General features: G+C 76.9%; 53 protein-coding genes, 1 pseudogene and 1 riboswitch (1 of these 55 only partly in view). Of the genes and pseudogenes, 24 read left to right on the top strand and 30 right to left on the bottom strand.

What is annotated here, in order from left to right; translation table 11 throughout:
• A protein-coding gene (locus tag FN207_RS27390; RefSeq protein ID WP_185938494.1) for a helix-turn-helix transcriptional regulator crosses the window boundary here: on the bottom strand, nt 1-2446 show its 5' portion. The gene continues 275 nt to the left of window position 1, outside the view; the window shows 2446 of its 2721 coding nt (coding positions 1-2446); the start codon lies at nt 2444-2446; its stop codon lies off the left edge, out of view.
• A 223-nt stretch (nt 2447-2669) separates the two neighbouring features.
• Here FN207_RS27390 and FN207_RS26515 point away from each other — a divergent pair, with 223 nt between their 5' ends.
• Nucleotides 2670-3158: a VOC family protein gene (locus tag FN207_RS26515; protein ID WP_185938493.1), complete on the top strand. Its 489-nt coding sequence runs from the start codon at nt 2670-2672 to the stop codon at nt 3156-3158.
• An 8-nt stretch (nt 3159-3166) separates the two neighbouring features.
• Here the strand turns inward: FN207_RS26515 and FN207_RS21950 are convergent, their stop codons facing one another.
• The gene (locus FN207_RS21950) at nt 3167-3940 is read right to left on the bottom strand and encodes a helix-turn-helix transcriptional regulator (RefSeq protein ID WP_142460582.1); all 774 of its coding nucleotides are present in this window, start codon (nt 3938-3940) and stop codon (nt 3167-3169) included.
• A gap of 227 nt (nt 3941-4167) precedes the next feature.
• On the opposite strand from FN207_RS21950, the gene FN207_RS21945 reads away from it, so the two are divergent.
• On the top strand, nt 4168-4536 hold the full coding sequence (locus tag FN207_RS21945) for a hypothetical protein (protein WP_142460581.1): 369 nt from the start codon (nt 4168-4170) through the stop codon (nt 4534-4536).
• 10 nt (nt 4537-4546) lie between these two features.
• Here the strand turns inward: FN207_RS21945 and FN207_RS21940 are convergent, their stop codons facing one another.
• Complete coding sequence (locus FN207_RS21940; RefSeq protein WP_246066265.1) at nt 4547-5290, bottom strand: dienelactone hydrolase family protein; 744 nt, start codon at nt 5288-5290, stop codon at nt 4547-4549.
• A 100-nt stretch (nt 5291-5390) separates the two neighbouring features.
• On the opposite strand from FN207_RS21940, the gene FN207_RS21935 reads away from it, so the two are divergent.
• The 4 genes from FN207_RS21935 (at nt 5391) to mug (ending at nt 8422) form a co-directional block, all read left to right on the top strand.
• On the top strand, nt 5391-6584 hold the full coding sequence (locus FN207_RS21935; RefSeq protein WP_142460579.1) for an FAD-dependent oxidoreductase: 1194 nt from the start codon (nt 5391-5393) through the stop codon (nt 6582-6584).
• 38 nt (nt 6585-6622) lie between these two features.
• Nucleotides 6623-7486 (top strand): SGNH/GDSL hydrolase family protein, encoded by an 864-nt coding sequence (locus FN207_RS21930; protein ID WP_246066264.1) that lies wholly within the window; start codon nt 6623-6625, stop codon nt 7484-7486.
• 82 nt (nt 7487-7568) lie between these two features.
• Entirely contained in the window at nt 7569-7922 is a 354-nt protein-coding gene (locus FN207_RS21925) for a VOC family protein (RefSeq protein ID WP_142460577.1), read from the top strand.
• Nucleotides 7919-8422, top strand: coding sequence for a G/U mismatch-specific DNA glycosylase (mug, locus tag FN207_RS21920; RefSeq protein ID WP_185938492.1), 504 nt, complete (start codon nt 7919-7921; stop codon nt 8420-8422). Before FN207_RS21925 ends, mug begins: the two co-directional genes overlap by 4 nt.
• On the opposite strand, the gene FN207_RS21915 is transcribed toward mug, so the two are convergent.
• Nucleotides 8419-11307, bottom strand: a complete 2889-nt coding sequence (locus FN207_RS21915) for an AfsR/SARP family transcriptional regulator (protein ID WP_142460575.1) — start codon at nt 11305-11307, stop codon at nt 8419-8421. The two genes, mug and FN207_RS21915, sit on opposite strands and share 4 nt — an antisense overlap.
• 174 nt (nt 11308-11481) lie before the next feature.
• Here FN207_RS21915 and FN207_RS21910 point away from each other — a divergent pair, with 174 nt between their 5' ends.
• Entirely contained in the window at nt 11482-12795 is a 1314-nt protein-coding gene (locus FN207_RS21910; RefSeq protein ID WP_142460574.1) for an FAD-binding oxidoreductase, read from the top strand.
• Here FN207_RS21910 and FN207_RS21905 read toward each other — a convergent pair.
• Both FN207_RS21905 and FN207_RS21900 read right to left on the bottom strand, forming a co-directional pair.
• Nucleotides 12792-13085 (bottom strand): hypothetical protein, encoded by a 294-nt coding sequence (locus FN207_RS21905; protein WP_142460573.1) that lies wholly within the window; start codon nt 13083-13085, stop codon nt 12792-12794. The two genes, FN207_RS21910 and FN207_RS21905, sit on opposite strands and share 4 nt — an antisense overlap.
• 18 nt (nt 13086-13103) lie before the next feature.
• Complete coding sequence (locus tag FN207_RS21900; protein ID WP_142460572.1) at nt 13104-14360, bottom strand: globin domain-containing protein; 1257 nt, start codon at nt 14358-14360, stop codon at nt 13104-13106.
• A gap of 160 nt (nt 14361-14520) precedes the next feature.
• On the opposite strand from FN207_RS21900, the gene FN207_RS21895 reads away from it, so the two are divergent.
• Nucleotides 14521-16155, top strand: coding sequence for a bifunctional 3'-5' exonuclease/DNA polymerase (locus FN207_RS21895; RefSeq protein ID WP_221888347.1), 1635 nt, complete (start codon nt 14521-14523; stop codon nt 16153-16155).
• Nucleotides 16156-16158: 3 nt separating this feature from the next.
• Here the strand turns inward: FN207_RS21895 and FN207_RS26510 are convergent, their stop codons facing one another.
• Nucleotides 16159-16308, bottom strand: coding sequence for a hypothetical protein (locus tag FN207_RS26510; RefSeq protein WP_185938491.1), 150 nt, complete (start codon nt 16306-16308; stop codon nt 16159-16161).
• Nucleotides 16309-16465: 157 nt separating this feature from the next.
• On the opposite strand from FN207_RS26510, the gene FN207_RS21890 reads away from it, so the two are divergent.
• Complete coding sequence (locus tag FN207_RS21890) at nt 16466-16912, top strand: DUF5709 domain-containing protein (RefSeq protein ID WP_142460570.1); 447 nt, start codon at nt 16466-16468, stop codon at nt 16910-16912.
• 1 nt (nt 16913) lies between these two features.
• On the opposite strand, the gene paaE is transcribed toward FN207_RS21890, so the two are convergent.
• Genes paaE through paaA form a run of 5 tightly spaced genes read right to left on the bottom strand, consistent with a single transcriptional unit; the run spans nt 16914 to nt 20746 of the window.
• A complete protein-coding gene (gene paaE / locus FN207_RS21885) occupies nt 16914-17993 on the bottom strand; it encodes a 1,2-phenylacetyl-CoA epoxidase subunit PaaE (RefSeq protein WP_142460569.1) in 1080 nt (359 codons plus the stop codon).
• Nucleotides 17993-18493, bottom strand: a complete 501-nt coding sequence (gene paaD, locus FN207_RS21880) for a 1,2-phenylacetyl-CoA epoxidase subunit PaaD (RefSeq protein ID WP_142460568.1) — start codon at nt 18491-18493, stop codon at nt 17993-17995. The genes paaE and paaD overlap by 1 nt, the downstream gene beginning before the upstream one ends.
• A gap of 8 nt (nt 18494-18501) precedes the next feature.
• On the bottom strand, nt 18502-19410 hold the full coding sequence (gene paaC, locus FN207_RS21875) for a 1,2-phenylacetyl-CoA epoxidase subunit PaaC (RefSeq protein ID WP_142460567.1): 909 nt from the start codon (nt 19408-19410) through the stop codon (nt 18502-18504).
• Nucleotides 19411-19419: 9 nt separating this feature from the next.
• Entirely contained in the window at nt 19420-19788 is a 369-nt protein-coding gene (gene paaB, locus FN207_RS21870) for a 1,2-phenylacetyl-CoA epoxidase subunit PaaB (protein ID WP_342778778.1), read from the bottom strand.
• A complete protein-coding gene (gene paaA / locus FN207_RS21865) occupies nt 19778-20746 on the bottom strand; it encodes a 1,2-phenylacetyl-CoA epoxidase subunit PaaA (protein WP_142460566.1) in 969 nt (322 codons plus the stop codon). Before paaA ends, paaB begins: the two co-directional genes overlap by 11 nt.
• A 114-nt stretch (nt 20747-20860) precedes the next feature.
• Here paaA and paaK point away from each other — a divergent pair, with 114 nt between their 5' ends.
• Together paaK and FN207_RS21855 are read left to right on the top strand one after the other, a co-directional pair.
• Entirely contained in the window at nt 20861-22192 is a 1332-nt protein-coding gene (gene paaK, locus FN207_RS21860; protein ID WP_142460565.1) for a phenylacetate--CoA ligase PaaK, read from the top strand.
• The gene (locus FN207_RS21855; protein WP_142460564.1) at nt 22189-22788 is read left to right on the top strand and encodes a TetR/AcrR family transcriptional regulator; all 600 of its coding nucleotides are present in this window, start codon (nt 22189-22191) and stop codon (nt 22786-22788) included. Before paaK ends, FN207_RS21855 begins: the two co-directional genes overlap by 4 nt.
• Nucleotides 22789-22807: 19 nt before the next feature.
• Here FN207_RS21855 and FN207_RS27385 read toward each other — a convergent pair whose 3' ends face one another.
• Nucleotides 22808-22936, bottom strand: coding sequence for a hypothetical protein (locus FN207_RS27385; RefSeq protein WP_281282157.1), 129 nt, complete (start codon nt 22934-22936; stop codon nt 22808-22810).
• Between the two features lie 230 nt (nt 22937-23166).
• On the opposite strand from FN207_RS27385, the gene FN207_RS26505 reads away from it, so the two are divergent.
• Both FN207_RS26505 and FN207_RS21845 read left to right on the top strand, forming a co-directional pair.
• Entirely contained in the window at nt 23167-24054 is an 888-nt protein-coding gene (locus FN207_RS26505; RefSeq protein ID WP_185938490.1) for a hypothetical protein, read from the top strand.
• Between the two features lie 133 nt (nt 24055-24187).
• Nucleotides 24188-28906, top strand: a complete 4719-nt coding sequence (locus tag FN207_RS21845; RefSeq protein ID WP_185938489.1) for a cation-translocating P-type ATPase — start codon at nt 24188-24190, stop codon at nt 28904-28906.
• A gap of 53 nt (nt 28907-28959) precedes the next feature.
• Here FN207_RS21845 and FN207_RS27130 read toward each other — a convergent pair.
• A pseudogene (locus FN207_RS27130) lies at nt 28960-29652 on the bottom strand (bile acid:sodium symporter family protein); the annotation flags it as partial.
• Between the two features lie 293 nt (nt 29653-29945).
• Here FN207_RS27130 and FN207_RS27380 point away from each other — a divergent pair.
• The 3 genes from FN207_RS27380 (at nt 29946) to FN207_RS21825 (ending at nt 33717) form a co-directional block, all read left to right on the top strand.
• Nucleotides 29946-31889: a serine/threonine-protein kinase gene (locus FN207_RS27380; protein ID WP_281282156.1), complete on the top strand. Its 1944-nt coding sequence runs from the start codon at nt 29946-29948 to the stop codon at nt 31887-31889.
• Between the two features lie 50 nt (nt 31890-31939).
• A complete protein-coding gene (locus FN207_RS21830) occupies nt 31940-32497 on the top strand; it encodes a helix-hairpin-helix domain-containing protein (protein ID WP_185938488.1) in 558 nt (185 codons plus the stop codon).
• 127 nt (nt 32498-32624) lie between these two features.
• Nucleotides 32625-32776, top strand: a riboswitch (cyclic di-AMP (ydaO/yuaA leader).
• Nucleotides 32777-32823: 47 nt separating this feature from the next.
• On the top strand, nt 32824-33717 hold the full coding sequence (locus FN207_RS21825; protein WP_246066263.1) for a VldE C-terminal domain-containing protein: 894 nt from the start codon (nt 32824-32826) through the stop codon (nt 33715-33717).
• Nucleotides 33718-33720: 3 nt separating this feature from the next.
• On the opposite strand, the gene FN207_RS21820 is transcribed toward FN207_RS21825, so the two are convergent.
• On the bottom strand, nt 33721-34683 hold the full coding sequence (locus tag FN207_RS21820; RefSeq protein ID WP_142460560.1) for a YihY/virulence factor BrkB family protein: 963 nt from the start codon (nt 34681-34683) through the stop codon (nt 33721-33723).
• 82 nt (nt 34684-34765) lie between these two features.
• Here FN207_RS21820 and FN207_RS21815 point away from each other — a divergent pair, with 82 nt between their 5' ends.
• Together FN207_RS21815 and FN207_RS21810 are read left to right on the top strand one after the other, a co-directional pair.
• A complete protein-coding gene (locus FN207_RS21815; protein ID WP_246066262.1) occupies nt 34766-35560 on the top strand; it encodes a sulfite exporter TauE/SafE family protein in 795 nt (264 codons plus the stop codon).
• An 82-nt stretch (nt 35561-35642) separates the two neighbouring features.
• The gene (locus FN207_RS21810) at nt 35643-36539 is read left to right on the top strand and encodes a hypothetical protein (RefSeq protein WP_142460558.1); all 897 of its coding nucleotides are present in this window, start codon (nt 35643-35645) and stop codon (nt 36537-36539) included.
• Nucleotides 36540-36576: 37 nt separating this feature from the next.
• Here FN207_RS21810 and FN207_RS21805 read toward each other — a convergent pair whose 3' ends face one another.
• Nucleotides 36577-38226 carry an AMP-binding protein gene (locus FN207_RS21805; protein WP_142460557.1) on the bottom strand — a complete coding sequence of 550 codons (1650 nt, stop codon included), beginning with the start codon at nt 38224-38226 and terminating at the stop codon, nt 36577-36579.
• Nucleotides 38227-38232: 6 nt separating this feature from the next.
• Nucleotides 38233-39201 (bottom strand): cyclase family protein, encoded by a 969-nt coding sequence (locus FN207_RS21800; RefSeq protein ID WP_142460556.1) that lies wholly within the window; start codon nt 39199-39201, stop codon nt 38233-38235.
• Nucleotides 39202-39321: 120 nt separating this feature from the next.
• On the opposite strand from FN207_RS21800, the gene FN207_RS21795 reads away from it, so the two are divergent.
• Complete coding sequence (locus FN207_RS21795) at nt 39322-40596, top strand: hydroxyacid-oxoacid transhydrogenase (protein WP_142460555.1); 1275 nt, start codon at nt 39322-39324, stop codon at nt 40594-40596.
• 15 nt (nt 40597-40611) lie between these two features.
• On the opposite strand, the gene FN207_RS21790 is transcribed toward FN207_RS21795, so the two are convergent.
• The 3 genes from FN207_RS21790 to FN207_RS26750 all read right to left on the bottom strand — a co-directional run bounded on the left by FN207_RS21790 (nt 40612) and on the right by FN207_RS26750 (nt 42014).
• The gene (locus tag FN207_RS21790) at nt 40612-41025 is read right to left on the bottom strand and encodes a PaaI family thioesterase (protein WP_142460554.1); all 414 of its coding nucleotides are present in this window, start codon (nt 41023-41025) and stop codon (nt 40612-40614) included.
• Nucleotides 41022-41594: a dienelactone hydrolase family protein gene (locus FN207_RS21785; protein WP_142460553.1), complete on the bottom strand. Its 573-nt coding sequence runs from the start codon at nt 41592-41594 to the stop codon at nt 41022-41024. Before FN207_RS21785 ends, FN207_RS21790 begins: the two co-directional genes overlap by 4 nt.
• A gap of 81 nt (nt 41595-41675) precedes the next feature.
• On the bottom strand, nt 41676-42014 hold the full coding sequence (locus FN207_RS26750) for a WhiB family transcriptional regulator (protein WP_142460552.1): 339 nt from the start codon (nt 42012-42014) through the stop codon (nt 41676-41678).
• A gap of 287 nt (nt 42015-42301) precedes the next feature.
• Here FN207_RS26750 and FN207_RS21775 point away from each other — a divergent pair, with 287 nt between their 5' ends.
• A complete protein-coding gene (locus FN207_RS21775; RefSeq protein ID WP_142460551.1) occupies nt 42302-42643 on the top strand; it encodes a YciI family protein in 342 nt (113 codons plus the stop codon).
• Nucleotides 42644-42646: 3 nt separating this feature from the next.
• Nucleotides 42647-43900, top strand: coding sequence for an RNA polymerase sigma factor (locus FN207_RS21770; RefSeq protein ID WP_142460550.1), 1254 nt, complete (start codon nt 42647-42649; stop codon nt 43898-43900).
• Nucleotides 43901-43906: 6 nt separating this feature from the next.
• Here the strand turns inward: FN207_RS21770 and FN207_RS21765 are convergent, their stop codons facing one another.
• The 6 genes from FN207_RS21765 to FN207_RS21740 all read right to left on the bottom strand — a co-directional run bounded on the left by FN207_RS21765 (nt 43907) and on the right by FN207_RS21740 (nt 49143).
• On the bottom strand, nt 43907-45169 hold the full coding sequence (locus FN207_RS21765; RefSeq protein WP_246066261.1) for a D-arabinono-1,4-lactone oxidase: 1263 nt from the start codon (nt 45167-45169) through the stop codon (nt 43907-43909).
• A 60-nt stretch (nt 45170-45229) separates the two neighbouring features.
• Nucleotides 45230-45769, bottom strand: a complete 540-nt coding sequence (locus FN207_RS21760) for a hypothetical protein (protein ID WP_142460549.1) — start codon at nt 45767-45769, stop codon at nt 45230-45232.
• A 137-nt stretch (nt 45770-45906) separates the two neighbouring features.
• Complete coding sequence (locus FN207_RS21755; RefSeq protein WP_110910312.1) at nt 45907-46377, bottom strand: heme-degrading domain-containing protein; 471 nt, start codon at nt 46375-46377, stop codon at nt 45907-45909.
• The gene (locus FN207_RS21750) at nt 46374-46655 is read right to left on the bottom strand and encodes a YciI-like protein (protein ID WP_142460548.1); all 282 of its coding nucleotides are present in this window, start codon (nt 46653-46655) and stop codon (nt 46374-46376) included. The genes FN207_RS21755 and FN207_RS21750 overlap by 4 nt, the downstream gene beginning before the upstream one ends.
• Before the next feature lie 5 nt (nt 46656-46660).
• On the bottom strand, nt 46661-48235 hold the full coding sequence (locus tag FN207_RS21745; RefSeq protein WP_142460547.1) for an asparagine synthetase B family protein: 1575 nt from the start codon (nt 48233-48235) through the stop codon (nt 46661-46663).
• Complete coding sequence (locus FN207_RS21740; protein WP_142460546.1) at nt 48235-49143, bottom strand: DUF5715 family protein; 909 nt, start codon at nt 49141-49143, stop codon at nt 48235-48237. The genes FN207_RS21745 and FN207_RS21740 overlap by 1 nt, the downstream gene beginning before the upstream one ends.
• Before the next feature lie 70 nt (nt 49144-49213).
• On the opposite strand from FN207_RS21740, the gene FN207_RS21735 reads away from it, so the two are divergent.
• Nucleotides 49214-50038: an alpha/beta hydrolase gene (locus tag FN207_RS21735; protein ID WP_246066260.1), complete on the top strand. Its 825-nt coding sequence runs from the start codon at nt 49214-49216 to the stop codon at nt 50036-50038.
• A gap of 14 nt (nt 50039-50052) precedes the next feature.
• Here the strand turns inward: FN207_RS21735 and FN207_RS26500 are convergent, their stop codons facing one another.
• Entirely contained in the window at nt 50053-50214 is a 162-nt protein-coding gene (locus FN207_RS26500; protein ID WP_185938487.1) for a hypothetical protein, read from the bottom strand.
• 86 nt (nt 50215-50300) lie between these two features.
• A complete protein-coding gene (locus FN207_RS21730; protein WP_142460545.1) occupies nt 50301-52658 on the bottom strand; it encodes an MFS transporter in 2358 nt (785 codons plus the stop codon).
• 61 nt (nt 52659-52719) lie between these two features.
• On the opposite strand from FN207_RS21730, the gene FN207_RS21725 reads away from it, so the two are divergent.
• Nucleotides 52720-53331, top strand: coding sequence for a TetR/AcrR family transcriptional regulator (locus FN207_RS21725; protein WP_185938486.1), 612 nt, complete (start codon nt 52720-52722; stop codon nt 53329-53331).
• Between the two features lie 12 nt (nt 53332-53343).
• Here the strand turns inward: FN207_RS21725 and FN207_RS21720 are convergent, their stop codons facing one another.
• On the bottom strand, nt 53344-54651 hold the full coding sequence (locus tag FN207_RS21720; protein WP_246066259.1) for a cytochrome P450: 1308 nt from the start codon (nt 54649-54651) through the stop codon (nt 53344-53346).
• A 199-nt stretch (nt 54652-54850) separates the two neighbouring features.
• Between FN207_RS21720 and FN207_RS21715 the strand changes: the two genes are divergently transcribed.
• Nucleotides 54851-55888: an aldo/keto reductase gene (locus FN207_RS21715; RefSeq protein ID WP_246066257.1), complete on the top strand. Its 1038-nt coding sequence runs from the start codon at nt 54851-54853 to the stop codon at nt 55886-55888.
• Nucleotides 55889-55905: 17 nt separating this feature from the next.
• Here the strand turns inward: FN207_RS21715 and FN207_RS21710 are convergent.
• The coding region (locus tag FN207_RS21710) for an HNH endonuclease signature motif containing protein (protein ID WP_142460542.1) at nt 55906-56394 on the bottom strand (489 nt) is incomplete at its 5' end.

Genomic DNA, 56394 nt, shown 5'->3' with positions numbered 1-56394 from the left:
CGGCGAAGGCGTCGGCCGCCGCGGCCAGTTCCTCCCGCGCCCGCGTCCGCCGTCCCGCGCGGCGCAGCCGGGCGCCGTACAGCAGCCGGGTGTGCGGCGTCTCGAAGGCGTCGGGCGCCAGCGCGTGCGCGGCCAGCGCCTGCTCGAACAGCTCGGCCGCCCCGTCGTCGTCGGGCCGGGTCAGCGCCCGGCACCGGGCCACCAGCGCCGCGGTCGGCGGCAGCGGCGACGGTGCCACCCGCTCGTAGTCGGCGGCCAGCCGCGCGGCCTCGGCGGTCCGGCCCAGCCCGGCCCACGCCTCCACCAGCAGCGGGGCGACGCCGAGCGGCTCGCCGAGCGCACCCACCCCGCCGTCGGCGGCCATCCGCGCCTCCAGCAGCCGCGCGGTGCCGGCGAGGTCGCCCCGGCACAGGGTGCAGAAGGCCTCGGTGAGCGCAAGGTGCGCGGCCACCGCGGCGGTGCCGGAGCGCAGGACGAGCGCCCGGGCGCGCGCGAGGTGCGCTGCTGCCTCGGCGTGCCGGCCGCGGGCGGCGTGCTCCCAGGCCAGCAGCTCCAGGGCCGGGGCGGCGTCGGCGACGTAGCCGAGCTGCCCGGCCAGGTCGACGGCCTCACCGGCGTCGGCGAAGGCACCCGGGTGGTCCCCCAGCCACTGCGCCCGGCCGTGGGCGGTCATCGCCAGGACGCTGACCAGAACGCCGAGCGCCCCGACCGCCCGCGCCTCGCGCAGCCGGCGCTCCACCACGGGGACGGCGCCGAGCAGGTCGGCCGTCCAGGCCAGCCCGAGCACCACCAGGGGCAGCAGCCGCGGCTCGGCGCGCAGGTCCGGCTCGGCCTCCATCGTGTCCAGCGCGTGCTGCAGGTGCGTCCGGCCGCCGTCGAGGTCGCCGCGGTGGACGGCGGCCAGGCCGGTCACCCACGCCGCGAGGGCGCGCTGCAGCGGATCGGCGTCGTCGGCTCCCGCGGCGATCCGCCGCGCGGTGTCCTGCATCCCCGCCACGTCGCCCAGCCGGTGCTCGGCGACGGCGAGGTCGGTGAGCACCCAGGCGGCGGTCCGGCCCCGCGCGAGGTCCGCGGCCGCGCGCAGGAGGTCGCGCGCGGCCGGCACCGACCCGGCGTCCTGCTCGACCCGGCCCAGCACGTGCAGCACCCCGGCGCGGGCGGCGTCGCCCGCCGGGCCGCGCAGGACCGCGCCGGCCAGCGACCGGGCGCGGGCGGTGTCCCCGCCGACGGCGGCGTCCGCGACGGCGGCCGCCAGCAGGTCAGCGGAGCGCTCGGCGTCATCGGTCAGCGCCGCCGCCCGCTCGAGGGCCGCGGAGGATGCCGCGTAGCCGCGGCGGTCGCGCGCCCGCCCGGCCAGCGCCGCCAGCTCGCCGGCCAGCCCTTCGTCGGGCCCGGCGGCGGCGAGGGCGCGGTGCCACACCCGGGCGACGTCGTCGCCGGTGCGGGCGGTGTCGGCCAGCAGGCGGTGCGCGCGCCGGCGGTCGGCGGGCGTCGCGCGCTCCCAGACCAGGCTGCGCAGCAGCGGGTGGCGGAAGGCGAGGGCGTCCCCGTCGCGGACGACGACGCCCCGCTGCTCGGCGGCGTCGAGGGCGGGGCCGGGGTCGGTGCCCGAGCCGGCGAGGGCGGCGGCGACGGCGGCGGCGCTGCCGTCGAGCGCGGCGGCCAGCAGCAGCAGCGCCTCGCGGGCACCGGCCGGCAGCGCCGCCAGGTCGGGCGCGAGGGCGCCGGCCAGCGCCGGGCCGGCCGGCAGCTCGGCGGGCAGCGGCGCGGTGCCGGCGCGCTGCTCCGGGGTCAGGGCCGCGGCCACCTCCAGCAGTGCCAGCGGTATCCCGCCGAGGCGGTCGGCCAGCCGGTGGGCCACGGGCGGGGCAACGGTCCCGGCGAGCAGCGTCCGGGCGGCGCCGGGGGCGAGGGCGGGCAGGCGGAGGACCTCGGCGCCGGCGGCCGGCCCGGGCTCCGGACGCCGCGCCGCGAGCACCGCCACCCGGTCGCCGTGCATCCGGCGGGCGGCGAAGAGCAGCGCGCCCGCCGACTCCGGATCGACCCACTGCAGGTCGTCGACCAGCACCAGCAGCGGGCCGCTCGCCGCGGCCGCGGCGAGCAGCGACAGGGTGCCGGCCGCGACGAGGTGCCGCCCGCCCGGGACGTCGACCGGGCCCCAGCCGAGTGCGGCGGCCAGGGCCGCGGCCTGGCCGGGCGGCACCTCGGCGAGCAGGGGCCGCAGCGGCGTGAGCAGCTCCAGCAGCGCGGCCTGCGGCAGAGCGGCCTCGGACTCGACGCCCCGGGCGTGCAGGACCCGGAAGCCGCCGGCCCGCCCGGCGGCGGCCTGGAGCAGCGCCGTCTTGCCGACGCCGGCCTCGGCCTCCAGGACGAGCAGGCCCGAGGAGCCGCCGCGGGCGTCGTCGAGCAGCCGGTCGACGCGCGCGAGCTCGCCGTCCCGGCCCACCAGGTCGCGGGTTTCCCCCGACGCGACGGCGTCCCTCCCGGACCGACGCTCGTCCGGCAGGGACCCCTCGGGAGGACGCCATGACATCGACATCGCTGCAGCCCCAGACCCGGCACGAGACCCGGGCGCCGACGCTATCGCCGATCGGAACCCAGCTGCGGTGGCTGGCGTGCCTGTTCGGAGCGCCCCTGGACCGGCGGCTGCTGCCGTGGGGGAGCCCCCGGTGAGCGCCACGGGCAGCGCCCCGGTCGTCGACCACGTCACCCTCACGGTGACCGACCTCGACGTCAGCCAGCGGTTCTACTGCGAGCTGCTCGACCTCGTGCGGCTGGCCGACTTCGGCACCGTCCGCGTGCTCGTGCACCGGGACAGCGGGTTCACGCTCTCCCTGGCCCGGCACGACAAGGGCGGGGGGCGCTTCGACGAGACCCGCACCGGCCTGGACCACCTCGGGTTCGCCGCCGGCTCCCGCGCGGAGCTCGAGGCGCGGGAGGCGCAGCTGCGCGGGATGGGGGCCGAGTTCACCCCGGTCCGCGACATGCCCTTCGGCTGGCACCTGAACCTGCGCGACCCCGACGGCATCGCGGTGGAGTTCTACGCGACCGGGCCGCTGATGGCCGCCGCGCTGGCCGAGCTGCGCGACGCCGACCTCGACCAGGCCGGCATCGACGCCCGCGCCCGGGAGTACCTGGCGGCCGCCGGCCTCCCGTGACCCGGCGGTCAGCCCGCGGGACGGGACAGGATGCCCCGGCGCTGCGCCTCGAGCACCGCGGTCAGCCGGTCGTGGACGCCGAGCTTCCCGTACAGCCGCCCGGCGTGCGTGGTGACCGTGCGGGCCGAGCAGCCGAGCCGGTGGGCGGCCGCGCCCGCGGTCAGCCCGTCGGCCAGGCACAGCAGGACCGCCGTCTCCCGGCCGGTGAGCCCCGTCGCCCGCGCGGAGTCGCGGGCCCGTCCCGTGGGGTCCTGCCACCCCGCGAGCAGGCGGACGTGCCGGTCCAGCGCCCGCAGCACCGGCTGCACCGCCGCCAGCAGGTCCAGGTCGGCGTCGGTGAAGTCCCGGCCGGGCCGGCCGAAGGCGAAGCCGCAGACCTCGTGCGGGCCACCGCGCAGCGCCACGCCGGCCACCTGGTCCCAGCCGCAGACGTCCTGCAGCACGCCGCGGGCGGGGGAGCGGTGCCATCGCTGCCGGCCGCCGGCGGCCCGCTCCGCCGTCGCGGGAGTGAGGTCCCCGGCCGCGGCCGCCGCCAGCAGCGGGTGCGCCCAGCGTGCGCGGTGCGTGGCCTCGACGAGCAGCCGCCGCTGACCGGCGTCGAGCCCCGTGCTGGTCAGCGCCGTGGCGCCGGTCCGCCAGTCGGTGCACTGCAGCGCGGCGGCGGAGGCCTCGAGGCGGGGACAGAGGACGGCGAACACCGGCTCGGCGGGCAGGCGGGGGCCGGTCATCCCGTCGAGCAGGCCGACCACCAGGTCGGTGAGCTCCCGGACCGCTGGCTCCATGGCCGCCTCCGACGAGTGCCCCCGCGGGTGCCGGGTGCTCCGGTCCCGCGTCCGCCGTGCGTGCAGCTCCGCAGGGGACGAGGGTGACCGCGGACGCGCCGCGCCGTCAACGGGACGGCGCGCGGTCAAGGGGGTCCGGCGCGGGCCGCGCTACGCAGATGTGCGTACAGACCGGCCGGCCCCGCCGTCCCTAGCGTGCGGGCATCCGGAACGACCCTGGGGGAACCGTGTCTCTGCTCGTGCTGCACCTGCGCTGGAACGACGTCGACCCGGAGCGGGGCGCGCTGCTCTCCGGTCTCCTCCCGGAGGGCGACGACCGCCCGTCGCACTGCCTGTCGCGCCGGCACGTCCGCCGGCCGCGGACGCTGATGGTCTACGAGGTCTGGGACGACGGCGCCGCCGCGGAGGAGGAGCTCGCCCGCGTGCGCGCCGTGCTCGGTGCCGGCCCCGGCGAGCCGCAGCGCGTCGTCTTCTCGATGCCCGACCTCTACGCCGTCGGCTTCCCCGCCCGCCGCCCCGCGCCCGCGGCCGCGGCACCGATCCCCACCCCGCGGTCGCCGGCCGACACCCCGGTGCCGGCGGCACCCGTCGGCTGAGGGCCGCAGGTCAGCCCGGGAGGTACCGGGCGAACCAGGCGTCGGTCCGGGCCCAGGTGTCGGCCGCGGCGCCCGCGTCCGGGCGGATCCGCAGGACGTTCCGCAGCACCGGCCGCAGCGGCCGCGGCCCCACCGGGGCGTCGTGCAGGAAGCCGTGCCCGGCGCCCGGGTACTCGCGGACGTCGTGGGCGACGCCGAGCCGCGTGAGCACCGTCGTGAGCTCGGCGGCGGCGCCGCGCAGTCCGGGGTCGGCCCCGCCGTAGCCGGCCACGACCGGGCACGCGCCGAGCAGCGCGGTGTGCGGGTCCCGAGGCAGCCGCGCGTAGAACACCGCCGCCGCGTCGAACCCGCGCGCGGCCACGTGCAGGGCCAGGCCCCCGCCGACGCTGGACCCCAGCACCCCGAGGCGGCCGGTGCAGCCGGGCATCGCGGCGAGGTGCGCCCGGGCCGCCTCGGCGTCGGCGAACGGGCGCCCCCGCCCGGCGTCCACGGCCCGGAACGTCCGCACCAGGGCGTGCCGGGCGCCGCCGTCGGAGAACAGGTCGGGCATCAGCGCCAGGTGCCCGGCGGCGGCGATCCGCTGCACCTGCCGGCGCATGACGCCGTCGACGCCGAAGGCCTCGTGCAGCAGCACGACGCCGGGCCACGGCCCGGGCCCCTCCGGGACCCCGAGCACCCCGCGCAGCCGGGGCGACCCGCCCGGCACCGGCGGGATCTCGACGTCGTGCAGGGCGATGCGCGCGAGATCGGTCACGGACGGCCTCCCCGGGTCTCCGGTCGGTGGCGCCGATGCTGGCAGAGGAGACGCGCCCGGGGGACTTGGCCCGCGCCGCCGGGTGTGGGGGGATGCCGGGATGAGGCGGGCGATCGTGGTCGGCGGCGGGGTCGCGGGGCCGGTGGTGGCCATGGCGCTGCAGCGGGTGGGGATCGAGGCGACGGTCCACGAGGCGCACCCCGGACCGGCCGGCGACGTCGGCGCGTGGCTCGGCGTCCAGGTCAACGGCCTCGGCGCGCTGCGGGCCGTCGGCGCCGAGGACGCGGTCCGTGCCGCGGGCATCCCGACGCACACCATCCAGTTCCGCAACGCCCGCGGGCGGGTCCTGGGCTCCCTGCCCACCGGCGGCCCGCCCACCGGGATCTCGCTGCGGCGCTCCGACCTCTACCGCGTGCTGCACGCCGAGGCGCTGCGGCGCGGTGTCGAGGTCCGCCACGGCTCCCGCCTGACCGGCGTGCACGACACCGCCGACGGCGTCACCGCGGAGTTCGCCGACGGCCGCACGGAGACCGCGGACCTCCTCGTCGGCGCCGACGGCGTCCGCTCGACCGTGCGGGGATGGGTCGACCCCGCCTGCCCGCCGCCGCGCTTCGTGCCCGTGCTGAACACCGCGGGGTACTCCGCGCACGTCCCGGCCGAGGCCGAGGTGGGCCGGCTGACGATGGTCTTCGGCCGGCGCGGCTTCGCCGGGTACCTCGCCGCACCCGGCGGCGGGACCTGGTGGTTCGCCAACCCGCCGCTGGACCGCGAGCCGCCGGACGGCGAGGTCGCCGGCACCCCCGACCTGCGGTGGCGCGCGCTGCTCTACGACCTGCACCGGGGTGACCTGTCGCCGCTGGTCGAGCTGGTGGAGGCCACCCCGGGGCCGCTGCGCGGGTGGACGACATACGACCTGCCCACGGTCCGGCGGTGGTCGCGTGGGCGCGCGGTGCTCGTCGGCGACGCCGCGCACGCCACCTCGCCGGCCGCCGGGCAGGGCTCGTCGCTGGCGATGGAGGACGCCGTCGTCCTGGCCCGCTGCCTGCGCGACCTGCCGCCCGTCTACGCCCTGCGGGTCTACGAGGAGCTGCGCCGGGCGCGGGCCGAGCGGGTGGTCGCCTCGGCGTACCGCACCAGCGCCGCGAAGTCGCCCCCGGCGGTGGGCCGGCTGGTCCGCGACGCGGTCATGCCGCTCGTCCTGCGCGCCCGCGACCCGCAGGCGTGGATGCGCGAGCACACGGTCGACTGGGACGCGCCGGTGACCGCCGTCACCCGATCGGCGCCGCGTCGTTGAGCCGGGGGACCTGCCCCCGGCCTGCGATGGAGTGGTCCGTGCACCGTCCGTGGTCCCGCCTTCTCGTCGTCCTGCTCGCCGCCCTCGCGGGCGTCCTCCTGCTCAGCCCGCCGGCCTCGGCCGCGCCCGGCCCACTGCGCTACGTGGCGCTCGGTGACTCCTACAGCGCCGCCTCCGGGGTGCTGCCGCCCGACCTCACCGCCGCGCCGCAGTGCCTGCGGTCGATCCGCAACTACCCGCACGTCCTCGCGCAGGCGATCGGTGCGCAGCTGACCGACGTCACCTGCGGCGGCGCGGACACCTCCGACTTCACCACCGCGCAGTACCCCGGCGTGCCGCCCCAGCTCGAGGCGCTGTCCGCCGACACCCGGCTGGTCACGATGACCATCGGCGGCAACGACAGTGGCGTGTTCATCGACTCGATCCTGCGCTGCTCCTCGGCCGGGGTGCTCACCCTCGGCCGGGGCAGCCCGTGCCGCGACACCTACGGCACCTCCTTCGAGGACACCGTGCGCACCACCACCTACCCGGCGCTGGTCGAGGCGCTGTCGGCGGTGCGGCAGGCCGCCCCGCGGGCACGGGTGGCGATCCTCGGCTACCCGGCGATCCTGCCGCCGACCGGTGGCTGCTTCGACCGGATGCCGATCGCCGAGGGCGACGTCCCCTACCTGTACGGGCTGCAGACCACGCTCAACGACGCCGTCCGGCGGGCGGCCGCGGCCACCGGCGTGACGTTCGTCGACCTGTCGGCCGCTTCCGCCGGGCACGACGCGTGCGCGCCGATCGGGGTCCGCTGGGTCGAGCCGGTCCTGCAGGGCACCAACGCGGTGATCGTGCACCCGAACGCCCTCGGCGAGCGGGAGATGGCCGCCCGGGCGATGCAGGCGCTGCACCTGCGTTGAGCCGGTCCGCCCCCGGCCGCGTGGACAGCTCCCGCGGCCGGGGGCGACGATCTCCGCCGACACCTTCCGGCAGGAGGACCGCGTGCGCGTCACCCGGATCATCGCCGACCTCCCGGTGGCCGACCTCGCCTCGGCGAAGGGCTTCTACACCGGCTTCCTCGGCCTGAGCACCGAGGAGTTCGACCTGGGCTGGGTGGCCCGCTACACCTCGCCGGAGACCGGCGCGCACCTGCAGCTGGTCACCCGCGACGCCACGGCCCCCGAGTCGCCGGCGATCTCGGTGATGACCGACGACGTCGACGCCGCGTACGCCGAGGCGCAGGCGGCCGGCTACGAGATCGTGCACCCGCTGACCACCGAGTCCTGGGGCGTGCGCCGGTTCTTCGTCCGGGCACCCGACGGCACCGTCGTCAACGTGGTGCACCACCCCGCGTGAGCAAGCCGCTGCCCGACGTCGTCGCCCCCGGCCTCGACGTCCTGTTCTGCGGCATCAACCCGTCGCTGCTGTCGGCGGCGCGCGGCCACCACTTCGCGCGGCCGGGCAACCGGTTCTGGCCCGCGCTGCACCTGGCCGGGCTCACCCCGCGCCGGCTCGCGCCGGAGGAGGACCGCGAGCTGCTGCGGTACGGCCTCGGGGTGACCAACCTCGTCGACCGGCCCACCCGGACGGCGGCCGAGCTCATCGCCGACGAACTGCGCGAGGGCGCGGCGGCGCTCGGCCGGCTGGTGGAGGCGCACCGGCCGCGGGTGGTCGCGGTGCTGGGTCTGACCGCGTGGCGGCTCGCCGTCGGCTCCGCCCGGGCGGGCTGGGGACGCCAGCCCGCCCGGATCGGCGGCGCGGACACCTGGGTGCTGCCCAACCCGAGCGGGCTGAACGCGCACTTCCAGGTGCCCGACCTCGCCCGGCTCTACGCCGGGCTCCGGGAGCCGGACTAGCGCGCGGCCTCGGTCGCGCGGGTCTCCGCGGCCAGCCGGCCGACCATCGCCACGGCCTCGCCCCGGTCCAGCGCGGCGCCCTCGGCCAGGGCGGTGTCGTACTCGACCTCCTCGAGCGCCTCGCGGGTGGCCGTGACGTAGCGCTGCCCGTCCATCGGGTCCATCCGCAGCGGGTCGTAGCCGACCTGCCGGGCGTTGGCCTGCACCGCGCCGAGCAGCACCGCCGCGGTCCGCGGCCGCCCCGCGGCGGCCGTGGCGCCGACGGCGGCCAGCAGCCCGGCGAGGGTGCCGGTGGCGTCGCCCTCGCGGTGGGTCAGCTCGACCATCGCCCACAGGTCGGCGAGCGCCTCGGGCGCCCGCCCGACGTCGGTGAGCGCCTTCGCCCGGATCCACAACACCGAGGAGTGCGCCCAGGAGTGGCCCAGCCGCAGCGCGAGCTGCTCGGCGCGGCCGAGGTGCTCCAGCGCGCCGTCGGTGTCGCCGGCGGCCCGCGAGAACTGGCCGAGCGTCATGGCGATCTCGACCTGCACCCACTCGATGCCCGAGGCCTGCGCCAGCTCCAGGCCGCGGGCGATGTCGCGGCCGACCTCGCCGTCGGGGTCGGGCTGGCCCAGCAGGGCCCGCACGAAGCCGCGCAGGACGAGGGCGAGGGGCAGCACCGGGTCGGCGTCGGCGGCGGTCTCGGCGATCTCGCTGGTCCGCGCCCACAGCGAGGGCACGTCGCCGGACAGGTAGGACAGCAGCGCGTCGGCCAGCAGCGCGCCGCTGCGGATCCCGGCGGGCGCGCCGGGCGTGGCGTCCAGGGCGGCGGCCAGCCAGCGGCGGCCCTCCTGCACGTGGCCGCGGCGGTACCAGTACCAGCCCAGCGCGCCGCCGATCCGCAGCGCGGCCTCGCCCTGCCCGGTGGCCAGCGCGTGCCCGAGCGCGGCCCGCAGCGCCGGCTGCTCGGCGTCGAGCCGCTGGGCGCTCTCGGTCCACAGCGGGCTGCGCAGCGTCGGCTCGAGGCGCTCGGTGAGCTCGACGGCGAACCCGGTCAGCCGGTCGCGCAGCCGCCGCGACCCGGCCTCGTCGAGCCCCTGCTCGGCGTACTGCCGCAGCGTCTCGAGCATCCGGTAGCGGCGGGTGCCGTGGTCGAGCTCGACCAGCGACTTGGCCACCAGCACCCGCAGCAGCTCCAGCGCGCCGCCGTCGACCTCCGGTCCGGCCACCGCCTCGACCAGGTCGGGGCCGAAGGTGCCCGGGAGAACCGCCACGGCGCGGAAGACGGCGACCTCGGCGGGGGAGAGCAGGTCGACGCTCCACTGCACGGTGGCCGCGAGCGTGCGCTGGTGCGGCACCGCGGTGCGCCAGCCGCCCGACAGCAGCGCGAACCGGTCGTCGACCCGCCCGGCCACCTCGGCCAGCGGCAGCGTGGTCAGGCAGGCGGCGGCCAGCTCGACGGCCAGCGGCAGCCCGTCGAGGGCCGCGACCAGCTCGCGCACGTGCCGCAGGTCCTCCTCCGACGGGTCGGCCAGGTGCGGCGCGGCCAGCCGGGCGCGGTCGAGGAACAGCGTCTCGGCGTCGCTGCCGGGCGCGCCGGCCGGCATCGGGCCGCAGGGCAGCACCGCCTCGCCGGGCAGGCCGAGCGGCTCGCGCGAGGTGGCGAGCACCCGCAGCTCGGGGCAGCGGGGCAGCAGCGCGGCGCAGACCGCGGCGGCGGCGTCGACGACGTGCTCGCAGTTGTCCAGCACCAGGAGCAGCGGCCGGTCCTGCAGGGCGGTGGCGACGGCGCCCAGGGGGTCGCCGCCGGCGAGCGTCACGCCGAGGACGGTGGCCACCTGCGCGGCCACCAGCTCGGGGTCCTCGACGCCGGCCAGCTCCACGAGGGCCGCGGGCGGCGCGTCGGCCGGACGCCGCCGCGCGGCCTCCAGCGCCAGCCGCGTCTTGCCGCTCCCGCCCGGCCCGACCAGGGTGACCAGGCGCTGCGCGGACAGGGCCGCGCCCAGCCGGGCGAGCTCGGCGGTGCGCCCGACGAAGGCGGTCAGCGGCACCGGCAGCGGCCCGAACGCGCGCACGGCGGGCGGCGCGGGGGCAGCCGGTGCGGGCTCGGGTGCCGGCGGGGCGGGCGCGGCGGCCGGGCCGGCCAGCGCCGGGTCCTGCCGGAGGATCTGCTCGTACAGCGACTGCAGGGCCCGGCCGGGGTCGACGCCCAGCCCGTCGGCGAGCATCCGGCGGCCCTCGTCGTAGACCTCGAGCGCCTCGGCCTGCCGCCCGCAGCGGTACAGCGCCAGCATCAGCGAGGCGCGCAGCCCCTCGCGCAGCGGCTCGGCGCGCAGCAGCTCGCGGACGTCGTCGACGATCTCGGCGTGCCGGCCCAGCCGCAGGTCCAGCTCGGCGGCGAGCTCGCGGGCGGCCAGCCGCAGCTGCTCGAGCCGCTCGGACTCCTCGGCGGCGAAGGTGGCCGCGACGTCGGCGTAGGCCGGGCCCCGCCACAGCGCCAGGCCCTCGGCGACCGCGGCCCGGGCCCCCTCGGCGTCGCCCCGCGCGGCGAGGTCGCGCGCGGCGCGCAGCAGCTGCACGAAGCGGACGGCGTCGACGTCCTCCGGCGCCACCTCGAGGCGGTAGCCGGGCTCGCGGGTGACCAGCAGTGTCCAGCGGCCGCCGCTGACGTCGGGCTCGAGTTCCCGGCGCAGCCGGGACACGATCGACTGCAGCGTGGCCGAGACCGCGGTGGGCGGCTGGCCGCTCCACACGCGGTCGACGAGCAGGTCGACGGGGACGGTGCGCCCGGGGTCGACCAGCAGCGCGGCGAGGACCGCGCGGTGGCGGGGGGACTGCGGAGCGAGGAGCTGCCCGTCGCGCCAGACCTCCACGGGTCCGAGCACGCGGTACGAGGTGCCGGTCATCGCGGGGCAGCCTAGGATGCGGAACCCCTCCGTGGCGCTGGAGCGGCTCCACCGTGACCTGCCGGTGACCTGCGCGCCGCGCGCGTGACCTGCTGCCCAAGCGGTCGCCAAGGACGCACCAAGGACGCCGCGACACCCTCCGGGTGCACCGACCACCGCACCTGGAGACGCCTCGTGACCACCCTGCCCGTTCCTCCGCCGCCGCTGCCGGACGTCCTCGCCGACCCGGCTCCGGCGGTCCTCCCGCCCGACCTCACCGCCGCGCTGGCCGCCCGGCTCTCGCCGTCGGCCGCGCTGTCGGCGGGGTCGGTGCTGCGGGTCGCGGAGGTCGCCGACGTGGTCGCCGCGCTGCGGCTGGCCGGCCGGCACGGCGTCCCCGTGACCGTCCGCGGGCCCGGCCGGCTCGACGACGGCGCCGCGCGGCGCCTGGTCGTGGACCCCGGCGGTCTGGACGGGGTGACGGTGTCGCCCGCGGGCTGGGCGCGGGTCGGCGCGGGCGTGCGCTGGCGGACGCTGGCCGACGCCGCCGCGCCGCACGGGCTCACGCCGATCACCGGCGCCTCCGCCGCCGAGCGGGTCGCCGACACCGTCACCGGCGGCGGCGTCGGGCCGCTGGCGCGGACCTACGGCCTGGCCGGAGACCGGGTGCGGGCGGTGGAGCTCGTCACCGGCGACGGCGTCCTGCGCCGGGTCACGCCGGCCGACGAGGCCGACCTGTACTGGGGCGTGCGCGGCGGCGGCGCGGCCCTCGGCGTGGTCACCGCCGTCGAGCTCGACCTGCTGGCCGCCGGGCCCCGGTACGGCGGGGAGCTGTCCTGGGCCGAGGCCGACGCCCCGGTGGTGGCCGAGGCCTGGCGCACCTGGTCGGCCGGCCTGCCCCCGCAGGCGGGCACCTCCCTGCTGCTCACCCGGCCGCAGGAGGGCCCGGGCGGGGTGACCGTGCGCTTCGCCTGGTCCGGCGAGGCCGACGAGGCCGACCCGCTGCTCGACCGGCTGCGCGCCGCCGCGCCGCCGGCCCGGACCGACCTCGCCCCGCGCGGGCCCGCCGGCCTGGCCGCGCCGACGCTCCCCGTCGGCGTGGAGTCCTCGCTGCTGCTCGACCGGCTCGCCGGCGGCGCGACCGCCGCCCTGCTCCGCGCGGCGGGCGGCAGCCGGCCGCGGACGGTGGAGGTGCGGCTGCTCGGCGGCGCGCTGGGGTGGGTGCCGCAGCAGCCGAGCGCGGTCTGCCACCGCGACGCGCGGCTGGCGGTGCGGGTGGTCGGCGGCGCCGGCGCCGAGGACCGCGCGGCCACGCGCGCCTGCGCCGAGGAGCTGGCCGCCGCGCTCGGCCGCGACCTCGGCGGCCGCGCCGTCGCGCACGGCTGGGGGACGGCGCCGGACGTGCTGGCGCGCACCCCCGCGCCCGGCGTGCGGGACCGGCTCGCGGCCCTGGCGGCGGCCACCGACCCGCACCGCATCCTCGAGGGCGCGGCGCCCGGCCGGGGCTAGCCGCCGAGCGCGGCGCGGACCACCGGCGAGGGACGCAGCGCCACCGGGCGGCCGGCCAGCTCGGCGGCCTCGAGGGTGTCGGCGAGCAGCTCGCGGCCCGACGGCGACAGCGCGGTGACCGAGCCGGCGTCGACCCGGTCGACCCGCACCGGCTCGCGCCCGTAGCAGCGCCAGAACGCCTCCACCGCCGCGGCGTCGACCTCTCCTGCCAGCACCAGCGCCCGCCCGGCCGCGGTGTTCAGGAGGCGGACGACGCCGCGACGGGTGGCGGCCGATCGGGTCGCGGTCACCCGGCCAGTGTCCCCGGGCTACCGGACCGCGCCCGCCGGCTCCGCCCGCGCACCGGGGGAGGGTTCGGAGGCGAGGTCGCCCTGCCACAGGTCGGGGCCGAACACCTCGTACTGGATGTCGCGAGGGGCGACGCCGCGGTCGACGAGGGCGCTGCGCACGGCGCGCATGAACGGCAGCGGTCCGCACAGGTAGTAGGCGGCGCCGTCGGGCAGGTCCACCTCGTCGAGGTCCATCGTCCCGGAGGAGACGCCGTCGACGGGCAGCGCGCTCTGCGCGCCGCGCTCGTACCAGACGTGCACGGAGGCGTTCGGCAGCGAACGGACGTCGTCGAGCACCTGCCGGCGCAGGGCGAAGGAGTCCTCGTCGACGTCGGCGTGCAGCAGCGTGATGGGCAGCGAGGAGCCGGCGGCGGCCAGGTGGGAGAGCATCCCGGCCATCGGGGTGATCCCGATGCCGGCGCTGGCGAAGACGACCGGCCGGCCGGAGTCGTCGAGGACGACGTCGCCGAAGGGCAGGGACATCGTCAGCCGGTCGCCGACCCGCACCCGGTCGCAGAGGTGGGTGGACACCTCGCCGTCCGGCTCGTCCCCGCCGTGGACCCGCTTGACGGAGAACTGCCGGTGCTGGCCGTCGTCGGCGCGGGTCAGGCTGTACTGCCGGGGCTGGCGGACGCCGTCGGGCAGCGGCACCTGCACGGTCACGTACTGGCCGGGCAGCGACGTCTTGACCAGCCGGTCGTCGACCCGGCGCACCCGGAAGGTGACGACGTCGGCGGTCTCCTCGACCTTCTCGGCGACCTCCCACTCCCGCCACACCGTCTCCGGGCGGACGCCGCGGGCGCTGTAGAGGCCGCGCTCCTGGTGGATCAGGGCGTAGGCCATCAGCCAGTAGACCTCGTCCCACGCCGCGGCGACCTCGGGCGTGACCGCGTCGCCGAGGACGTCGGCGATGGCCCGGAAGAGGTGCTCGTGGACGACGTCGTACTGGGCCGGGGCGATGCCGAGCGAGGCGTGCTTGTGCGCGATCCGGGACAGCAGTTGCTCGGGGAGCTGCTCCGGGCTCTTCACCAGCGTGCTCGCGAACACCGCCACCGAGCCCGCCAGCGCCACCTGCTGCTCGCCGGTGGCCTGGTTGCCGCGGTTGAAGACGCCGTCGAACAGCTCCGGGTGTGCGGTGAACAGGTGCCCGTAGAAGCGGCGGGCGATCTCCTGCACGTGGTCCGCGACCACCGGCAGCGTCGCCTCGACCACCGGTCGGGATCGGTCAGACAGCATGGCAGTCCTCCTCGGGGATCGAGGACGGCCGGCGGGCACGACCCGCGCGGTCGCCCGCCTCCGACCGTGCCACCGTGCGCCCGGACCGGCGACCGCAGACGTTCCGGTATCGGCACGGACGCATCTCGTCCCGTCCCCGGCGTCGGGGAGACTCCGGGACGTGGACCGGGTCGTGCTGCGCCGCCGCGGCGACGCCGTCGCGGTGCACGAGGCCGACGGCACGGTGGCCGAGGTCCCGGCCGACGGGCTCCCCGCGCTGGTGCGGGAGCGCGCCGGCGTCCGCTGGGTGTGGGACGACACCACCCGCTGGTACCTGGCGCTGCTGGCCGCCGGCGTCCGCGTGGAGCGCTGCACCGACCTGCGGCTGTCCGCGGCGGTGCTGCGCCGCTCGCCGTACGCCGGTCCCGGTCCGGCCGGGGACCCGGGCTGGGCGGCGCTGGAGCCGGTGACCGCGGGGGACCCGGCGCTGTTCGACCTCGCCGACCCCGCCGACGCGCTCGACCCGGTCGCCGAGGACCGCCGCCAGCAGGCCGTCCTCGCCGCCTCCCCGCAGCGGGCCCGGCTCGGCCTGCTGCTGGCCGCGGAGTCCTCCGGCGCGCTGGCCGCGGCGGAGATGACGCACGCCGGGCTGCCGTGGCGGGCCGACGTCCACGACCGGCTGCTCACCGGGCTGATGGGCCCGCGACCGGCGGCGGGGCTGCGGCCGCCGGTGCTCGAGGCGCTGGCCGGCGAGGTCCGCGCCGCGCTCGGCACCCCCGACCTCAACCCCGACTCGCCGGCGGTGCTGCTGCGCGCGCTGCAGACCGCCGGGCTGCCGGTCGAGGACACCCGCTCGTGGACGCTCGAGCGGTTCGAGCACCCCGTGGTCGCGCCGCTGCTGGAGTACAAGCGGCTGGCCCGGCTGCTCGCCGCCAACGGCTGGAGCTGGCTGGACACCTGGGCGCGCGGCGGGCGGTTCCGGCCGGTCTACCTGCCCGGCGGCGTGGTCACCGGGCGCTGGGCGTCCTCGGGCGGGGGAGCGCTGTCGGTGCCGGTCCAGGTGCGCCCGGCCGCCGTGGCCGACGACGGCTGGTGTCTGGTCGTGGCCGACGTCGCCCAGCTCGAGCCGCGCGTGCTCGCCGGGATGAGCGCCGACACCGCGCTGGCCGTCGCCGCCCGCTCGGCCGACCTCTACGCCGGCATGGTCGACGCCGGGGTCGTGGCCACCCGCGCCGAGGCCAAGGTGGGCGTGCTCGGCGCGCTCTACGGCGGCACCCGCGGCGAGAGCGGGCGGATGGTGCCGCGGCTGGCCCGCCGCTACCCGCGGGCGATCGGGCTGGTGGAGGAGGCGGCGCGGGCGGGCGAGCGCGGCGCGGTGGTGTCCACGCTGCTCGGCCGCGGCTCCCCGGTGCCCGGCGCGGCGTGGGCGGAGCGCGACGCCGACCTCGGCGAGGCGCCCGAGCCCGGCGGCCGGGACTCCGACCGCGCCCGCCGCGCGTGGGGCCGGTTCACCCGCAACTTCGTCGTCCAGGGGACGGGGGCGGAGTGGGCGCTGTGCTGGCTGGCCGACCTGCGCAACCGGCTGTGGCGGCTGGGTGCGGAGCGGCTGGGGGAGGGGCGGCTCGAGGACCGCCCGCACCTGGCGTTCTTCCTCCACGACGAGGTGGTCGTGCACACCCCGGCGGAGCTGGCCGACGACGTCGTCACGGAGGTCCGGGCCGCGGCGGCCGCCGCGGGGCGGCTGCTGTTCGGCGCGTTCCCGATCGACTTCCCGCTCGACGTCGCGGTCGTGCGCTCCTGGGCCGACGCGGGCTGAGCCTCAGGCGGCGCTGGTCTCCAGCAGGCGGCGCAGCGCCTCCTCGAAGTACTGCTCGTAGAGCTCCTGCACGAGGTCCATCCGGTCCTCGGCGACGGCGGCGTCCACCCGCCGGGCGTAGTGCTCGTGCAGCGCGGTCATCGTGGTGTCCACGGGGGCCTCCTGGGTGATCGGCTGCTCCCAGTGTCCGGCCGCGCGGGTCCGCCGTGGGGCAGGAGGGACTGCTCGCTCCGTCACACCCCTCCCGCCGGGAGCCCGGCGCGTGCCAGGGTGGGCTCCCGGCCGTCGCCGGGCACCGGAGGAGGCCCCCGTGGACCGCGACCCGTACGGCACCGACGGCACCGACCCCGAGGAGGCCACCGGCCTGCTGGAGGCCGAGGACACCCTCGAGGACCCGCGGCGCCCGCGCGACCTCGACACCGGCTGGTCGCCGCCCGAGCGGCCGTGGGGCGTCGAGGACTGGGGCACCACCGAGCGCGAGGAGGCCGCCGGCGAGAGCCTCGACGGCCGGCTGCGCCGGGAGCTGCCCGACCGGCCGGAGGACGACGGGGACGGCCTCGGCGACCTGTCCGGCGGGGACGGCGAGCTGCTCGACGACGAGGTCGGCGACGCCCGCGCCGGCCGGCTGGCCGACCCCGGCGAGGACGGCGTGATCGACGACGAGGACGAGCTGCTGGCCGAGGACCTCGGCATCGACGGCGGTGCGGCGTCGGCCGAGGAGGCGGCGGTGCACCTGGTGCGCCGCGGCGAGGAGTAGTTCAGGCGTCGAAGTCCACGGTGACCGCGTCCGTCAGCGGGAGGGTCTGGCAGGTCAGCACGTAGCCGGCCTGCACCTCCTTCTCCTCCAGCGCGTAGTTGCGGCGCATCTCCACCTCGCCGTCGGTGACCCGCGCCCGGCAGGTGCCGCAGACGCCGCCCTTGCAGGCGAAGGGCAGGTCCGAGCGCACCCGCTGGGCGGAGTCGAGGACGGGCACGTCGCGGGGCAGCGCCAGCGTGGTCGAGCGGCCGTCGAGGACCACGGTCACCTGGCTGCTGGGGCCCTCGACGGTCTCCTCGTCGCCGCGCACCGGCTCCGGTGGGACGTCGTCGACGTAGAACAGCTCCTGGTGCACCCGCTCGGGCGGGACGCGGAGCTCGCCGAGCAGCGCGCGGGCGTCGGTGACCATCCCGTGCGGCCCGCACAGCCACCAGTGGTCGACGTGCGCGGCGTCGGTGAAGGCCTCCACCAGCGTGCGCAGCCGGTCGCCGTCGAGCCGGCCGCTGGTCAGCTCGGTGTCGCGCGGCTCGCGGGAGAGGACGTGCACCAGCTGCAGCCGGGTGCCGTGGCGGTCCTTCAGGTCGGCCAGTTCGTCGGCGAACATCACCGTGTTGGTGCGCCGGTTGCCGTAGAAGACGGTGACGGTCGACTCGCCGTCGCGCAGCACGCTGGCCGCCAGCGACAGCGCGGGCGTGATCCCGGACCCGGCGACGACGAAGACGTGGTCGGCCGGCTGCGACAGGTCGGCGGTGAAGGTGCCCGAGGGCGGCAACACCTCGATCTCGTCGCCGGGTCGCACCTCCTGCACGAGGTAGCGGGAGAAGAAGCCGCCGGGCACCTCGCGGACGCCGACCCGCGGCGGGGCGCCCACCGGCGCGCAGATCGAGTAGGAGCGGCGCTCGTCGCGGTCGCCGTCGACCCGGCGCAGGGTGAGCGCCTGCCCCGGCCGGAACGCGTAGTCCTCGGCGAGCTCGGGCGGGACGTCGAAGGTGACCGCGACCGCGTCGTCGGTGAGCCGCTCGACGCTGGCCACCCGCAGCGGGTGGAATCGCGGCCGGCGGCGCGGGGGCGCGCTGGTCATCAGATCTCCTTCACGTGCTCGAACGGCTCCCGGCAGCTCCGGCAGCGGCGCAGCGCCTTGCACGCCGTCGCGCCGAACTCGCTGAGCTCCTCGGTGTCGGGGGAGCCGCACAGCGGGCAGGCCGCCGTCCGCCGGGTGGGGCCGAGCTGCAGCGGGATCGGCCCGTCGGCGCGGACGGGCGCCCTCCCCGGCGGGGCGATGCCGGCCGCGGCGAGCTTGCGGCGGCCCTCCTCGCTGATCCAGTCGGTCGACCAGGCGGGGGAGAGCACGGTGCGCACCTCGACGTCGTCGAAGCCGGCCGTGTGCAGGGCGTGCAGCAGGTCGGCGCGCATGACGCCCATCGCCGGGCAGCCGCTGTAGGTCGGGGTGATGTCGACGACGACGGTGTCCTCGTGCACGCGGACGTCGCGCAGCACGCCGAGGTCGGCGAGCGTGAGCGCCGGCAGCTCGGGGTCGGTCACCGTCTCGGCGACCGCCCGGGGGTCGGCAGAAATGGCCATCTCTGCCGTCACCAGGTGGCCGCCGGGTGCTGGCGGGCCAGGCCCTGCAGGGGGGCCAGCAGGTCGGTCAGCTCCGGTCCGTGCACGCCGGCCCGGCCGCGCGGGGCGACGTCGGCCGGCCAGCCGGGGACCCGCAGCGTCGCCCGCTGCAGCACGGTCGTGAGCACGTCGCGCACCTCGCCGCGGACGTCGGCCGGGTCGACGGCGACCCCGGCGGCGGCCAGCCGCGCCTCGACGTCGGTGGCGGTGAACAGGTCGGCCAGGTGCGGCCACACCGCGTCGACGCCGGCCTGCGCGCGGCGGTGCGACTCCGCGGTGCCGTCGCCGAGGCGCAGCACCCAGCGGGCGGCGTGGTCGCGGTGGTAGGCCAGCTCGTGCACGCCCTTGGCGGCGATCGCGGCGAGCACCGGGTCGCGCGACCCCCGTAGCCGGGCGAACACCGCCAGCCGCACGGTCGAGGCCACGAGCAGCCGGACCATCGTCTGCCCGAAGTCGCCGTTCTCCGCCGCCACCAGGCCGGTGCAGCGGAACTCGTCGGCGTCGCGGAAGTAGGCCAGCGCGTCCTCGTCGGGGATGCTCGCCGTCGCCAGCGACCGGGACCGGCCGAGCACGCCGACGGACCCCGCGCGGGCCAGCAGCAGCCGCGCCTGGCCGAGCAGGTCCAGGCCGGTGTTGCCGATCGCGACCTCCTCCTCCAGCTCCGGCGCGGCGGTGATCCACTGCGTCAGCCGCTGGGCGAGGACCAGGGCGTCGTCGCCCAGCATCAGGCAGTAGGCGCCCAGGTCGGCCGGGTCGACGCCGTCGGGCACGGTCGTGTCGACGCCGGCCAGCGGGTCGTCGAACCCGGTGCCGAACGCCCAGTGCCCGGCGTCGTCGTGCGCGTTGGTCAACGCGTCGTAGACGGTCTCCTCGTGCATGACCTGCCCTCACATGTGGGGGACGTTCTCCGGGATCTCGTAGAACGTCGGGTGGCGGTAGACCTTGTCGCCGCTCGGGGCGAACATCGGGTCCTTCTCGTCGGGGCTCGACGCGGTGATGTCGGCGGCCTTCACCACCCAGATGCTCACGCCCTCGTTGCGCCGGGTGTAGAGGTCGCGGGCGGCGTGCACGGCCATCTCGTCGTCGGGCGCGTGCAGCGACCCCACGTGCACGTGGTTGAGGCCGCGCTTGCCGCGCACGAACACCTCGTAGAGCGGCCAGTCCCGCCGGCTCACCGACGGCGAGGGCGCCGTCGGCACCTCCGGCCCGGTGGGGACGGCGCCGTGCCCGCCCTCGGCGGTCAGGTCAGTGGACACGGTGCTTCTCCGCGTAGGCGGTGGCCGCCTCGGTGACCCAGGCGTTGTCGTCGCGGGCGGCGCGCCGGCGGGCGATCCGCTCGTCGTTGCACGGGCCGTCCCCGCTGATCACCCGCTGCAGCTCCGACCAGTCGATGGCGCCGAACCGCCAGCGGCCGGTCGACTCGTCCAGGGCGAGGTCGGGGTCGGGCAGCGTGACGCCGAGGACCTGCGCCTGCGGCACGGTCATGTCCACGAAGCGCTGCCGCAGCTCGTCGTTGGTGTGCCGCTTGATGCCCCAGGCCATCGACTGCGCGGTGTTGGGGCTGTCGTCGTCGGGCGGGCCGAACATCATCAGCGAGGGCCACCACCACCGGTCGACGGCGTCCTGCACCATCGCCCGCTGCTCGGGCGTGCCGCGCATCATCGTCATCAGCAGCTCGTAGCCCTGCCGCTGGTGGAAGGACTCCTCCTTGCAGACGCGGATCATCGCCCGGGCGTAGGGCCCGTAGGAGGAGCGGCACAGCGGCACCTGGTTGCAGATCGCCGCGCCGTCGACCAGCCAGCCGATGACGCCGACGTCGGCGTAGGTGAGCGTCGGGTAGTTGAAGATCGAGCTGTACTTCTGCCTGCGCTCGATGAGCTTGTCGGTGAGGTCGGCCCGGTCGGCGCCGAGTGTCTCCGCGGCCGAGTAGAGGTACATGCCGTGCCCGGCCTCGTCCTGCACCTTGGCCAGCAGCACCGCCTTGCGCCGCAGGCTCGGGGCCGCGAGCAGCCAGTCGCCCTCGGGCTGCATCCCGATGATCTCCGAGTGGGCGTGCTGCGCGATCTGGCGCACCAGCGTCCGGCGGTAGCCCTCGGGCATCCAGTCGCGCGGCTCGATGCGGTGGTCGGCGGCGATCGTGGCCTCGAACTGCCGCTGGAGCGCGGCCTCGTCGGGGCTGCCGGCGGCGGGCCGGTCCAGGGTGGGCGCGGACATCGCGTCTCCTCAGGCTGTTTACTGACCGTCCGGTCAGGAATAGTGTCTCCCACGTCGGCAGCGCGCACAAGCGCCGGCCGGCGATCCCACCGCCGAGCGACGAGGACGGCACGGATGACGACCACGGAACACCGGCGGCTCGGCGAGGCGCCCGACCCCGCGACGCTCGACCCGGCGGAGCGCCTGTCGGTCCACGAGCTGCGCGCCCAGCAGCTCGAGCGGCTGCGGTGGTCGCTGCGGCACGCCTACGACAACGTCCCGCACTACCGGCGGGCCTTCGACGCCGCCGGGGTGCACCCCGAGGACTGCCGGGAGCTCGCCGACCTCGCGCGGTTCCCGACGACGAGCAAGGCCGACCTGCGCGAGAACTACCCGTTCGGCATGTTCGCCGTCCCGAAGGAGCAGGTCCGCAGGGTGCACGCCTCGAGCGGCACCACCGGCCGGCCCACCGTCGTCGGGTACACCGAGCGCGACATCGCCACCTGGGCCGCGGTCATGGCGCGGTCGATCCGCGCCGCCGGCGGGCGGCCGGGGGACACCCTGCACAACGCCTACGGCTACGGCCTGTTCACCGGCGGCCTGGGCGCGCACTACGGCGCCGAGGCGCTGGGCTGCACCGTCGTCCCGGTCTCCGGCGGCATGACGCCGCGCCAGGTGCAGCTGATCACCGACTTCCGGCCCCGGGTGGTCATGGTGACGCCGAGCTACATGCTCACCGTGCTCGACGAGTTCGAGAAGCAGGGGCTCGACCCGCGGGAGTCCAGCCTGGAGATCGGGATCTTCGGTGCCGAGCCGTGGACCGAGCAGATGCGCCGCGAGATGGAGGAGCGGGCCGGCATCCACGCCGTCGACATCTACGGCCTGTCGGAGGTGATGGGCCCCGGCGTCGCGCAGGAGTGCGTGGAGACCAAGGACGGCCTGCACGTCTGGGAGGACCACTTCTACCCGGAGGTCATCGACCCGATCACCGGCGAGGTCCTGCCCGACGGTGAGGAGGGCGAGCTGGTGTTCACCTCCCTGACCAAGCAGGCCATGCCGGTCGTCCGGTACCGCACCCGCGACCTCACCCGGCTGCTGCCCGGCACCGCGCGCCCCGGCATGCGGCGCATGCAGAAGGTCACCGGCCGCACCGACGACATGATCATCCTGCGCGGGGTCAACCTGTTCCCCACGCAGATCGAGGAGGTCGTGCTGCGCACCCCGGGGTTGTCCCCGCACTTCGCGCTGGAGCTGGTCACGCGCGGGCGGATGGACCACCTGGTGGTGCGGGTGGAGGCGCGCCCGGACTGCCCGACCGAGCGGCGTCCGGCTGCGGCCGCCGAGGTCGTGCAGGGGGTCAAGGACACGGTCGGGTCCAGCGTCGAGGTGCTCGTCGTCGACCCGGAGACGCTGCCGCGGTCGATGGGCAAGCTGCAGCGCATGACCGACAACCGCGACCGCGCGTGACGGAGACGAGGGTCCGCCGGGGCCGACCCGGGCACTCGCTGGACACGCTGCTCGGCGTCGCCGTCGCGGTGTTCAACGAGCGCGGCTACGACGCGACCAGCATGGAGGAGCTCGCCGCGCGGCTGGGGGTCACCAAGTCGGCGATCTACCACCACGTGCCGAGCAAGGTCGAGCTGCTGCGGCTGGCGCTGGACCGCGCGCTGGACGCGCTGTTCGCCGTCACCGAGGAGCCGGGAGCGGTCAGCGGCCGCGCGATCGACCGGCTCGAGCACGTCGTGCGCGGCTCGGTCCGCGTGCTGGCCGCCGAGCTGCCGTTCGTCACCCTGCTGCTGCGGGTGCGCGGCAACTCCGCGGTGGAGGAGGCGGCCCTGGCCCGGCGGCGGGACTTCGACCGGATCGTCACCGACCTCGTGCGCTCGGCCGAGGAGGAGGGCGACGTCCGTCCCGACGTCGACCCCGCCGTCACCAGCCGGCTGCTGTTCGGCACGGTCAACTCGCTGACGGAGTGGTTCCGGCCCGGCGGTGCCCTGTCCGCCGACGCGCTGGCCGACGCGCTGGTCGCCACCACGTTCGAGGGCCTGCGCGCCCGCCCGTGAGGGGCGGGCGCGCGGCGGGTCAGCCCCGGTCGGGGCGCGGGCGGTAGGGCGCGCCCGGGTTGAAGACCTCGAGCGTGTAGGCGTCGAGGCGGCGCAGCCACGAGCGGGTGCGGGTGGTGCGCGCGGTGGGTCGGGCGGTGGGAGTCATGGCGTCTCCAGGGGGGTCGGTCTCTCGGGGACGTCGTCGTCTCGGCCGCGTCCCACGCTCCCCGCGGCCCGTTGCAGGACGGCGAAGCCGCCGTGAACGGGAGGGAAACGGCCCCGTGTGCTCCACCACTGCGGCGGGCGGCGGGATCGGGCCGGAAGTCCGGTGACACGGCTGCCCGGCGGTGCTTCGATGGGCGCGCACGGGGGCGGTACCGACGTCGGAGGTCTCCGGTGGACCCTGTCTCCACGGCCGTGCGCCCCTCGACCGACCGGCCGCGCGAGCTGCTCCCCGGGATGCGGGTGCTGCTGCTGGCCTTCAGCGTCCTCACCGCCCTCGCCGTCGGCGCGCTGCTGCTGCAGCCGGGCCGCACCGACCAGGTGTTCGCCTGGACGATCCAGCCGCCGCTGACCGCGGCGTTCCTGGGCGCCGGCTACGCCGCGGGGTGCACGCTGGTCGTCCTGTCGCTGCGCGACCCGGTGTGGGCCAACAGCCGCGTGCCGGTGCTCACCATCCTGGTGTTCACGCTGCTGACGCTGGTGGCCACGCTGGTGCACGTCGACCGCTTCCACTTCCAGGCCGAGTTCGCCACCGCGCCGCTGCTCGCCCGCGCCGCCGCCTGGTTCTGGACCGGCGTCTACATCGTCATCCCGCTGGCGATGCTCGTCCTCCTCGCGCTGCAGGAGCGCGCGCCGGGCACCGACCCACCGCGCCGCCGTCCGGTGCCGGTGCTGCTCCGGGCGGCGCTCGCGGTCGAGTCGGTCGTGCTGCTCGGCGTGGGCGCGGCGATCTCGGTGGCCCCGACGACGGCGGAGACGCTGTGGCCCTGGACGCTGACCCCGCTCACCGCCCGCGTGGTGGGCGCCTGGCTGGTCGCCTTCGGCGTCGCGACGGCGCTGGCGGCACTGGCCGGCGACCTCGAGCGGCTGCGCACCGCGGCGGTCGCCTACACCGTCTTCGGCGTCCTCGTGCTCGTCACCGTGGTCTGGCACCGCGGCACGGTGGCCTGGGACCGGCCGGTGGCCTGGGCGTTCGTCGCGGTCGCGGTCGCCGTCGTCCTCACCGGCGCCGCCGGCATCCGGCGGGCCCCGGTGCCCCTCGCCGGGAGGCACCGCCCCTGAGCCCGGCGCCGGGGACCCGCACGGTCGGTCCCTGCATTGCGGACGGTCGCGTCCCGGCGCACGCTCGGGGTCTCTGTCGCAGGGGGCGGACGATGAGCGGAGAGCGGACGGCCCGCGGGCCGGTGAGCGCCGGGTGAGGGTGCTCCGCCGGGCCCCCACCGTCCGGCGCGCACTGTCCGGCGCGGCCCGGCTGGCGGGCACGGGGGTGCAGGTCGCCGTCGCACCGGCCGTCGTCACCGCCGGCCTGCTCGGCGCCTCGTCCCGGGCCGCGGTGCGGACGGCGGAGGACCTGACCTCCCGGGTGAGCGGCCGGCCGGTCGACCTCGCGCAGACCGCCGTCTCCGGGATCCGCGCCGCCGGCACGCTGCTGACGGGGGCGGACCCGCTGCCCACCGGCCGGCTCCGGGAGCTCGCGCGCGTCGCCGCCGGCATGTTCGAGCCCGAGGGCGACCGGCACACGCCGCGGGTGTGGGCCGACTCCGGCCTCGTCCAGGTGGAGGTCCCCCCGCCCGCGCCCGGTGCGCCGCCCGACGCGGGCCGGGCCCTGCGCCGCCGGCTCGAGGGGCTCGACGGCGTGCAGTGGGCGACGGTCAACGACCTCCTCGGCCGGGCGCTGGTCGCCGTCGACGAGCGGCGGGTGCGCGTGGACGACGTCGTCACCACCGTCGGCGCGGTGCAGGGCGCGAGGGACCGGCGCGGGGCCCTCCCCGAGTCCGGCGACCACCCCGCCGACCTCGAGCCCCTGGTGGCCGCGGCGGCTGCCCTCGCCGTGGACGCGCTCGGCGTCGCCGCCGCCCTCACCGCCCGGGCGCTGCCCCTCCCCGCCCTCTCCCGGCACGCCACGCTGACGGTCAACCTCCTCGACACCCAGGACTGGCTCACCGGGCTGCTGGCCCGGCGGGTCGGCCGGTTCGGCACCCGCCTGGCCCTCGAGGGGCTCTCGGCGGTCCTGCACTCGGCGACGAAGAGCCCGACGGTCCCCGCGCTCAACGCGGTCGCCTCCCTGCAGCAGGTGCTCGAGGTGCGGGCGCGCCGCCAGGCGTGGCAGCGGCGCGAGGAGGAGCTGTGCCGGCCCGAGCCGGACGGCACCGAGCCCGAGGACGTCCGCCCGGCCGCCGGTGCGGGGGAGCGACCCGTTCCGCTGCCGCCCGGCAGGATCGGCCGCTACCAGGGCCGCCTGGGCCCGACGACGACGGCCGCGGTGCTGGCCGTCCTCGCCCTCACCGGCCGGCCGGGCCGCGCCGCCGACCTGGTCAAGGCGCTCTCGCCGAAGGCGGCGCTGCAGGGCCGGGAGTCCTTCGCCGCCACGCTGGACCTGCTGATGTGCCGCTCGGGCGTGCTGCCCCTGGACGGCACCGCCTACCGGCGCCTCGACCGGGTGGACTGCGTGGTCGTCGACGGCGCCACCCTGTGCACCGGCCCGCCGGTCGTCCTCGAGGCGACCGCCGAGGCCGACGGGTGGGACGACGCCGCCGTGTGGACGGACGCGGCGCGGCTGCTGGGCGCCGAGGGCGGGGACGGCGGCGGCGGGGACGGGGACGGCGGTGGTGCCCGCGGTGGTGCCCGCGGGACCCGGCTCGGCGACTCGCGGGAGGCCCCGGACGCGCCCGGGGCGTCGCTGCGGACGCTCTACGCCGGACGCCGCCGCGTGGGCACCGTCCTGGTCGCCCCGGAGCTCGACCCGCACGCCGAGGCGCTGCTGACCACCGCCGTCGGCACCGGCGCGCGCCTCGTCCTCACCCCGCACGCCGGCACCCGGGAGATCGCCGGCATCGCCGAGGAGGTCCCGCCCGCGGACGAGTCCCCGGCCGACGTCGTCCGCCGGCAGCAGGCCGAGGGGCGCGGGGTGCTGCTGGTCTCCGCCGCGGAGACCGCCGCGCTGCTGGCCGCCGACGTCGCGGTGGCCCCCGTGCGGCCGGGCCGCGCGCCCGCCTGGGCCGCCGACCTGGTGACCGGGCCGGGCCTGGACGACGCCTGCCGGGTGGTCCGGGCCGTGACCGACGCGCACGCGCTCGCCCGCCGGTCGGTGCACACCGCGCTGACCGGCAACGTCCTGGGCGCCCTGCTCGCCGCCGTCGGTTCGGCCCGCGCGGGGCAGCGGCGGGCGACCACCCCGGGCAAGACGGCGACGGTCTGGACGATCGTCGACGGCACCTGGACGGCGGTCCGCGCCGCGCGCCGGCCCGCGCCGCCGCCGTCGGTCCACACGCCGTGGCACGCGCTCGACCCCGACGACGTCCTGCGCCGGCTGGCCGCGCTGCCCCGGGCCGACGACGCCGCGCCCGACCTGCTGACGCGGGCGTGGCGGCGGGGGACCGGCGTGGCCGCCGTCCGGGTGCCGGTCCGGTTCGCGCGCACCGTCGCCGCCGAGCTCGCCGACCCGCTCACCCCGGTCCTCGGCGCCGGCGCCGGCGCCACCGCCGTGCTCGGCGAGACCGCCGACGCGTTCCTGGTCGGCGGCGTCACCGTGGGCAACGCGCTGCTCGGCGCGGCCCAGCGGATGCGCGCGGAGACGGCCCTGGAGTCGCTGCTGCTCGAGCAGGACGCGTGCGTGCGCCGGGAGACCGACGGCGGCTCCGAGGAGGTCCCGGCCGGCGCCCTGCGCGTGGGCGACGTGGTCCTCGTGGGATCCGGCGACGTGGTCACCGCCGACGCGCGGCTGCTCGCCGTCGAGGACCTCGAGGTGGACGAGTCGAGCCTCACCGGCGAGTCGCTCGCGGTGGCCAAGTCCGTGCCCGCGACGCCGGGCGCCGAGGTCGCCGACCGTCGCTGCATGCTCTTCGACGGGACGACCGTGGTCGCCGGCAGCGGACGCGCCGTCGTCGTCGCCGTCGGGTCGGCCACCCAGGCCGGGCGGGCGGCCCGGGCGGCCGGGCGGGGCGCGCCCCCCGCCGGCGTCCAGGCCCGCCTGGCCGAGCTCACCCGCTCGGTCCTGCCGCTGACGCTGGCCGGCGGCGGTGCCGTGACCGCGCTGGGGGTGGCGTGGCGGCGGCCGCTGCGCGAGGCGGTCAGCGCCGGTGTCGCCGTCGCGGTCGCGGCCGTGCCCGAGGGGCTGCCGCTGGTGGCCACCGTCGCCCAGCAGGCCGCGGCCCGGCGGCTGTCGGGGCGCGGGGCGGTGGTGCGCAGCGCCCGCGTCCTCGAGGCGCTGGGCCGGGTGGACACCGTCTGCTTCGACAAGACCGGCACGCTGACGGAGAACCGGCTGCAGGTGGTCCGGCTGGTGCCCCTCGGGGACGGCGGCGACGACGAGGACGGCCTGCTCCGCCTCGCGGCGGCCGGGGTGGGCGCCGGTGACACCGACGCGCACGAGACCGATCGCGCCGTCGCGGCCGCCGCCGGCGACCGCGGGGTGGCCTGCGCGGAGGAGCCCGATGCCTCGGTCCCGTTCGCGACCGGGCGCGGCTTCTCGGCGGCCCTCCGCGCGGGCCGGCTGGTGGTCAAGGGCGCGCCGGAGGTCGTGCTGCGGCTGTGCACCGACGCGGGCGACGCCGCCGGCCGGGTGCGGGAGCTGGCCTGCGAGGGCCTGCGCGTGCTGGCCGTGGCCGACCGGGAGCTGGAGGGGCGGCCGGAGGACCTCGAGGCGGCCGCGACCGGGCTGACCCTGCGCGGCCTGGTGGGGCTGGCCGACACGGTGCGCGCGTCCTCGGCCGCGGCGGTCGAGCAGCTCGGCGCGGCCGGCGTCCGGGTGCTGGTGGCCACCGGTGACCACCCCGAGACCGCTGCCGCCATCGCCGCGGAGGCCGGCGTCCCCGACGCCGACCGGGTGGTGACCGGCGCCCGGCTGGCGCGGGCGTCGGACGCCGAGCGGGCCCGTCTGGTGCGGGAGGCGGCGGTGTTCGCCCGGCTGACCCCCGAGCACAAGGTGCTGCTGGTGCAGGCGCTGCGCCGCACCGGGGCCACGCTGGCCATGACCGGCGACGGCGTCAACGACGCCGCCGCGATCCGGCTGGCCGACGTCGGGGTGGGCGTGGCCGGGGCGGAGTCGCCGGCCGCCCGCAGCGCGGCGGACCTGGTGATCACCGACCTCGACCTGACCCGGCTGGTCGACGCCGTGGCCGAGGGCCGCGCGCTGTGGTCCCGCGTCCGGGACGCCGTCGCCATCCTCGTCGGGGGCAACGCCGGCGAGGTCGCCTTCACCGTCCTCGGGACGGCGCTGGGCGGCCGCGCGCCGCTGGGCACGCGGCAGCTGCTGCTGGTCAACCTGCTCACCGACATGTTCCCGGCGCTGGCCGTCGCCGTCGGCCGGCCGGGGGCGGCCGCCCCGGCGGGGGACGACGGGCCGCTGGCCGGTCACCCGCTCGCGCCGGTGCTGCTCGCCGGCCCGTACCGCGGCTTTCCCGAGTCGGTGCGCCGGCTCGTCGCCGTCCGCGGCGTCGCCACCGCCGCCGGCGCGACCGGCGCCTGGGCCACCGGCCGCGTCACCGGCCTGCCCCGCCGGGCCGGCACCATGGGCCTGGCGGCCCTCATCACCACGCAGCTCGGGCAGACCGCCTGGGCCGGGCGGCGCAGCCCGCTGGTGCTGGCCACCGCGGCCGGGTCGCTGGCCGCCCTGGCCGTCGTCGTGCAGACCCCGGGGCTGAGCCGGTTCTTCGGCTGCACCCCGCTGGACCCGCTCGCGTGGCTGGTCGTCCTCGGCTGGGCGGCGGCCGGCACCGCGGGCGCCGAGGTGGTCCCGGCGCTGTGGCGCCGGTGGGCGGGTCAGGACGCCACGCCCTCCGGCTCCCTGCCCTCCGACTCCCTGCCCTCCGACTCCCTGCCCTCCGGCTCCCTGCCCTCCGGCTCCCGCGACCGGGACGACCGGGTGACGGCCCAGCCGGCGAGTGCGGCCACGGGGAACATCAGGACGCCGTAGACCGCCGCCGGGACGGCGAGCTCCACGCTCCCGAGGACGCTGATCGCGACCGCGATGGCCAGCGTGCTGTTGTGCACGCCGATCTCGAAGGCGCACGCGACCGCCTGCCGGTGGCCGACGCCGAGCGCGCGCGGCACGGCGAAGCCGACCAGCAGGCTGAGCACGCAGAACGCGAGGGCGACCAGGCCGACCTCGCGCAGGTAGCCGGCCACGTTCTCCCGCTCGGCGACGACCGTCCCGACGATCACCAGCGCCAGCACGACCGCCGAGAGCACCCGCACCGGCCGGTCCGCGCGGTCGGCGGAGGCCGGGGCCGAGCGCCGCACGAGCATGCCCAGGGCCACCGGCACCAGCACGATCGCGAAGACCTGCACCGTCTTGCCGAACTGCAGGCCGATCGACCCGGCGTCCGGCGGGTCGAAGACGGTCACCGCGAGGTTGGTGACCAGCGGCAGCGTGACCACCGCCAGCAGCGAGTTGACCGCCGTCAGGGAGACGTTGAGCGCGACGTCCCCGCGGAAGAGGTGGCTGAACAGGTTCGCCGTCGTCCCGCCCGGGGAGGCGGCCAGCAGCAGCATGCCGACCGCGAGCACGGGCTCCAGGCCGACGGCGATCACGAGTCCGAAGCAGAGCGCCGGCAGCACCAGCAGCTGCAGCCCCAGGGCGACGACGGCGGCGCGCGGCCGGCGGGTGACCCGGACGAAGTCGTCGACGGTGAGCGACAGCCCGAGCCCGAACATGACCACGGCCAGGGCGGCGGGCAGGGCGACGGTGGCGAGAGCCGAGTCCACGGGCGACCTCCGGAACGGCCGCGGCGCCGGTGCCGCGGGTTGCCGGGATCCTGGCGGACCGGGCGCCGGGCGGCGAGGCCCGGCACGCGAGCGGGCGAACGCCCGCGGACGGTCGCGTGGTTGACGAGGCGTCCGGGCGGGAAACGGGACCTGGTCGGCCGTCCGGCGCGGGACGGCGTGGACAGCCCCGCTGGGGGCCGGAGGGAGCGGGTCGAGGACCCGCGGCGTCGGACGGGACGGAGCGCGCGGTGACCACGGTCGAGCACGAGCGGCAGACCCTCGGGGACCGCTACGAGCTGCAGGAGCTCATCGCCACCGGGGGCATGGGCCAGGTGTGGCGCGGGCGCGACGTGCTGCTCGAACGGCCCGTGGCGGTCAAGGTGCTGCGCAGCGAGTACGCCGACGACCCGACGTTCCTCGCCCGGTTCCGCAACGAGGCCCGCCACGCCGCGGCGCTGAGCCACCCGAACATCGCCACCGTCCTGGACTACGGCGAGGGCTGCGAGGACGGCACCGGCGAGCACCTGGCCTACCTGGTCATGGAGCTGGTGGAGGGCGCGCCGCTGTCGACGCGCATCCGCGACGAGGGCCCGCTGGACCCGCAGGCGGCGCTGTCGGTGCTGCGCCAGGCCGCCGCCGGGCTGGCCGAGGCGCACCGCGCCGGTGTCGTGCACCGCGACGTCAAGCCCTCGAACATCCTGGTGCGGCCCGACGGGCGGGTGAAGCTCACCGACTTCGGCATCGCGTGGTCGGCCGAGTGCGTGCCGCTGACCCAGACCGGCCAGGTCATCGGGACCGCGCAGTACATGTCCCCGGAGCAGGCCGCGGGCGAGCGGGTCAGCCCCGCCAGCGACGTCTACGCCCTCGGGCTGGTCGGCTACGAGTCGCTGACCGGCCACGCCGCCTTCTCCGGCACCAACCCGGTGACCGTGGCGCTCAAGCAGGTGCGCGAGCAGCCCGAGCCGCTGCCCGAGGACCTGCCGCCCGACGTCCGCGAGCTCATCGGCGCCGCCCTCACCAAGGACCCCGGCGCCCGGCTGCCCGACGGCGCGGCCTTCCTGAACGCGGTCGAGGACACCCTCGAGCACCAGTCGCAGCCGGTGCCGCCCACGGCACCGGTCGAGGTCGCGGCGGCGATGTCGACGGCGGCGACCGCGAGCGGGGCCGGTCCCGACACCGTCGCCGACGCACCCGCGGGCCCGACGGCGCGCCGCGCACCCGAGCCGCCCGGGCCGCGCCGCACCCGCCGGCGGCAGCTCGTCCTGCTGCCGCTGCTGGCGCTGCTGCTCGTCGTGGGCGGCTTCGTGCTGGTGGGCACCCGGTCCGGTGACGCGCCCGCGGCCGAGGCCGTGCAGACCGACACCGGCGGGATCGTGCTGGCCGCCGCCGACCACGTCGGCCGCCCCGTGACCGAGGTGGTCGAGGACCTGACGGCGCTCGGGCTCACGGTGGGCCAGCGCAGCGAGGCCACGGCCGACGCCGACCCGGGCACCGTGGTGCGGCTGTCCCCGGTGGACGTCGAGCTCGCGCCGGGCGACCGGGTCCAGGTGGTCGTGGCCGTGCCGCCGGACACCGCGGTGCCCGCGCCGGAGCCGTCGGCCCCGGGCGCCGCCGGCACCGGGGCGGAGGGGGAGGCGGCCCCGGTGCCCGCCACCCCGGACGGCACCGAGGGCGGCGCACCCGCGGACGACGGCACCTCTCCGCCGGCCGGTCCGGCCCCGGGGACGACGCCCGGCGGCAGCACCGCGCCCCAGGACACCGCAGCGCCCGAGGACACGGCGGCGCCCGGGGACACCGCAGCGCCCGGGGACACCGCGGCGCCCGGGGACACCGCAGCGCCCGAGGACACCACCGCGACCACGCCGACGGCCCCCGGCGGGACGGCCGGGAGCACCACGCCCGGCACGACGGGGGAGACGACGGACGACCCGGCAGGGAACACCGCGGGGGAGACCGCGACGGACACCGCGACGGACACCGCGACCACGCCGCCCGCCACGGGCACCCCCGAGGACACCGCGCCGCCTCCCAGCGGGACGGATCCCGCCACGCCGTCGACGGACCCCGGCACGACACCCGGCACGGCGCCCGGTACCGGGTCGGCGTCGCCGTCCGCGACCCCGGACGCCGGCGGCAGCGCCACCTCCTCCGTCCCCGCCGGGGAGTCCGGCCCGGCGGGCGCCTCCGGCTGACGCGGCGCGCGGGGCTAGGTTCTGACGCCATGCCGACGAGGTCGCGGGACGTGCCGACGGGGACCGTGCAGGAGCTGGGCCTGCCCGCACGCGCGGTGGGTGCGCTGGCCCGCGCCGGTGTCACCACTGTCGACGAGCTGGCCGGGCTCACCCGCCGCGAGCTGTCCGCCGTCCCGGGCCTGGGGCCGGCGATGGTGGCCGCCATCCGCGCCGTCGTCCCCGAGCCGGTGGCCCAGGGCCTGTGGCCGCTGCCCGACGACACCACCGACGGTGACACCGCCGACGACGGCCCCGCCTCCCCGCCGATCCCGTCGTTCGCGTCGCTGCGCGGACCGCGGCGGCGCTCGGCCCTCGACCTGCTCGTCCCGGAGCAGCCCCCGCGGGAGGAGCCGGCGCCGGCGCGGACGGCCCAGCAGACGGATCCGGAGGACCCGGACGACGGCGCCCCGCCGGTGTTCGCGCGCGCCCCGCGGCCGGCCGAGTGGTCCGACCTCGCCGCCTTCGGAGTGCGCGGCGTCCGGGCGGCCGCGCGCCTGCACTGGCGCGTGACCGTGTGGTGGGTGCAGACGCCGGCACGGCTCGTCGAGCGGCTCCGCGGCTCCTCCTGACCGCCTCCCCCACGACCGCGTCCCGGACGTGGGTCGCGTCACGGATCCCCGGCCGCCGATTGTCACGGCCGGGTAACGGCGGCTACCGTGGCCGAGGCCGTCCGGCCCTGTCCCCGTCCGGGGACCCGGACGGTCGCCGCCGAGTCGCCCCGAGGGCGAGCCGGGGACCCACCGCAGTACTGGGGTGAATCCCGCACCGGACCCGTGTGTCCGTGCAGGTAGGGCTGCTTCCCGCCCGAACCCGTCAGCTAACTCGGTAGGCGGCTGACGGGAGAGACGGATCCATGCACCCCCGCACGACCACCTCCGGCCGCTCCGCCGCGTCCGTGAACCGTTCCAACCGCCGCCGCGGCCCGCTCGCCGGCCGCCGTCCGGGCATCTACCTGGGCGTCGCCGCCGCCGGCGCCGTCCTGGTCAACGTCCTGGTCGGCCCGCAGCCCGCGGCCACCGCCGAGGCCGGGACGGCGACCGAGTCGGTCGCCGTCGCCCAGGCGCTCGGGCTCTCGGCGCAGTCCGGCCCGGCCGAGACCGCCCCGGCCGACCTGCAGCCGCTCGAGGACCTCGCGGCCACCCGCAGCAGCCGCGAGGCCGCCGAGACCGCGGCGCAGCAGTCGCAGGCCGCCGCCGACCAGGCCACCGTCGACCGGCAGCGCGCCGAGGCCGAGGCCGCCGCCCGCGCCGCCGAGGAGGCCGCGGCCGCGCAGGCCGCCGCCGAGGCCGCCGCCGCAGCGCAGGCCGCCGAGGCCGCCGCCGCGGAGCAGGCCGAGGCGCAGGCCGACGCGGCGGAGGCCGAGGAGGCCGAGGCCGCGGAGTCCTCGCAGGGCGCGGCCACCGTCGCCTCGTCGACCGCCGCCTCGGTCGTCGCCCGCATCACCAACACCGCCGGTAGCGTGAAGCCGCAGGTGCAGGCCGCCGCGAACACCGTCGTCAGCAACGTGCCCGGCGCCGACGGGATCACCCTCGGCGGCACCCGCGCCAGCGCCGCCGACCCCGGCGGTCACCCCTCGGGCCTGGCCCTGGACTACATGGTCATGACCGACGCCGCCCTCGGCGACGCGATCGTGGCCTACCACCGGGCGCACTGGGACGAGCTCGGCGTCGACTACCTCATCTGGCAGCAGCGGATGCTGTCCTCGCCGAACGGCTCCTGGTCGACGATGGAGGACCGCGGCGGCACGACGGCCAACCACTACGACCACGTGCACGTCAACTACAACTGAGCCTCAGCGCTCGCCCGGGTAGGGCGGCGCGCTGTCGGCGACCACGGCCCCGCGCTCGCCGAGGGGCTGCTCGGGTCCCACGGTGGAGTCGCGGACGGTCTGCTTCTCGGCCTCGGCGTTCACCGCGGCGCCGACGATGACGAGGAACACCGTCGTCCAGAGCCACACCATGCTGATGGCGACGCCGGCCAGCGACCCGTACGTGGCCGCGTAGTCGCCCAGGCTCCGGACGTAGGCGAAGAAGCCGATGGTCGCCGCCAGCCACAGCAGCGTCGCGGCCGACGAGCCGGGTGTGAGCCAGCGCCAGCGGGCCTGCCGGCGGTCGGGGCCGAACCGGTAGAGGACGGCGAGCACCGCCGACATCACCACCGCGGCGGCGACCCAGGACAGTGCCGGGACGAGGGTGCGCACCGGGCCCGGCGCGCCGTCGAGGGCCGACGAGGTGAGGCCGCCGACCACGAGGGCGCCGGCCAGCAGGACCGCGCCGCCGAGCACGAGGACCAGGGCCTGGCCGCTGCGGCGCAGGAAGCCGCGCGTCTCGGTCTCGCGGTAGGCGAGGGTCAGGCCGTCGACCAGGTAGGTCATGGCGGTCGTCGCCGTCCACAGCGCCGCGGCGAGGCCGCCCAGCCCCCGCAGCGTGAGCACGTTGGTCGAGGCGGAGGCGATCGTCGTCAGCTGCTCCTGCACCAGGGACCGCAGGTCGGGGGGCAGCATCCGCACCAGCCCCGACAGCTCCTCGAGCGCCTCCTCCGGGGTGTTGACCACGCCGTAGACCGACACCGCGGTGACCAGCACCGGCGCGACGGACAGGATCGCGAAGAAGGCCACGGCCGAGGCCTGGACCATCAGCCGCTCGCCGAAGACGTGCGCGGCGACGCGGCGCAGCACGTGGCGCCAGTCCCGGGCCGACAGGTGGTGCGGAGAGCGCGCCCCGGTGGCCGGCTCCTCCTGCCGGGCGCGGGCCATGCACCATCCCACCCCCGCCGGCGGCCGCCCGCAACGGACCCGGTCGTTCCGTCTTCCCGCCGGTGAGGGAGGCTGGGTCCCCGTGCTGCTCCCGGACGGCCTGGCGCCGTCGGTCCTCGCCTTCGTGCTGGTCGCCGCCCTCGCGGCCGGCTGGGTCGACGCCGTCGTCGGCGGCGGCGGGCTCGTCCAGCTGCCCGCCCTGCTGCTGGTGCCCGGGCTCGCCCCGGTGCAGGCGCTGGCCACCAACAAGCTCGCGTCGGTCTTCGGGACGACGACGAGCGCGGTCACCTACCAGCGGCGCGTGCACCCCGACCTGCGCACCGCGCTGCCGATGGCCGCCGTCGCCCTGGTGGCCTCCTCCGTCGGTGCCTCGGTCGCGGCGCTGCTGCCGGCGGCGGTGATCGAACCCGTGATCGTCGTCGCGCTGGTCGGCATCGCGCTGTTCACCGCGTTGCGGCCCTCGCTGGGCGAGGTGACGGCGCTGCGGCACACCGGCCGCCGGCACGCCGGCACCGCCCTGGCGATCGGCGGGGCGATCGGGTTCTACGACGGCGTGCTCGGGCCGGGCACCGGCTCGTTCCTCGTCTTCGCCCTGGTGTCGCTGCTGGGCTACGACTTCCTGCACGCCAGCGCCAAGGCCAAGATCGTCAACGTCGCCACCAACCTCGGGGCGCTGGCGTTCTTCGTGCCGCACGGGGCGGTGGTGTGGGGGCTGGGCCTGCTGCTCGCCGCGGCCAACACGCTCGGCGGGTACCTCGGTTCCCGGACGGCGACCCGCCGCGGCACCGGCTTCGTCCGCGCGGTGTTCCTCGTCGTGGTGAGCGCGCTGGTCGTGCGGCTCGGGTGGGACGTCTGGACGGAGTACGGAGGCGGCTGACCGGGCCGCGGGGTCCCAGGACCCTGGTCCCGGCCGAGACGACGGGCCAGCCTGGGCCGGGGGGTCCGACGGGCGGCAGGCGATGGGATCAGTGGGAGCGGAGGTCGGGGACGCCGGCGAGGAGATCCGCCGCGGCACGAGGTGGCTGCTGGTGGCCTTCCTCGTGCTCACGCTGCTCGCGGTCAACCAGCTGTTCGTGCTCGCCGACGTCGCCGACCGCTTCTGGGCCTGGTCGATCCACACCGAGGCGACCGCCGCGTTCCTCGGGGCCGCCTACACCGCGGGCGCGGTGCTCTCGGCGCTGTCGCTCCGGCAGGACCGCTGGAGCGCGATCCGCGTCCCGGTGCTCACCGTCACCGTCTTCACCGTCCTCACCTGCGTCGCGACGCTGATCCACACGCACCGGCTGCACCTGCTGGACGGCGGGCAGGTCGCCCGGGCGGCGGCCTGGATCTGGCTCGCCGTCTACCTCGTGATCCCGGCGGCGTGCGTCACGGTGGTCCTCGCGCAGGAGATGCGCCGGCGCGGGCGCCCGGCGGTGCTGCGGCCGGTGCCGGGCTGGCTGACCGTGCTGCTGGTCGTCGAGGGCACGCTGATGCTGGCGGCGGGCGCGGCCCTCTTCGCCGCCGGGCTCACCGTGCACCACCACGTGGAGACCGTCGCGTTGTTCTGGCCCTGGGAGATCACCCCGTTGAGCTCCCAGGTGATCGGTGCGTGGCTGCTCGCCCTCGGGTTCGCCGCCGCCCTGGTCGTCCGGGAGCGGGATCTCGGCCGGATGTTCGTCGCGGGGGCCACGTACACCGTCTTCGGGGTGCTCGAGCTGGTGGTGGTGTTCTGGTACCGGCCCGAGATGGACCCGGGCGACCCCTGGCTCTGGGCGTACGTCGCCCTGCTGCTGGCGGTCGTCGGCACCGGCGCGTTCGGCGCCCGCGCGGCCCGGACCGCGTCCGCACGCCGGCCGGGCGCGCCGGTCGGCTGACCGGGTCCCCGCCGCGGACGGCGGGGACCCGGCCCGCTCAGCTGCCCCGCAGCTCGCGGCGCAGGATCTTGCCGGTGACCGTCTTGGGCAGCTCGTCGACCAACTCGACGCTGCGCGGGTACTTGTAGGCGGCCATCCGCTGCTTGCAGTGAGCGATCAGCTCGTCCGGGGTCACGCTCGACCCGGGCTTGAGGCTGACGAAAGCCTTCACCGTCTCCCCGCGCTTCTCGTCGGGGACGCCGACGACGGCCGACTCGCGGACGGCGGGGTGCTCGGCCAGGACGTCCTCGACCTCGCGCGGCCACACCTTGTATCCCGACGCGTTGATCATGTCCTTCTTGCGGTCGACGATGAACACCCAGCCCTGCGGGTCCATGAACCCGACGTCGCCGCTCTTGAGCGCCCCGCCGGGCAGGCCGGCCGCCGTCTCCTCGGGCTTGCCCCAGTAGCCGGCCACCACCTGCGGGCCGTCGGCCACGATCTCGCCGACCTCGCCCAGCGGCAGGTCCTGCCCGTCGTCGTCCTGGATGCGGACGATCGTGCTGGGCGCGGGCACGCCCACCGACAGCGCACCCGAGGTCGGGTCCACCGGCGACGGCGACCCGAACGGCGTCACCGTCATCGGCGACGTCGTCTCGGTGAGGCCGTAGGCGTTGTGCACCTGCTTGCCGGTGGCCTCCAGGAACCCGCGCTCGGCCGACGGGGAGATGGCCGCGCCGCCGGAGTAGATCGACGTGAACGAGTCGAAGTGCTCCTTCCTGAACCCCGGCGCGTTGAGCAGCGCGCTGAACGCGGTGATCGCGCCGATGGTGAATGCCGGCCGGTGCTCGAGGAAGGCGTCGAGCACCACCTGCGGCTCGAACCGGTAGGCCAGCACCAACGGCGCCGGGACCAGCATGCTCACCGCCACGTGGCCGATCAGGCCGGTGATGTGGAACAGCGGGGCGATGCCGAAGATCGCGCCGTCGCGCCCGGCGTGCACCCAGTCCCGGTAGACCTGCGCGGTGAAGACGACGTTGCGGTGGGTGTTCATCGCGCCCTTGGGCACGCCCGTCGTCCCCGACGTGTAGGTCAGGAACGCCACGTCGTCCGGGCCGAGGGTCACCGGGGGCGGCGTCTGCCCGCGGTGGGCGCCGATGAACTCCAGCAGGTCGGTGGTGCCCTCGTGCCGCTGCCGGGTCACCCCGGCGAACAGCCGCTCGTCGTCGCGGGTCTGCAGGTCCAGCCCGCTGGTGGTGAGCACCAGGCGGACGTCGGTGTCGGGGACGACGTCGCGGGCCACCTCGTCGTAGAGCGTGTCGAGGGAGAGCAGCACCGTCGCCCCGGAGTCCTTGAGCAGGTAGGACAGCTCCCGCGTCCGGCTCATCGGGTTGATCGACACCATGACGCCGCCGGCCTTCCAGGTGGCGACCATGGCCATGACGAACTGCGGCACGTTCTGCAGGTAGACCGCCAGCCGGTCGCCCGGCCGGAAACCCTGTCCGAGCAGGCCGGCCGCCAGCGCGTCGGTCATCTCGTCGAGGTCGCGGCGGACGAGGGTGCCGTCGAAGTAGCGCAGCGCGTCGCCGTCGGGGTCCCGTTCCACCCCGGCCCGGAACATCGACAGGGCGTCGTCGAACTCGATGTCGTAGTCGGCCGGCTGGTCGCCGTAGAGCGCCAGCCAGGGCCGGTCGTCGTAGACGCTCACGGTGGCCTACTTCAGGACGACGGGGTTGACCGGGGAGCCGCTGCCCTTGGCGACCTTCAGCGGCGCGGCGACGTAGAGGCCCTCGTACTGGCCGTCCTCGGCGGAGTCGGCGGCCAGCGCCTCGAGGTCGGCGATCTCGGTGAGGGTGACCCCGAGGTTGCGCATGAGCGCGTTGTGCAGGACCAGCGCGACGCCGTTGTTCGGGTCGGTGGTGACCTCGTTGGCGATGGTGTCGGTGACCAGGTTGGGGATCTCCATCTCCTGGAACCACCGCACCAGCCCGGGGCTGTAGACCAGACCCGGCTCGTTGAAGCCCTCGTAGAAGGCCTCGCCCTGCTCGAAGAACAACTGCAGGAAGTTGGTCCGGATGACGAGGATGTCGCGCTTGCGGATCTCCACGCCCTGCTGCGCGGCGCAGGCGAGCAGGTCCTCGTGGGTGAAGGTCTCGCCCTTGTCGAGGGTCGGCTTGCCGCGGAAGCGGGCCATGTCCAGGAGCACGTACCGGCCGACGACGCCGCGCTGGGCGATCGGCTCGACGCTCGCCTTGTCCAGCCCGCCGACGGTGGTCCGCGCGTCGTAACCGTTCCAGATCTTGCCGCCATACCAGACGTGGCCCAGGCCGTCGTACTGCGTGGAGCCCTGCAGGAAGGCGTTGATCTTGTCGTCGGCGTAGTGCAGGCCGCCGGGGTACTGCGGCGCGTCGGGGGAGTCCCAGGTGGACTCGTCGAGGATCTGGGTGCGCTCGGCCGGCGTGCGCCCGGGCCACACCGGGTCGCCCTTCGGGTCGCCGATCAGCCGCTGCAGGGTGAAGACCTTGCCCTGGCGGACCAGGCCGACGGCGGCGAGCACCTGCTCGGGGCCGAGGTAGTTCAGGCTGCCCACCTCGTCGTCGTCGCCCCACTTGCCCCAGTTGGACGGGGAGTCGGCGAGCAGGTCGTCGAGGGAGGGGACGGTGGTCTCGGGCTCAGCGGTCACGGCAGCTCTCCAGGGGGAAGGTTGGCGGGTGCACCCGACCCTGCCTCGCTGTGGTCGCCGCCACAAGGAGGGTGCAACGATCACTGCAACTGGATCCGTCCGCTGCCCGAGGAGACCGCCATGACCAGCCCCGAGTCCGTGTTCACCTACGGGGCGCCGCAGCTGAAGTTCGGCAGCGGGGCCTCCGACGAGATCGGCTACGACCTCAGCCGGTACGGCGTGCGCCGGGTGCTGGTGGTCACCGACCCGGGCGTGTCGGCCACCGGCCTGCCGCAGCGGGTGGCCGAGCAGATGGGCCGCTTCGGCATCGAGGCGCGGGTCTACGACGGCGTGCACGTCGAGCCGACCGACGTCAGCCTGACGCAGGCCATCGAGGACGCCCGCTCCTCGGGGCCGTGGGACGCCTTCGTCGCCGTCGGCGGCGGGTCGAGCATCGACACCGCGAAGGCGATCAACCTGCTCACCACCAACCCCGGCGAGCTCATGGACTACGTCAACGTGCCGGTCGGCAAGGGGCAGGCGCCGTCGGAGCCGTTGAAGCCGCTGGTCGCCGTCCCGACGACCACGGGCACCGGGTCGGAGAGCACCACGATCTGCGTGATGGACGTGATCGCGCAGCGGGTGAAGACCGGGATCAGCCACGCGCGGCTGCGGCCCACCCTCGCCGTCATCGACCCCGACCTCACGCTCACCCAGCCGCCCGGCGTCACCGCGGCCTCGGGGATGGACATCCTCTGCCACGCGCTGGAGAGCTACACCGCGCGCTGGTACACGACCTACGACCGCAAGGACCCGGAGCAGCGGGTGCCCTACTGCGGGTCCAACCCGATCTCGGACATGTGGTCGGAGAAGGCGCTGTCGCTGCTGGCCGGGTCGTTCCGCCGGGCGGTGCGGCACGGCGACGACACCCAGGCGCGGGCCGACATGGCGATGGCCGCCACCTTCGCCGGGATGGGCTTCGGCAACGCCGGCGTGCACATCCCGCACGCCAACGCCTACCCGATCGCCGGGCAGGTGAAGGACTTCCACCCCAAGGACTACCCGGCCGACGAGCCGATGGTGCCGCACGGGATGTCGGTGGCGCTGACCGCGCCGGAGGCCTTCCGGTTCACCTTCGAGGCCTCACCGGAGCGGCACGTCCGCGCGGCCAGGCTGCTCGCGCCCAACGCCGGCGAGCCCGACGACGCCGCGGAGTTCCTGCCCACCGTGCTCACCGACCTGATGCGCGACATCGACATCCCGAACGGGATCGCCGCCGTCGGCTTCGAGGAGGGCGACGTCGGCGACCTGGTCGAGGGCACGATGAAGCAGCAGCGCCTGCTGGCCACCTGCCCGCGGGAGGTCACCGAGGACGATGTCGCGGGGATCTTCACCCGCTCGATGTCGCTGTGGTGATCAGGCCGCGACCGGTCAGACGGGGACGATCGACTTCGTGACCTGCGCCGAGGCGACGAGGACGCCGTCCACCGTCGCCTCGGACCGCAGGAACGCCACCGCCCGGCCGCGGCGCAGCACCGAGCCGGTGAGCTCGACCCGCGCGCCGGCCGGCACCGGGCGCAGCAGCGACGCGGTGAGGTCGTGGGTGACCGCGTGCTCGCCGTTGGCGAGGGAGGGCAGCAGCGCGAGGAACGCCGCGACGTCGAGGAAGGTGTAGACGACGCCGCCGTGCAGCAGCGCGGCCTGGTTCTGTGCCGCCTCGTCGACGGGGAACCAGATGCCGGCCGGCGGGTCGGCGGGGTCGCGCAGCCGCATGCCGAGGTGGCGGTGCAGCGGGATGTCGAGGACGGCCTGCACCCGGGCGGCCGTGACGTCGGGGGAGGTCACCGGCCGGCGAGCAGGTCGAGGACGCGGCGGGTGAGCAGCGCGGCGGCGGCGGGGTCGTACGAGGGGAGCGTGCGGTCGGCGAAGTAGTGCTGGTCGCCGGGGTAGAGGAAGAGCTCCGCGGCGTCGGTCTGCGTGGTCAGCGCGCGGGCGGCGTCCAGGTCGCCGTCGTCGACGAAGAGCGGGTCGGCGTCCATGCCGTGCACCTGCACCGGGACGCCGGCCGGCCAGGGGCCGAATTCGTCGGCCGGGATGCAGGAGTAGAGGAGCACCGCTCCGCGGGCGCCGGCGCGGGTCTGGGCCAGGTACTGGGCCGGTAGCACGCCGAGCGACATGCCGGCGTAGACGAGGGCCTCCGGGAGGTGCGCGACGGACGCCGCGCCGCGGTCCACGACCTCCTCGAAGCCGATGGCGCGGGCGTGGCCCACGCCGTCCTCGACGGAGCCGAAGGTGGCGCCCGCGAACAGGTCGGGGGTGTGCACCGTGTGGCCGGCCGCGCGCAGGTCGTCGGCGAAGGCCGTGACGCCGGGGGTCAGCCCGAGCGCGTGGTGGAACAGCACGACCTCGGCCATCGGCAGGCCTCCTCGCAGACGACGGTCCGGCGCAGCGACCGTAGCCGCCGGGCTCAGGCGCCGCTGGTCAGGCGCCCCTGGTCAGGCGCTCAGCGGCATGCGGCGGGCCAGGCGCACCCGGCGACGCTCGCGCTCGGACAGGCCGCCCCAGATGCCGAAGCGCTCGTCGTTGGCCAGCGCGTACTCGAGACACTCGCTGCGGACCTCGCAGCCGGAGCAGACGCGCTTGGCCTCGCGGGTCGAGCCGCCCTTCTCCGGGAAGAACGCCTCGGGGTCGGTCTCGGCGCACAGGGCGTCCAGCCGCCAGGCGGCGTCGCCGCCGGTGAGGACGCTCCACGGCGAGCCGGCGACGGCGTCGGGCTCGGGCACGACGGGCAGCGCGGAGGACTCGGTGATCAGGCTGAGGTGGGAGGACAGCACGGGAAGCTCCTCGAGAAGGGGGTGGTGGCGCTCCCGTCCGTGACGGACGGGTACGCCCTGACTGCTGTATGTGACGTTACGGAGTGCGCACCGCTGAGCGCACCGGCAATGAGTGGCCGAAACGACGCCGTCCTGTTGGCGTTTCGTGCCCACTGCTCCCGCGCGCCGTGTTGCGCACGGCGCCGGCGGGAGATCTCTTCCGCCCGACCTGTCGATCTGGTGCGGTGCTGCGTGTCGTAGGGGTGGAGGGTCCGATCCGCGGGCCCCCGGGAACGCGGGAGGTCACCATGACGAAGTACCTGGTCCTGATCTACGAGGACGAGGCCCGGTACGCGAGCGCGACGCCGGAGGTGTTCGGCCAGATCTCGCAGGAGCACACCGACTGGATGGCCTCGGTGGAGAAGACCGGCGCCAAGCTGCTCGGCGGCGAGGCGCTCGAGCCGACGCCGACCGCGACCACCGTGCGCGGCGGCGAGGTCACCGACGGCCCGTTCGTCGAGACCAAGGAGGCCCTCGGCGGCTACTACCTCCTCGACGCCCCCGACCTCGACACCGCGCTGGCCGCCGCGCGGACCGTGCCGGCGCGATTCGGCGGCGTCGAGGTCCGCCCGGTGATGACCTTCGACTGACCGGTGGCGACCCCGACCGCCGGCGTCGCCGCCGCGGTCGCCGACGCGCACCGTCGCGAGTGGGCCTTCGTGCTCGCTGCGACGGTGCGCGTCACCCGCGACCTCGACGTCGCCGAGGAGTGCGTGCAGGAGGCCTTCGCCGCGGCCCTCACCGACTGGGCCACCGGCGGCGTCCCCGCCCGGCCCGGCGCTTGGCTGACCACGGCCGCGCGGCGGCGGGCGCTCAACGTGCTGCGCCACGCCGGCGTCGAGCGCCGCCACCTGCCGCTGCTCGTCGAGGACCGTGTCGACGGCGGTGTGGCGCCGTCGCTGGTCGACGACGCGCACGGCTACCCCGACGACCGGCTGCGGCTGGTGGCCACCTGCTGCCACCCGGCGCTGGACCGGCCCGCTCAGGTGGCGCTCACCCTGCGCCTGGTGTGCGGCCTGACCACCCCCGAGGTGGCCCGCGCCTTCCTCGTGCCGACGGCGACGATGGCCGCGCGGATCACCCGCGCCAAGAAGAAGATCGCCGTCGCCCGGATCCCGTACCGCGTGCCGCCGCCCGCGGAGCTGCCCGAGCGCGTGGACGCCGTCCTGGCGGTCGTGCACCTGCTCTTCACCACCGGGCACACCGCGCCGGCCGGTGAGGAGCTGGTCCGCCGCGACCTGGTGGAGCGCTCGGTGGAGCTCGCCCGGATGCTGCGCCGGCTGCTGCCGCACGACCCCGCGGTGGCCGGGCTGCTGGCCCTGCTGCTGCTCACCGACGCCCGCCGGGAGACCCGCACCGGCCCCGACGGCCGGCTGCTGCTGCTCGAGGAGCAGGACCGCGCGCGGTGGGACCGCCCGGCCATCGCCGAGGGCGTGGCGCTGGTCCGCGAGGCGCTGCGGGGCCGGCCGCCGTCGCGGTACGCGCTGCAGGCCGCGATCGCCGCGGTGCACGCCGAGTCGCCGTCGTGGGACGACACCGACTGGGCGGAGATCGTCGCGCTCTACGGCGTCCTCACCCAGGTGTGGCCCTCCCCGGTGGTGGCGCTCAACCGCGCGGTCGCCGTCGGGTTCGCCCGCGGGGCCGCGGCCGGGCTGGCCGCCCTCGACGAGCTCGCCGGCGAGCCGCAGCTGGCCGGCTACGGCTACCTCCCGGCGGCCCGCGCCGACCTGCTGCGGCGGCTGGGCCGGGTCGGCGAGGCCCGCGAGGCCTACGGCGAGGCGCTGCTGCTCACGGAGAACGCCGCCGAGCGGGCCTTCCTCGACGCCCGGCTGCGCGCCCTGGGCTGAGCGCGCTCAGCCGAAGGCCGCGACCGTGCGGTCCAGGTAGTCGTTGCGGAACGCGCCGCGCGGGTCGAACCGGCGCACCAGCTCCCGGAATTCGGCCATCCGCGGGTACAGCGCGGCCAGCTCGGCGGCGTCGGTGGTGAACAGTTTGCCCCAGTGCGGCCGGGCGCCGAAGGGCCGCAGCGCCGCCTCGATCTCCGGGAGCACCGCGGTCACGGCCGCCTGGTCGGGCACCCAGGTGAAGTGCAGCGCCATGACGTCGCCGCCGGAGGCCGGGCTCAGCCACAGCTCGTCGGCGGCCACGGTGCGCAGCTCGCTGACCTGCAGCAGCGGCGCCACCCGGTCGGCCAGCCCGCGCAGCGCCTCGCAGGCGGCGCGGCCGTGCCGGCGCGGCACGAACCACTCGCTCTGCAGCTCCTCGCCCTTGCTCGGCGTGAAGTCCGCGCGGAAGTGCGGCAGCCGCTCGTGCCACTCGCCGGGGACGCCGAGCTGCTCGGTGAGGTTCTCCACCGGGGTGTCCGGGAGCATGTGCGTCGGCCCGGTGGCCGCGCGGGCGCCGAAGAAGTCCTCCGGCACCGCGGGGTCCTCCGGCCGCGACTTGACCCACACCGAGGTCACCGCGCGCCAGTCGGTGAAGACGCTGACGCTGTACGCGGAGTCCGCGACGGCGTCGAGGTCGGCGAACAGCCGGTCCCAGGTCATGCCGACGTAGACGGTGTTGCGGACGTCGAACGTCGGCTGGAACCGCAGCGCCACCCGGGTGACGACGCCGAGCGCGCCGAGGTGCACCACCGCGCCGGGCAGGTCGGCGTCGCCGGTCCCGAGGACGACGAGCTCGCCGTCGGAGCGCACCAGCTCCAGCCCGGCCACCGACGTGCTCAGCGAGCCGTTGCGGTTGCCCGAGCCGTGCGTGCCGGTGGCGGTGGCGCCGGCGACGGTGATGTGCGGCAGCGACGCCAGGTTGTGCAGCGCCCGGCGGGAGGCGGCCAGCTCGCGGACCAGCTCGCCGTAGCGCATCCCGGCCGGCACCCACAGCACGCCGGTGCCGTCGTCGGCGGCGTCGGCCACCTCGACGCCGGTGTCGAGGTCGTCGAGGAGCACGTGGTCGGCGGTCGTGTCGGCGATGTCGTTGAAGCAGTGCCGCGAGCCGAGGGCCTTGACCCGCTCGCTGCGCGCGACGACGTCCTGCACCTCGGCCACCGTCCGCGGCCGGTGCACGCGCGCCGCGTGGTAGGTCAGGTTGCCGGCCCAGGTGCGCAGCGGGGTCTCCACGGGCCCCACGCTAGCCGTGGGGCGGCGGCCGTTCCGGAACGGCCGCCGGTCCGCGGGCCCTCAGCCGTCGAGCACGATCCGCACCCAGCCGTAGCTGCGGAAGTCGAGTCCGGTGCCCTCGAAGCGCTCGATGTGGACCTCGCCCGAGGCGGACGCGAAGTCGCCGGTGCCGCCGGTGACCGCCCAGGTCGCCGGCTCGTGCAGGACCGGGGAGGCGATGCCGGTCCGGGCCACCCCCTGGGCGGTGATCGCGCCCCTCGGCCCGGCGCTCGTGGTGATGCAGTCCAGCACGGCGCTGTCGGCGGCGAGGTCCACCAGGTGGAAGACGCAGGACCCGGTGTCGACCGTCTCCCCGCCGGGCCCGGTGGCGCTGTTGGTGTAGACCAGCTCGTCACCGAGCGAGGGCAGCCCGTCCCCGTCGTGGTCGAGGAAGGCCTCCTCGAGCCGGTCGGTGACGAACGGCCCCTCGAGGACGCCGCCGCCTGTGTGGGCGTCCTCGTACGGGTCCGCCGTGGCGACGGCGGGCAGGAGGGCGATCCCGGCCACGAGGGTGGCCGCGCCCGACAGCGTGAGGACGGTGGACTTCCGGGGGGTCCGCATGACGATCACCTCGGGAGGGTGCGGGGTCGAGGTCGCCGCCGTCCGGCTGTCGCCCTGACCGTCCGGAGCCGGCGTACGGCGACGGTAGGTCCGGCGGAGGACCGCCGGAACGGACCGAGGTCCCGGCCTCCCGGCGCTCAGCGCCCGAGGTGGGCGCGCAGCGCCGCGACGACCATCCGGTGGTCCTCCAGCTGCGGCAGCCCCGACACGACGACGACGCCGACCGGGCCGACGTCGCGGACCAGCACCGGGACGGCGCCGCCGTGCGCGGCGTACCGCTGCGGGTCGAGCCCCGAGGACTCCTCGAACGTCGTGCCGCGCTCCACCCACGTCTGCCGCACGTACAGCGAGCTGTGCCCGAAGCGGTGCACCACGCGGGCCTTGCGGTCGATCCACGAGGCGTTGTCGGGGGTGGCGCCGGTCAGCGCGGCGGAGAACAGCCGGTGCCCGTTGCGGCGGATCTCCACGGCCACCGGCGCGTCGGCGCGGCGGGCGGTGGCCACGAGCGCGGAGCCGAGGTCCCAGGCGTCGTCGTTGGTGAAGGAGGCGAACCGCAGCTCGTCCTCCTCGGCGGCGAGCTCGGCGACGGTGGGGAAGCCGTCGCTCACGACGCCCGACCCCCGACGACGACGTTCCACGGCCGCACCGTCCACGACGTGACCAGCCCCCGCACGACGTAGGGGTCGGACGCGGCGAACCGCTCCACCACCTCGGGCTCGGCGTCCCACACCAGCAGGGCGCGGTCGAAGGGGTCGGGCAGCGCGCCGGCGAGGACGAGCTCGCCGCGCTCGTGCGCCTCCCGGGCGAGCGCCAGGTGCTCCTCCCTCAGCGCCGCGCGGCGTTCCAGGTAGTCGTCGGCCAGGGCGTACTCGAGCACCAGGTACATGGGCGTCACTGTGGCACCTGGCGGCGGAGCAGCGCGGCGAGGTTCCAGCGCAGCGCCCCCGCCAGGTCGCGGGCGTGCTCGGCCACGGTCAGGTCCCGCGGAGGGCTGGCGGCGGCCGCGTCGAGGTCGTAGCCGTGCTCGCGGAGCACCTCGGAGAAGTCGCGCTGCAGCGGCGCGGCGCACCCGTACCCGAAGCCGGCGTAGAGGCGCGGGAACAGCGGCCGGAACAGCCGGATCCGCTCGTGCAGGCCGCTGGAGTGCGACATCGGGTTCTTGTGCCGGGCCCGGACGTACTCGGGCAACAGGTCGGCGAACGCGTGCCGCACGATCCACTTCTCGTAGCCGTCGCGGTGCTTGAGCTCCTGCGGGATCCGCATCGCCAGGTCGAGCATCTCGACGTCGAGGAAGGGCACCCGCGCCTCGACGCCGTTGCCCATGGAGGTGCGGTCGACCCGCTGCAGCTCCGTGCGGCTCAGGTGGCCGATCTTGTGCAGGAACAGCCGGCGCGCGTCCTGCCCGGGCACCCGGCGGTACATCGCGTAGCCGCCGAACAGCTCGTCGGACCCGTCGCCGGTGAGCACCACCTTCACGCCCGCTGCGTGGACGGCGGCGAACAGCCGCTGGGAGACCACCGCGTTGATGATGTCGCCGTACTCGGTGAGCTCGGAGACCCGGATCGCCTCCCGCACGTCGCGCAGCCCCAGCTCGCGGGGCCGGACGGGGACGACGACGTGCTCCACGCCCAGGTCGGCGGTCAGCCGGCGGGCGTAGGCGAGGTCCTCGCTGCCCTCGGCGCCGACGGTGAAGGCCACGCAGTCGGGGTGCAGCCGCTGCACCAGCAGCAGCGTCAGCGAGCTGTCGAGGCCGCCGGAGAGCACGACCCCGACGCGCAGGTCGGTGTCGACCCGGATGCGCACCGCGTCGGTGAGCGTCGTCCGCACGGCCTCCGCGGCCTCCTCGACGTCGGCGAGCTCCGGCCGGCCCTCGCCCAGCCGGTACAGGTCGAGGTAGGGGTGCAGGACCGGCGGGGTACCCGGGTCGGCCCAGCCGCAGTGGCCCGGCGGTACCTCGGAGACGGCGACGCCGAGCGGGACGAGGGCCTTCACCTCCGACGCGACGTGCAGCCGCCCGCCGGCGAGCGCCCAGTACAGCGGCTTGACCCCCACCGGGTCGCGGGCCAGGAACACCCGGCGGGTGTCCCGCTCGACCAGGGCGAGGGCGAACTCCCCGCGCATCGCCAGCAGCGCGTCCTCGCCCCAGGCGACGACGGTCTCGAGGACCACCTCGGTGTCGCTCTCCGAGCGGGTGGCCCGGCCCTCGGCGTGCAGCCGGTCGCGCAGCTCCCCGTGGTTGAAGACCTCGCCGTTGAAGCACAGCGCCCACCGGCCGTCCGCGGAGGTCCACGGCTGCACGGCGTGCTCGCGGTCGACGATGCGCAGCCGGGCGGTGCCGAGCAGGGCGTCGTCGGCGCGGAGGACCTCGTCGACCTCCCCGCGGGGCGAGATCGCGTCGAGCATGGTGTCGAACAGGGCCTGCTGCGCGCCGGCTCCCGGCCCGAGCACCAGCGCGATCCCGCACATCAGGCGGTCCCCGCGGGGGCCGCGGCCGCGTACCGGGCGGCGTGCGCCGGTGCGAGGCAGACGTGCCAGGCCTGGCCCTCGTCGATCACGTTGAGCACACCCTCGTCGCGGTAGGCGGTCAGCACGTCCTCCAGCGCAGGGGCCACGCCGTGCCGGCGCAGCCAGGCCATCTCGACGTCGGCGGCGTGCCCGGTGCAGTGCGCGCTCGGGAGCAGCGCCGAGTACCCCAGCTGCTGCAGCCGCTGCTGGACGGCGGTGCTGCGCACGATGCAGTTCACCCACATCGTCCCGCGCCACGGCAGGGCGGCCGCCGCGAACCGGCCGGCGACCTCGTTGAGCAGCGCGACCATCGCCGGCCGGGCGAGCGGGTAGCTCAGCCCCGAGGACCGCGGCTCGTGGTCGGGCGCCCACCGGCGCACGGCGTAGTCGCGGGCGCGGCGGGGGAGGGCGGTGGTGCCGATCCGGTAGCGGAAGGCGAGCCGCCGCTGCCGCCGCAGCGGTGCCAGCGCCGTCAGCTGCGGGGACCGCCGGACGGCGTCGTCGTCGGCGAAGGGCATCACCGACCCCCACCACGCGACGTCGATCTGCTGCAGCAGCGCGATCCGGAGCAGGGTGGCCGGGGTGGCGGCGTTCGACCGCGGGCTGGGCAGGAAACCGGCCAGCTGGCGGGCGATCCGCTCGAGCGCGACGTCGGCGCCGCCGGGCACGCCGTCGAGGACCGCCCGCAGCTCGGGAACGCCGGCCGCCCGGTCGAGGACGGGTCCCGGGCGCGCGGCCCCGTCGCGGAGGTGGCCCACGACGTCGTCGACCGCGCGGCGGTAGCCGGCCAGGTCCGGCGGGGGCGGGCCCGCCGTCGCCGTTCCGCAGCGCTCCTGCTCGGCGGCACCCAGGCCGGTCGGTTCCTGCACCGGGGGGACTCTACGAACGGACGGGGCCCGCGACCAGGCTCTCCGTCCGCGCCGGGCGCATCCTGGCGCGGTGCGCTCGGCACTCCGGGCGGCGCTGGTCGTCGCCCTCCTGTTGGCTCTGCTCGTGGGTCTGCTCTGGGCGGTGCAGCGGCGCCTGGTCTACCTCCCCGACGACGGCCCCGTCCCGGCCGCGGCCGACGCGGTGCCCGGCGGCCGCGACGTCCGGCTCACCACCGCCGACGGCCTGCAACTCGGTGCCTGGTTCGTGCCCGGCCCCGACGCCGGCGCGCCCGCCGTCCTGGTGGCCAACGGCAACGGCGGACACCGTGGCCTGCGCGCACCGCTGGCGCGGGCGCTGTCGTCGGCCGGGCTGGCGGTGCTGCTGTTCGACTACCGCGGCTACGGCGGCAACCCCGGCAGCCCGAGCGAGGAGGGGCTCGCCCTCGACGTCCGCGCGGCGCGCAACTGGCTGCTCGAGGAGGCCGGCGTCCCCGCCGACCGGCTCCTCTACTACGGCGAGAGCCTCGGCTGCGCGGTCGTCACCGGGCTGGCGCTGGAGCACCCGCCCGCGGGGCTGGTCCTGCGGTCCCCGTTCGCCGACCTGGCCGCCGTCGGCAGCCACCACTACCCGTTCCTGCCGGTGCGGCTGCTGCTGCGCGACCGGTACCCGGTCGCCGAGCAGGTGGCCGCGGTGCGGGTGCCGACGACGGTCGTGTACGGCGGCGCCGACACGATCGTGCCGCCGGAGCAGAGCCGCCGCGTGGCCGACGCCGCCGCGCGGCTGCACCGCCGGGTCGAGGTCCCGGGCGCCGACCACAACGACGCCGTCCTCCTCGACGGTCCGGCCCTGGTGGACGCCGTCGTCGAGCTGGCCGACCTGACCGGCCGCGACTGACCGCCTCCCGGGCCTCAGCGCGGGCGGTCCGGCACGACGGCGGGGTCCCACGGGTCCCGGGTGAGGAACGCGTCCCACAGGTGCACGTTCGCCCGCCAGAGCCGGACCGCCGTGGGCTGCGAGCCGGCGACGACGAGGGCGGCGAGGACGAGCGCGGCGGCGACGAGGAGGTCCATGGCGCCACGATCGGCCGCTGCCGGCGACGGCGACAGCGTCATCCCGGTCCGCGTGCGCAAGGAAGCTGCCGGGTCGCCGGGACCGCTCAGGGCGTCTCGGGTGCGGGCGTCTCGGGCGCAGGGGTCTCGGGGGCGGGCGGCTCACTGGTCTCCGCCGGCGGGGCGGTGGTCCCGGCGGGGGGCTCGCTGGTCTCGACCGGCGGCGTGGTGGTCTCCGCGGGTGGGGTCGTGGTCTCGGCGGGTGGGGTCGTCGTCTCCGCCGGGGGCGTGGTGGTCTCCGCCGGGGGCGTGGTGGTCTCCACGGGTGGGGTCGTGGTCTCGGCGGGTGGCGTCGTGGTCTCCACGGGTGGGGTCGTGGTTTCCGCGGGTGGCGTGGTCGTCTCCGCCGGGGGCGTGGTGGTCTCCGCCGGGGGCGTGGTGGTCTCAGCCGGGGGCGTGGTGGTCTGCGGCGCCGTCGTTGTCGTGGTGGCCGTCGTGGTGGCCGTCGTGGTGGCCGTCGTGGCGGTCGTCGCCGGCGGCGCGGCGGTGGTCGCGGGGGCCGGCGCGGGAACCGGGGCCGCCGTCGTCGCGGCGGGCTGCTGTGCCGGCGCGGGAGCCGGGGGTGGCGGCTGCTCGGCCACGGGCGGCGTCGTCGCCGTCGACGGTGGGACGACCGCCGCCGTGGTGGGCCGCGCCATCCGCTCGGACGAGGGGGTTCGGGAGAGCTCGGTGCGGGCTGCGGGGACGACGCCGCCACTGGAGGCCTGCGAGAACGAGTGCGTCAGCAGCACCACCCCGCCGAACACCCCGAGGACCACCCCCGCCGCGAGCACCGCATCGAGGCCGCGGGGCAGGTGGCGCACCGGCACCGCCACCGACTCCTGCGCCAGGCTCACCACGGGACGGCGCCGCGGTGCCACCGTGAGGACGGGCCGGGGCGCGCGGCCGTCCCCGCGGTGCCGCGCGGCGCCGCGGCGGGGGGCGACGAACCCGCACAGCACCGCGCCGGCCAGCAGCACCGCGGCGCCCACGAGCAGCGCCACGGCGTAGCCGGCGCCGAAGGCGTCCCGTGCGCCGTCGGCCACGGCAGCACCCGCCGGGCCCGAGCGCTCGGCCACCCCGACGGCCTGGGCCAGCCCCGAGCCGGCCGCCTCGCGGGCGACGGCCGGCAGGTCGGCGACCACGGGGACGAGGTCGTCCCGGTAGACGGCGAGCAGGACGGTGGCGGCCACCGCGCCGCCGAGCGCGCCGCCCACCTCGCGGGTGACGTCGTTGACGGCCGCCGCGAGGGTCCGCCGGTCGGCGGGCAGCCCGTCGATGATCAGCGCCGTGCCCGGGGTCAGGGCCAGCCCGAAGCCGATGCCGAACACGAACAGCGCCACCGCGAAGTGCCACAGCGGGGAGTCGCCGTCGGACTGGCGGGCCAGCAGGACGAGCCCGGCGCCCATCTGCCCCAGCCCCCACGCGGCCACGGTGCGCGCGCCGAGCCGGCGCAGCAGCACCGGCGCGAGCTGCGCCGTCGGGCCGATGCCGAGGGCCATGGGCGCCAGCCACAGTGCGGCCTGCAGCGGCGAGAGGTCGTGCACGTACTGCAGCCACTGCGGCGCGAGGAAGAACAGGCCGAAGGCGGCGAAGAACTGCAGGAACACGGCGGCGCTGCCCGCCGACAGCCCCCGGTCGCGGAACAGGCGCACGTCGAGCATGGGGTGCCGGGAGCGCAGCTCGTGGACGACGAACGCCACGAGGCACGCTCCGCCGGCGGCCAGCGCGGTGAGCGTCGTCGGGTCGGTCCAGCCGCGCTCGGGCCCCTCGACCACGCCGAAGACGACGCCGCCGAGCCCGGCGAGGGACAGCAGCCCGCCGACGGGGTCCAGCGGCAGGTCGGGGTTGCGCGAGGGCGGGACGACGACGGCGCACAGCAGCAGGACGACGGCCGACAGCGCGCCGAAGGCCACCTGGACGCTGCCCCACCAGGCGAACTCGAGCAGCACGCCGGCCAGCAGCAGCCCCAGCAGCGCCCCGGCTCCGGAGACGGCGGCCCACACGCCGATCGCCGAGGACCGCCGCTGCGGGGGATAGGCGTCGACGAGCACCGACAGCGTCGCCGGCATGACCGCCGCGGCGCCGATCCCGGCCGCGCCGCGCAGCACGACGAGTGCGACCGGGTCGTCGACCAGCCCCGAGGCCGCGCTGCAGGCGGCGAAGACGGCCAGGCCCAGGAGCAGCGCGCCGCGCCGGCCGAAACGGTCCGCGGCGATGCCCAGCGGCAGCAGCAGCGCGGCGAAGGTGAGCGCGTAGACGTTGATCGCCCAGGTCAGCTCGGTCTGCGTGGCACCGGTGGCGCGGGCCAGCTCCGGTGCGGCCAGCGCGAGGGAGGAGCCGGCCCCGATGACCAGGGCCAGGGCGGCGCACATGACGGCGAGCAGGGCACCGAGACCGCCCCGGACTCTGCGGGCTTCGGGCATGCTGGACTCCAGACGATCGCCTGATACGCCCGTATTAGGCAGCGCCCAGCATGGAGGCCCCGTGTCGGAGAGCGCAACCCCGGTGCGGCTGCTCGACGCCGCCGAGGAACTGCTCGCGGTGTCCGGTCCCGCGGGCACCTCGGTGCGCGACGTGCTGCGCCGCGCCGGTGTCGGCAACGCCGCGGCGGTCGGCTACTACTTCGGCGACAAGGACGGCCTCGTCGCCGCGGTGGAGCGCCGGGTGGTCGACGGCGTCGTCGCCGACCGGGCGCGGGCCCTGCAGGGTCTCGGCGAGGACGCCGGCGTCGAGGCGCTCGTCGACGGGTGGGTGCGGCCGATCGTGGCGCTGCGCTGCGCCGGCCGCGGCCGCTACGCCGCGCGGGTGTTCACGCGGATCTTCGACCAGCCGCCGTCGCGGTGGGAGGCCAACGGCGCGGCGGCGGTGCGCGCGATGGCCGGCCGGTACTGCACGGCGCTCGCCCCACTGCTGCCGCACCTGGACGACGTCGAGCTCGCCTGGCGCTGGCAGTGCGTCACCGCGACGACGGACTTCTACGCCATCGGCGCCCTCGACTTCGGCCAGCCGGCGCCGGGTCCGGACGACGTCGACCCCCACGTGCGGCGCCTCGTCGTCCCGGGCAGCGCGCTGCTGCGTGCCGAGCCCACCGGCTGACCGCGGCCGCCGTCAGAAGCTGACGGGCAGCGCGTCGACGCCGTAGACGAAGGCCAGCCGCCGGAACGGGAGCCGGTCGGGCGGGACGGCCAGCGCGAGGTCGGGGAAGCGCCGCAGCAGCGCGGGCAGCACGATCCGCAGCTCCAGGCGGGCGAGCTCGGCGCCGACGCAGCGGTGGATGCCGTGCCCGAACGCCAGGTGCCCGCCGCGGGGAGAGCGGTCGGGGTCGAGCCGGTCGGGGTGCGCACCGGCCCACGCCGGGTCGCGGTCGGCGCCGCTCAGCGAGACGAGGACGACGTCGCCGGCCCGCAGCCGGGTGCCGAACAGCTCCCGGTCCTCCCGGGCGAAGCGGGGGAACGCCACCTGGACGACCGACAGCAGCCGCAGCAGCTCGTCGACGACCCGCTCGACGTCGCGGCGCGACCCGTCGCGCACCAGGGCGGCGGCCCCGGGGTCGCCCAGTAGCACGAGCGTCCCCAGCGCGATCATCGAGGCCGTCGTCTCGAAGCCGCCGGTGACGATGCCGTCGGCCAGTCCGGTGAGCTCGGCGTCGGAGACGCCGTCGCCCTCCGACCGGAGGACCCGGCCGATGAGCCCGTCGCCGGGCGCCCGGCGCTGGGCGGCCACCGCGTCGGAGAGCAGCCGGCGCTGTGCGGAGACCGCGCCGAAGGTGCCGGCCGTGCCGCCCGTGGCGTCGAACCGCCGGGCTCCCAGCCGGCTCACCAGCTGCTCGTCGGCGCCGTCCAGTCCGAGCAGGCCGCAGATCGTGCGCATCGGGACCGGCGTCGCGACGTGCCGGACGAGGTCGGCCGGGGACCCCGCCGCCGCCAGGTCGTCCAGCGCCCGGGCCACCGTCTCCTCGACGGCCGGCTCCAGCAGCTGCATCCGGGCCCGGGTGAAGTCGGGCGCCACCAGACTGCGCAGCCGGGTGTGCTGCGGCGGGTCGGTGGGGCCGAGCCCGCCGACGTCGTCGGCCGTGGCCGGGCCGGTGCCGCTGAACAGGTGCCGGACGTCGGTGCTGAACCCCGCGGAGTCGGCGAGCACCGCGCGGGCCTCGGCGGCGCCGGTGACGAGGTAGACCGCGAGGTCGAAGGGCAGGTCGAGGCGGTGCACGGGCCCGCGGACCCGCAGCTCGGCGAGCCGGGGGACCGGGTCGACGCCGACGCGCTGCAGCGGGAAGCGCGCGGCCGGCGGGAGGAACCTCAGCCGCGAGGGGTCCAGGCCGCGGCGCCGGATCCGCCGCAGCGCGAGGCGGCCCAGCCAGGCCCGGCCGCGGCGGCCCGTGGTCGGAGCGGTGCGGACGGCGGGGGGAGCGGACACGGCGCCTCGTCTCGGGCCACGGCTGGAGGGGCCGGGCGGGAGGTGACCTCGGTCCCGCCCGGCCCCTCCAGCCTCTCGACGCCGCCGCGCCCCGACCATCAGGTGACGCCCCCGAACCCGCTGGTCCAGGTGGGGGAGTCCCCGGACCGGCATCCCCGGTCGCCGCGCGCCGTGCCCGCCCGTGTGGCTTGCTGGGGCCATGGACGGAGCGATGGAGCTGCGCACCCTCGGCCGCAGCGGCTGTGCCGTGTCGGCGCTGGCGCTGGGCACGATGACCTTCGGCGCGGAGACCGACGAAGCAGGGGCGCACGAGCAGCTCGACGTCTTCGTCGAGGCCGGCGGCACGCTGGTGGACACCGCCGACGTCTACTCGGCCGGTGCCGCCGAGGAGATCGTCGGCCGCTGGCTGGCCGCGCGCCCGGCCGACGTCCGCGACCGCGTCGTCCTCGCCACCAAGGGCCGGTTCCCGATGGGGGAGGAGCCCAACGCCGTGGGCACCTCGCGCCGCCACCTGCGCCGCGCCCTCGACGACTCGCTGCGCCGCCTCGGCGTCGGCCACGTCGACCTCTACCAGCTGCACGCCTGGGACCCGCTCACGCCGCTGGAGGAGACGCTGCGCTTCCTCGACGACGCCGTCTCGGCCGGGAAGGTCGGCTACGCGGGGCTGTCCAACTTCACCGCCTGGCAGCTGCAGCGCGCCGTCGACCTCGCCGAGCACCGGCACCTCACCGTCCCGGTGACACTGCAGCCCTCCTACAGCCTGCTCGTGCGTGACGTGGAGGCCGAGATCGTGCCCGCCTGCCTCGCCAACGGGCTGGGGCTGCTGCCCTGGGGACCGCTGGGCGGCGGCTGGCTGTCGGGCAAGTACACCCGCGAGCAGCGTCCGGCCGGCGCCACCCGGCTGGGCGAGGACCCCGGCCGCGGGATGGAGGCCTACGACCGGGTCGCCGCCCGCGAGCGGACCTGGGACGTGCTCGCCGCGGTGCAGGACGTGGCGGAGGCGCGCGGCGTCCCGATGCCGCAGGTCGCGCTGGCCTGGCTGCTCGCCCGGCCGGCGGTCAGCTCGGTGATCCTCGGGGCGCGCACGACGGAGCAGCTGCGGGGCAACCTCGGCGCCGCCGGGCTGGTGCTCGATGCCGAGGAGACCGCGCGGCTCGACGCGGTCAGCGACCCCGGCTGGGCGGACTACCCCTACGGCGAGATCGGCGTCGAGCAGCGCACCCGCACGCTCGACTGACGTGCCGTGGTCGCCGCTCATGCGGCAGGGACCAGCGCCGCGGGTGTGCTGATCTCCGATCCGTCGGGTCGCCAGGTGCGCCATCGGCCGTCGGGTCGTCGCTCGACGCGGAAGCCGTGGTGGACCCTGGTGTGGTGGCGTTCGCACAGCAGCGCCGAGTTGTCGAGGCTGGTCTCGCCGCCGTCGATCCAGTGCACGAGGTGGTGCACGTCACACCAGTGCGTCGGGGCGGAGCAGCCGGCGAACACGCAGCCGCCGTCGCGGAGTTCGGCTGCTCGGCGGAGGTGGCGGGTGGCGAGGCGGTGCTCGCGGCCGAGGTCGAGCGGGACACCATCGGGGCCGAAGACCACGCGGGAGACCGCACCGTCGCAGACCAGCCACCGCGCGCGGGCGGCGGAGACCACCGCCCCGAATCCCATCTCCGCGGTCCCGCTGCCGGTGGCGAGGTCCTCGAGGCTGATCTTGGCGATGACCTGCGGCCTGACCCCGCGCAGGGTCGGCAGGCC

The sequence above is a fragment of the Geodermatophilus aquaeductus genome (genome assembly GCF_900182545.1).
Classification (GTDB): domain Bacteria; phylum Actinomycetota; class Actinomycetes; order Mycobacteriales; family Geodermatophilaceae; genus Geodermatophilus; species Geodermatophilus aquaeductus.
This window is presented reverse-complemented; position numbering and strand designations above follow the sequence as displayed.

Coding starts and splice junctions, on each gene's coding strand:
- FN207_RS21950 (WP_142460582.1), bottom strand. CDS start 3,940: ATGGAGCCAGCGGTCCGGGAGCTCACCGACCTGGTGGTCGGCCTGCTC.
- FN207_RS21935 (WP_142460579.1), top strand. CDS start 5,391: ATGAGGCGGGCGATCGTGGTCGGCGGCGGGGTCGCGGGGCCGGTGGTG.
- FN207_RS21915 (WP_142460575.1), bottom strand. CDS start 11,307: ATGACCGGCACCTCGTACCGCGTGCTCGGACCCGTGGAGGTCTGGCGC.
- FN207_RS21900 (WP_142460572.1), bottom strand. CDS start 14,360: ATGCTGTCTGACCGATCCCGACCGGTGGTCGAGGCGACGCTGCCGGTG.
- paaE (WP_142460569.1), bottom strand. CDS start 17,993: ATGACCAGCGCGCCCCCGCGCCGCCGGCCGCGATTCCACCCGCTGCGG.
- paaD (WP_142460568.1), bottom strand. CDS start 18,493: ATGGCCATTTCTGCCGACCCCCGGGCGGTCGCCGAGACGGTGACCGAC.
- paaC (WP_142460567.1), bottom strand. CDS start 19,410: ATGCACGAGGAGACCGTCTACGACGCGTTGACCAACGCGCACGACGAC.
- paaA (WP_142460566.1), bottom strand. CDS start 20,746: ATGTCCGCGCCCACCCTGGACCGGCCCGCCGCCGGCAGCCCCGACGAG.
- paaK (WP_142460565.1), top strand. CDS start 20,861: ATGACGACCACGGAACACCGGCGGCTCGGCGAGGCGCCCGACCCCGCG.
- FN207_RS27385 (WP_281282157.1), bottom strand. CDS start 22,936: ATGACTCCCACCGCCCGACCCACCGCGCGCACCACCCGCACCCGCTCG.
- FN207_RS21820 (WP_142460560.1), bottom strand. CDS start 34,683: ATGGCCCGCGCCCGGCAGGAGGAGCCGGCCACCGGGGCGCGCTCTCCG.
- FN207_RS21810 (WP_142460558.1), top strand. CDS start 35,643: ATGGGATCAGTGGGAGCGGAGGTCGGGGACGCCGGCGAGGAGATCCGC.
- FN207_RS21795 (WP_142460555.1), top strand. CDS start 39,322: ATGACCAGCCCCGAGTCCGTGTTCACCTACGGGGCGCCGCAGCTGAAG.
- FN207_RS21785 (WP_142460553.1), bottom strand. CDS start 41,594: ATGGCCGAGGTCGTGCTGTTCCACCACGCGCTCGGGCTGACCCCCGGC.
- FN207_RS21775 (WP_142460551.1), top strand. CDS start 42,302: ATGACGAAGTACCTGGTCCTGATCTACGAGGACGAGGCCCGGTACGCG.
- FN207_RS21760 (WP_142460549.1), bottom strand. CDS start 45,769: ATGCGGACCCCCCGGAAGTCCACCGTCCTCACGCTGTCGGGCGCGGCC.
- FN207_RS21750 (WP_142460548.1), bottom strand. CDS start 46,655: ATGTACCTGGTGCTCGAGTACGCCCTGGCCGACGACTACCTGGAACGC.
- FN207_RS21745 (WP_142460547.1), bottom strand. CDS start 48,235: ATGTGCGGGATCGCGCTGGTGCTCGGGCCGGGAGCCGGCGCGCAGCAG.
- FN207_RS26500 (WP_185938487.1), bottom strand. CDS start 50,214: ATGGACCTCCTCGTCGCCGCCGCGCTCGTCCTCGCCGCCCTCGTCGTC.
- FN207_RS21730 (WP_142460545.1), bottom strand. CDS start 52,658: ATGCCCGAAGCCCGCAGAGTCCGGGGCGGTCTCGGTGCCCTGCTCGCC.
- FN207_RS21715 (WP_246066257.1), top strand. CDS start 54,851: ATGGACGGAGCGATGGAGCTGCGCACCCTCGGCCGCAGCGGCTGTGCC.